The organism is Phragmitibacter flavus (assembly GCF_005780165.1).
Classification (GTDB): domain Bacteria; phylum Verrucomicrobiota; class Verrucomicrobiia; order Verrucomicrobiales; family Verrucomicrobiaceae; genus Phragmitibacter; species Phragmitibacter flavus.
Genome location: NZ_VAUV01000018.1, coordinates 57,672 through 105,360 on the forward strand (window position 1 = coordinate 57,672; position 47,689 = coordinate 105,360).

Here is a 47,689-nt window from a genome sequence, read left to right on the forward strand (position 1 = left end):
GTGCAAAAAAAACAGGAGTTGGTCTTTTCAACCAGTTCCTTGATTTTATCGATGGCCAGTTTGCCTTGCAGATCGGCGTGATTCTCTTCGGGCTGATTTTGATTGATGGAATCCATATTCGTTGGGGTGCGTGAGTCTGATCCTTATTCGCACCCGAACGAAGCTATGGCCCTCATGATGTATCACGAGTTGGCCAACGTTGCCTGCTCAAGGCTTAAATCCGACGACCATGGAATCCGGTCCGACTAGGTGCTCAACGCGGCACAGGCGAAATCCTGCCTGCTGCATCCAGCCCACACAATCGGCCCCGGTGTAGTCGAAACCACCAGGAGTTTCGATGAGCATGTTTAAGCTCATCAACAAACCAAAGGTGTTTGAACGACGTTCATTATCGATGATCGCGTCGAAGACAATCACTGCGCCACCCGACGGGAGCGCGTCATAAGCTTTCTTCAGCAGTATCTGTTTAACTTCCAGATCCCAGTCATGCAGGATATGGGCAAACAGCAGCACATCGGCTTTCGGCAATTCATCAGTAAAGAAGCTGCCACCTTGGAAACTGACGCGATCTGCCACCCCGCACTCATCCAGGTATTCTTCAAAGATGGGTCCGACTTCGGGCAGATCGTAGCCGATGCCACGAAGGTGCGGATTGGCGAGCGCAATCTGCACCGGAAGATCGCCCTGCGCGGTGCCGATATCGGCGAAGGTTTGGTAATCGGACCAGGGAAATTGACGTGCGATGGCAAGGTTGCCACCGCGACTGACGCCGGACATGGCTCTCAGAAATTCGCGTAAGCGGGCGGGATCGGCATACAGTGCCGCAAAGGGATCAGGACCGCCACCTTTGGACTCGTTTTGCGGTTCACCAGTGCGCAACGCGGTGGAAAGGTCTCCCCAAAATGGATAAAGCCGATGATTGGCCATTTCGAGAATTCCCCCAATATAGGACGGCTTGTTCTGGTCCAGAAACGCATCCGTCTCGTCGGAGTTACGATAAGTGCCCTCCTCGTCGCGCTGAAGCATTCCGATAGATACCAAAACATCCAGAAAATCGCGCGCACCACGCGGATGAAGTCCGAGTCTACCTTGAAGGGAGGCCACGTCACCGGGTTGTTTGGCGAGCTCCGTGAACACGCCCATTTCGACCGCGCTGAGAAGAGTTTTGGAAGCCCAGAAGGCCAGGCCGGTTTGAAGGATGTGGTCAGGTGTAATGCTCATAGAAAAGTGGCGGAAATGTTCGATCAAGAAAGCCTCAGAAGGCAACCCTGTAAACTAGTCCAAAGGTGAATCGACAAATTTTAATTCACTGTTCGCTTCATCACGCCACAGTTCTCCCTTGATGGCATCACGAATCCGCCGCATAGACCCTGATGCATTCTTGGATCGGCACCTCCGGCTTTCAATACAAGGAATGGAAGGGCAAGTTTTACCCCGAAGGCACCTCGGCTGCCAAAATGCTTGGCTACTACTCCAGCCAGTTCAGCAGCACCGAAATCAACTACACGTTTCGCAGCATCCCCAGCGAAAAAACCATTCAGCGTTGGTCCGCCGAGACGCCTGACGACTTTCGTTTCAGTCTGAAAGCCCCGCAACGAGTCACCCATTTTGCCAAACTCAAAGACTGCAGCGAGATCATGACCATCTTCAATGAAGCCGTCAGCGGACTGAACAAAAAACGCGGTCCGCTGTTGTTTCAATTGCCAGCAACTTTCAAAAAAGACGCCGGTCTGCTTCGTGAATTTCTCACGTCGTTGCCAAAGAAAAACTCATTGAGCAGCGCCTTTGAGTTCCGTCACGAATCGTGGTTCAACGACGAAGTGAATGAGATCCTGGCCGATCACGATGCCGCGTTATGCATCGCCGAGTCGGACGAAATCGAAACACCCCAAGTCGCCACTGCAAAGTTTGGTTATCTGCGTTTGCGACGAGAAGACTACCGCAAGCCCGACCTCAATCGTTGGGCAAAATTCGTTGCAGCACAGGCCTCCCGATGGTCCGAGGTCTTTGTTTACTTCAAGCACGAAGATACCTGCGTGGGCCCCGGCTTTGCGGAGACCTTTGCGGATGCGCTCCGACATGGTTGATGCGGTTTGATCCAGATTGCGCTTTCGAGTTTTTCGACTTTGGATCGGTGCTTTCCTGACATCCCCGCTCAACGGTGAACAAGCCCTCCCGTCAGGGCGCCTCCCCCGTTCCGCAGGAGGTTAGGACTTGATTCAGATTCCCCAAAAACGAGTTATCCCATCACTTGACCTCCTTACCTATCCAATCAAGATTATGAGCTTCTCCATTGACGCTGATGTTTGTTTTCATCGGCCTTGCCGCCAACATTTCAGGACTGGTGCTTGCGGCGGATGGCGCTGAGCGTGCATCTTTCTGCCCGTCCGGTTTCAAACCAAACCGCCACATTACAGACAAGGCACGCCTTATCGCTTGCCATTGCTGGGAGTCCTGCTACCCAGAATCCGCTTGTTCTCGGATAAAGGATTCCTCATCACCCGCTCCTGCGGAAATTTTCAAATTCAGCTTCTTCATAAAAAAACATCCATGGCAAATATACATTTTATCGGCGGTGAAAAAGGCGGCGTTGGCAAGTCTGTTTTGGCTCGTGTCCTTGCCCAATACTTCATTGATCGCAGCAAACCTTTTCTCGGTTTCGACACGGACCGTTCCCACGGCTCCCTGCTGCGTTTTTACTCCGACTTCGCCTCGCCGGTCGTCGTGGACCGTTACGAAAGTCTCGACAATGTGGTCGAAGCCGCCAGCGAAAACCCCGACAAGCGCATCCTCGTGGACCTGGCAGCCCAAACTCATGACTCCCTGGTCAAATGGATGGACGAATCCGGTGTCCTCGAAGCCACCGGCGAACTCGGACTGACCATCACCTACTGGCATGTGATGGATTCCGGAAAAGACTCCGTCGACTTGTTGAAGAAGCTCCTGGATCGTTTTGGATCACGCCTCAACTACGTGATCGTGCTCAATCAACTGCGCGGCGAGAATTTCGATATTTTCGACAGATCAGGCGAGAAGGAGCACGCGCTCAGCCTCAATGCTCGCATCATCACGCTCAAGCGTTTGCATGAAGCGGTCATCAATAAAATTGACGCCGGCAGCACCAGCTTTTGGGCCGCGAAAAACAAAAGCGAAACCGACATCAAAGGCCTCGGCATTTTGGAAAGGCAACGCGTCAAAGTGTGGCTCAACCACGCCTATGAACAGATCGACGGCCTGTATGTTTGATCCCATCCAGTCGGATCGAAGACACGTCTAAAATTTAGTCTAATCGTCAATCGACGGCGGTTGCTCGGATTCGGTCGTCTTCGTTGGACTACTGGATTCCGCTTTCTTGATTCGCAAGATGGGCTTGGGCGGGGGCAAAAACGAGTCGTGCCGACTCCCTCCCGCCCACCGACCTTCAGAACCTTTGTTCTTGAAGGCACGAGGTGCTTTGTTGCTTTTCTTCTGACTTCTCATGTCCTCGGGGTTGTCGGAATTATCGATCAAAGTGGAATGACCTTCATTCCACCTCGCTTTCTCAACTAAATGTCATCATTCGGTCTCGTCTTCCGCGCCCGATTCTTCGATCTCAGGTTCCTCAGTCGAGACCACCTCATCAGAGCTGACCTCTTCCGCGCTATCAGCCTCAACCGGAGCAACCGCAGCCGCAACCGCTTCTTCATCCGCGATCACCGTGGCGACATCCTGAATGGTCTCGCCAGCCGCTAGATTCATCAGTTTCACGCCTTGGGCATTGCGGCCGGTTTCGCGGATGTCACCCACCCGGATTCGCACGCTCTGGCCCTTGCTGGTCATCAGCATCAACTCATCGGTCTCACCGACCGCCAAAGCCGCGACCACCTTGCCCGTCTTGTCCGTGACGTTCATGGTCTTCACCCCTTTTGCACCCCGATTGGTCAGACGGTATTCATCAAACGGCGTGCGTTTGCCAAGGCCATTTTCGGAAACCACCAGCAACTGGGCGCTTTCATCTTCCGCCGTCAGACTCACGACGTAGTCGCCTTCCGACGGACGGATGCCCATCACGCCCATCGCACCGCGACCCATTGCACGAATGTCCGACTCCTTGCAGCGCACACACATGCCGTTGCGGGTAATCAAACAAATCTGCTTCTCGCCGTTGGTGAGAATCACCTGGATCAGCTCATTGCCTTCTTCGATGTTCACCGCATTGATGCCATCTTTGCGAATGTTCTTGAAGCCAACCAGCGCGGTCTTCTTCACCGTTCCATCCTTGGTCGCAAAGAACACAAACTGGTCTTCACTCCATGGATCGCCATCTTCCGGAGCCTCGATCCGCAACACCGCCGCAATCTTCTCTTCCGCACGAAGATTCAAGAGGTTCTTGATGCTGCGTCCCTTGCCCGTGCGGCCCATTTCAGGCACCACATACACACGCTCGGTATACACACGACCCGTGTTGGTAAAGAACATCAGGTAGTCATGCGCACTTGCCGTAAACAAATGTTCCACAAAGTCCGCCTTGTCTTCTTCCGTGGCTGCCTCGCGGGTTTCCATGCCCTTCAAACCTTTGCCGCCCCGGCCCTGCAAACGGTATTCGAGGGTCGACGTGCGCTTGATAAATCCGCGATGCGTGATGGTCACGATGTTCGGAGCATTGGCAATCAAATCGGTGATGTTGATCTCCCCTTCCGCTGCCACAATCTGCGTCAAACGCGGCGTGCCATACTTGTTTTTGATCACTCCCAATTCATCCTTGATGATCGTGAGCACCCGGCTCTCCTTGGCCAAAATGTCCATCAAATCTTCAATGGTCGCAAGCAGGTCATCATAGTTGCGCTTCACCTTGTCGCGCTCAAGAGCGGTCAATTGATAGAGTCGCAACTCCACGATGTGCTTGGACTGAACTTCGGTGAAGTAATAGCGACCGTCCCTCACACTGGGCTGTCCACGAATCAAAATGCCCAAGGCCTGGGCTGCTTCTACCGTAAACGAATACGCGCGAATTTTCGCCTCTGCTTCGTCCCGGCTTCCCGATTCGCGAATCATCTGAATGAACTCATCCAGGCGGCTGATCGCCAGCAAAAGCCCTTCGAGTTTCTCGGCCTCAATCTCGGCCTGACGCAAAAGATAACGCGTGCGCCGAATGATGATTTCCCGGCGATGTTCGATGTAGCAGGAGATGGCATCCTTCAGCGACAACAATCGCGGACGCCGGTTGTCGATCGCCAGCATGTTCACACTGAAGCTCGTCTCAAGCGCCGTGTGTTTATACAAATTGTTCAACACCACCTGTGCCCGCGCCTCGCGCTTGAGGTCGATCACCACACGGGTGTTTTCATCCGACTCATCACGAATCGCGCTGATTTCAGGCAACACCTTCTCCGCCACCAGCTCGCCGATGCGTTTGCAAAGTTCCGCGCGGTTCACCCCGTAGGGAATGGCCGTCAAAATGATCTGCTCACGGCTGCCATTGTCGAAAATTTCCGCATGACCGCGAATCCGCATCGAGCCACGACCCGTCTCCAGATAGTCGCGAATGCCCGTCATGCCACGGATGGTGCAACCCGTCGGGAAATCCGGACCCAGAATGTGTTCGCGCAACTCATCAATCGTGATGTTCGGATTGTCGATCTGCGCACAAATGCCGTTCACCACCTCAATCAAATTGTGCGGCGCCATGTTGGTCGCCATCCCAACCGCAATCCCGGTTCCACCATTGATCAGCAGATTCGGAAACGCCGCAGGAAAGACCACCGGCTCAGTCAACCGTTCATCATAGTTGGGAACAAAATCAACCGTGTCCTTCTCCATGTCATCCATGAGATGACCCCCAAGATGGGTAAGTCGCGCCTCCGTATAACGCATGGCTGCCGGAGGGTCACCCTCTACCGAACCGAAGTTACCCTGAGGATCGACCAATGGATCACGCATGCCCCAAGGTTGCGCCATGTTCACCAAGGTCGGATAAATCACCGCTTCACCGTGCGGGTGATAGTTGCCTGAAGTATCACCGCAAATCTTCGCACACTTCATGTGCTTCTTGGGCGGATACAAAGATAACTCGTGCATCGCATAAAGAATGCGTCGCTGGGAAGGTTTGAGTCCGTCCCGCACATCCGGCAGAGCGCGCGAGATGATGACGGACATGGAGTAATCGAGGAAGGAACCTTTCAGTTCTTCTTCAACAGGGATCGATTTGATGTTGGGTTCGTCAATCACGAGAGAAATAGGATAAGATCAAAAATTCAGTCAGCCTTGGGCTTGCGAGAGAGAGTATGAGGTAGATGGAGAATCTGCGCTGACTCACTTGTTTACACGTCGAGATTGCGCACATTCAGCGCGTTCTCTTCAATGAAATGCCGGCGCGGTTCCACAATGTCGCCCATCAGAATGGTGAAGATCCGGTCCGCCTCAACCATGTTCTCCTCGTTCATCTTCACCCGAAGAAGCTTGCGGGTTTTCTGCTCCATCGTGGTGAGATAAAGTTCCTTGGCGTTCATCTCCCCAAGACCTTTGAATCGGCGAATCTCAAGACCACGACGACCAATGCTCATCACCCCCTCGAGGATGCCTGGAACGTTGAAAATCGGATGAACTTTCGCGTTGTCACCATCGCCTTCCACCAACTCAAACAAAGGTTTGTCCTGACTGGAAAAGTGTTCAATCGGCAAACCCAGTTCAGCAAGCTGCACCATTAATTTTTTGATCGACTGCGCCGCGTGAATTTCCACCAGCGTTGCTCGCCGGTTGGTCTTCACCGGGGCTTCAACCGGTTCTGGAACGCCCTCGACTGCGGTGCCTTCTTCCGCCTGGCTGTTGCCGAACACTTTCAAATCGGAGTTGTTCCGCGCAAATTCAGCGAGCTCTTCATCCGTGCGGAAATACAGCACTCTCTCTTCGTTGCCCTCACGCAATCTGATCAAAAACGCTGGAGGATTGCCGTCGTCGTCACGCCTTTGAATGTAAGTTTCGAAATTACCACCGCTACGACGGATAATCTCGCTGAACTTACTAAGTCGCGACAGTAACTCCAAAATTTTCTTCAGCGAATCGCCCTCAATGACCACCTTGTCCTCGGCATTCCGAAGTCGCACATCTTCAGCGCCAAGATCAATCAAAATGCGGTCCAACTCTTCATCATCCTGCACATACTCTTCACGCTTGCGACGCTTGACGAGATACAAGGGTGGCTGGGCAATGTAGATATAACCCTGCTTGACCAACTCCGGCATCTGCCGACAAAAGAACGTCAGCAACAAGGTGCGGATGTGACTGCCATCGACGTCAGCATCGGTCATGATGATGATCTTGTGATAACGCGCTTTCTCAAGCCGGAATCGACCTTCGTCATTGCCCGCGCCACCACCGATGCCGGTGCCGATCGCGGTGATCATCGCTTGAATCTCCTTGTTCTTTAGCGCCTTCTCCAGATCCGCCTTCTCGACGTTGATCAGCTTACCGCGAAGAGGAAGAATCGCCTGCACGCGCCGGTCACGCCCCACCTTGGCAGAGCCACCTGCGGAGTCACCTTCGACAATAAACAGTTCGCTCAAACTCGGATCGCGCTCGGTGCAGTCAGCCAGCTTGCCGGGCAAACTTCCGCCGCTCATCACGCTTTTACGCACCGTCTCACGAGCTCTGCGGGCTGCTTCACGCGCACGTGCCGCCGTTTGCACTTTCCTGAGGATGTCGTCCGCTACCGACGGATTCTCATCCAGGAAAGTCATCATCGCCTCATACACGAGACTGTTCACGATCCCCTCGACCTCCACGTTCATCAGCCGGACTTTCGTCTGCGCGTTGAAGCTGGGATTCGGATGTTTCACGCTCAACACACACACCATGCCTTCGCGACAGTCATCGCCAGTGATCTGAAGATCCTTCTCCTTGATCTTGTTGTTCGCCTTGGCGTAGTTGTTGATGGCGCGCGTGAGGGCGTTCTTGAAACCGGTCAAATGCGTTCCGCCATCCGGGTTGGGAATGGCATTGGTAAAACACAAGGTTTGTTCAATGAAGCCGTCGTTCCACTGCATCACGCAGTCGACCAAAACGAACTTCTTCTTCTCGTTCAGCTCAATCTCGCGACGCCCTGTCAGCGCGATCGGCTTTTCGTTCACCACCACTTTGTTTTCGCCCAACTGACGAACAAACTCCACCACGCCTTCTTTGTAAAAAAGCACCTCTGAACGCTTCGTATCTTCGCGCTCGTCGGTCAGCGTGATCTTGATTCCCGGATTCAGGAACGCCAGTTCGCGCAAACGGTTCGCCAGCACCTCGAAACGGAATTCCGTGGTAATCGTGAAAATGGTCGCATCGGGGAAAAACGTGATCTTCGTCCCGGTCCGCTTTGGATCAGCCAGATCTCCCAAAATGTGCAACGGCGTGGTCGTTTTGCCACGCTCAAAACTGATCGCGTAGATTTTCCCATCGCGAAAGACTTCCGCTTTGAACCAGTCCGACAACGCATTCACGCACTTCGCGCCCACGCCATGCAAACCACCCGAAAATTCGTAGGCCCCATCGCCGAATTTACCACCTGCGTGCAAATTCGTCAGCACCAGCTCCACCGTGGGAATGCCTTCATCCGGATGGATCTCCACTGGGATGCCGCGACCGTCATCTTCCACTGAAAGTGAACCGTCTCCATGGATGGTGACCTGCACATTGCGACAGGTGCCTGCGAGGAACTCATCGATCGAGTTGTCCACCACCTCGAAAACGCAGTGGTGAAGCCCCCGCTCATCGGTAAAACCGATATACATGCCTGGGCGCTCTCGCACCGCTTGAAGGCCTTCCAGTTTGCGAATCTGACTGGCACCATAAGCCTGATCGTCGGCCACACCAGTGTTGAAAGCAGCCTCAGGTTCGGGAACAACGGGAACAATATCGTCGGGCATGAGAAATTTATACAAAAGCGTGCACAGAAAACGGTGTTAAAAACCGCAGAAGCAGAAGACGTTTAGCATAGCAAGACGCAGGGGCTGCGCCAGTCTTTTTGATACAAAAACGCACTTTATTTTGACCCTTCAAAATCCCCGCAACCCCTGAAAATATCAGCCCCGCGTTGCAATCTGACTTCCGCAAGCGTAATCGCCTCCCATGAGCCACACCAACCACTACGATTTCGCCATTCTGGGCGGCGGCAGCGCCGGTTATGCCGCCGCAAGAACCGCCGCTTCGCTTAAGCTCCGAACGGTGTTGATCGACAGCGCCGCAGAGCTCGGCGGCCTGTGCATTCTACGGGGTTGCATGCCCAGCAAAACCCTCATCGAAAGCGCCAACCGCAACCTCACCATCCGCCATGCCGCCACTTTCGGCCTACGGGCCCAAAGTGGCGAAGCCGACATTCGAGCCATCCGCGATCGCAAACGTTTTCTCATCGACGACTTCGCCAGCTACCGCCAGCAACAGCTCCAGGACGGTCGTTTCGACCTCATCCGGGGCCAAGCCAGCTTCGAAGGTTCAGATGAACAAACCATCAAACTCCAGATCGACATTCCCGATCAAGATGCCTTTGTCATCACCGCCGGCACCGTTCTCATCGCCACCGGTTCCAGCGTTCAAATCCCTGACATTCCCGGCCTCAAAGAAACCGGTTTCTGGACCAGCGACACCATTCTCGACACCGACCATCTTCCAGAGAGCTTCACCGTGCTCGGAGGTGGGGCCATCGCCCTCGAAATGGCTCACTATCTCGAAGGCATCGGACGCAAAGTCACCATCGTGCAACGCAACGAGCAGCTGCTGCGCGGTATGGATGCCGACATCGCCGAAACCATCGAAACCGCCTTCAAAGCCCGCGGCATCACCGTTCACACCAACACCCAAATCACCCAGGTCGAGCGCATCGGGAATCGCAAAAAGCTCACCTACCTCGATCAGGTCACCGGCTCTCCTCATGAAGTCGAAAGCGATGAGATCCTCGTTGCTTTGGGACGCTCCCCCAACACCGCCAAACTCAATCTCTCCACCTGTGGAATTGAAGCCAATCGCAACGGCCAGATCAAAGCTGCCCCCACCCAGCAAACCAGCCACCCGCGCGTCTTCGCCGCTGGTGACGTTTGCGGGCCCCTGGAAGTCGTCCATCTCGCCATTCAACAGGGCGAAACCGCCGCGAAAAACGCCGCGCAGATGCTCGCCGGAAAAGCCCCCTCCCACACCATGGATTATCGCTGCCAGCTCTACGGCATTTTCACCGAACCTCAGATCGCGGTCGTCGGCCTCAGCGAAACCGAGGCCCGGGAAAAGAATGTCCCACACATCAGCGCCTCCTACCCGTTCGACGACCACGGCAAATCCATGGTCATGGGCGAAACGCAGGGCTTCGTCAAACTCATTGCCGATCCTTCCACCGGAAAACTTCTTGGTGCTGCAGTCATCGGCCCCGAAGCCACGGAACTCATCCACCAGCCCGCCATCGCCCTGCACCTAAACGCCGATGTTGGTCAACTCGTCACCGCACCTTGGTATCACCCCACCCTTAGCGAGATTTGGAGCTACCCTGCCGAGGATCTCCAAGACGCTGTTGCCAGCCTGAACACACCGCAAGATTAGCTCGTAAATTCTCTTACAGTTTCATTGACACCCAATCCGCAACCCGCTTACTTTCGTCCAATGCTGCAGAAAATCATCGGCCAACCCACAGACAGTCCGAAGGATGAACGCCGCCCGGAAAGTTTCGCTCCAATTCCTGGCGCAAATCCTTCCATCCGTTCACCCCTACCGGTTTCACCTCAAAGATCAACCATAGCTCCAAACATGACCACCAGTAAAAACGTTCTCGCCAACGACGTCGAAATCAAAGGTTCCATCAAATTTTCCCATGATCTGATCATCGACGGCAAGATTGAAGGCGAAGTCACTTCAGACGGCAGCCTCACCGTCGGCGAAAACGCTCTGATCAAAGGCGAGATCAAAACGCGCAGTGTTACCCTTTTTGGCAAAGTGGAAGGCAACATCACCGTGGCTGAGCGCTGCGAGCTGAAGTCCAACTCCACCCTGGTGGGCGATGTTTCCGCAGCCACCCTTGCCATCGAAGAAGGAGCCACTTTCCTCGGTCGTTCCCAAGTTGGCAAATCCGCCGCCGGCAAAGGTGGTCAGCCTGCCGCCAACGCCCCCGCCAATCGCCCCAACTAATCATCAACTAATCGCGCCCTATCGGATTCGTGCTCGGCAAACTTCTCGGCCTTAAACCGCAGAAATCCGCGCTGCCCAAGAATCAGATCGAAGTGATCTGTCCAGTGTGCGGCTCGGTTCAGCGGGAGCCTCGTCTCGTCGTCACGACCATGTGTCGGAAATGCGGAGAGCACCTCCGCATCGAAAAGCGTAAAGTCATCGCCTCGTCACAGATCAACCCTGTGCCGAGCGCGATTTTCCCTTCGGTCAATCAGGCCGATCCCACCTCGTCTGCAGGGGAGTTCAACGATTCGGAACCGGCTCCAGTGCCGCAACCTCCCAGCGCCCTTCTTCCGGAAATCTCGGATGGCGAACCTGTTCCTTTGGGTCTCGGAAACATGATCATGGGGGTTCAAGACGAGTCGCCTCAAACCCAAGAACGCCACGAAATCCCGGACCAGGAATCAACCTCAACCATCGACGAGCCGGAAGTCATCGCGCCAGACGTCCCCGAAGTCTCGCTCGAAGACGGAACTACCGAACCTCAATCATCAGCCGAGGCTGAGCCTGAGCCCGAGCCGCCATCTCAGCCAACTCCGGCTCCAAGTCTTCCACTCCAGCGTCGTTCACGAATTCCCATCGCGCCGCTCCGCACCCCGGTTAAACGTCCCGAGCCCGTTCGCGCCCCTGAGCCCAGCACGTTCCAAAAAATGCGGGAACAGGGCATCCGACAACAGCATTTCAAGGAAATCGAATGCTTCGACTGCAATCACAAATTTAAAGTTGGCCGTTCGGCACGCCAGACCCAATGTCCGGCCTGCTCCTCCAGCATCTGCATGGAGGACATCGACATCAACGTCAGTTCCACCACCCCCATTCGCACCCGCGGCGATGTCTACGTCCGCAAAATGGGCAACGTCAACACCAGCGAAATCAAATGTCGCGACCTCCATGTTCAGGGCATCATCTCCGCCAGGGTTGAATGCACCGGCGAACTCACCATGCGCACCGCTGGAACCATTGTTGGCGAAATTCACTGCCTCCGACTCCACGTCGTCAAAGGCAGCGACATCCAGCTGGTGAACACGATCTTTGCCGAAGAAGTCGAAATTTACGCCCGCATCTGCGGCAACATCCACTGCAACGGCCCTGTTTTGATCGGCTCCGGTGGATGCGTCGAAGGCGACGTCACCGCCCGCTCCGTCAACATCGAACCGGGTGGTCATCTTGACGGTGCCATGAACATCCTCCGTCCCGCCCCCAAAAAGGCCAAACCAAAAAATCCCGACGAGGAAGGCGAGCAGCCCACCCTCCCGCTCTGACGATTGCGCTTCATCGAAAGCGACAGGGACAGCGACCCTCCATCTTTGGTCGTGCGTGCCTGATTGCAAACCATCGCCATGGATGATACGTATCCTTTCCCTGCTCACCTACCATGGTCCAAATTCTTGCTCCCAACATCACTGACGAAATCCGGCGTCTCAAAAAAGAACGCAATGCCGTCATTCTGGTTCACAACTACCAAAGTCGCGAGATTCAGGAACTGGGTGATTTCGTGGGGGATTCACTTGGGCTCGCCTACAAAGCCAAGGAAACCGATGCCGACGTTATCGTCTTTTGCGGGGTCCATTTCATGGCTGAAACCGCCAAGATCGTCAACCCCAACAAGATCGTCGTCCTGCCCGACGCCAACGCCGGCTGCTCCCTCGAACAGAGCTGCCCCGCTCCCCAACTGGAAAAATTCCTTCAAGTTCACGCCGAGAAAAACTATTACGTCATCGCCTACATCAACTGCAGCGCGGGCGTCAAGGCCCTGAGCGACTGCATTTGCACCAGCGGCAACGCGGTCAAAATCGTCGAAGCCGCCCCCAAGGACCGCCCCATTCTTTTTGTTCCCGATCAAAACCTCGGCTCATGGGTCATGGAACAAACCGGTCGTAAAATGGACCTCTGGCAGGGTGCCTGTTATGTTCATGTCGAGTTCACCCGCGACAGCATCAATCAGATCAAAGAAGAATATCCTGACGCCGCCGTCGTCGCCCATCCGGAATGCACTTACGCCGTGCGCATGCTCGCCGACGTCGTGTGCAGCACCGAAAAAATGGTGCATTACTGCCTCGAAAGCCCGGCTGAGACTTTCATCATCGTCACCGAAAGCGGCATGCTGCATCGACTCGAACGCGAGGTCCCCCACAAACGCTTCATCCCCGGCCCTACCGGTCACTGCCGTTGCGCGGACTGCCGCTACATGAAGATGAACAATCTGGAAAAACTCCACAATTGTCTCCTGAACCTCAGTCCTCAGGTCGAAATGGCCGAAGACATTCGTAAACGCGCTGAAAAACCCATTTTACGCATGCTGGAACTCAGCCGCTGATAGTCAATCATTGGACCGCAAGGCTGCAATGCGCACCCGTCAAAAATCCAGCGCCTTCAAGCTCGCAAACGCCCTGCCCAAGTTCGCCGCCACGTCCCCCGCCGTCAGCGATTCTTGAGACACCTCACCGTGCGTTATCGCCAACTCGGCGGACCGACCGCTCAGCCACGCGCCCAGACAGGCCGCGTCATATCCATCCAATCCCTGCGCGATCAGCGCCCCACACAGCCCGCTCAAAACATCGCCCATTCCGCCGGAAGCCATGCCAGGATTTCCCGTGGTATTAAACGCCAAAGCCCGGCCCTTTGCCGCAATCACCGTGCGCGAACCCTTCAACAGCAACTGAACATTCGGAAAACGCTCCGCGAATTCCCGCGCCAGTTCAGCCCGCGAGAGACACTTCCACTCTTCTGCCCCTGTTACCAACCGTGCCATTTCTCCCGGATGCGGCGTCAAAAGCACCCGTGCCTTCACCTCACCCAAAAAATCCAACCTTGCGTCCGATTCCGCCATCGCATTGATGCCGTCCGCATCCAGCACCACAGGAACCGCCACCTTTTTCAAAATCGCACGCACCTCCTCTGCAAACATCCTTCCCAATCCCGGACCGATCACCAAAACATCCAGCCGATCCTCCAAACAGACCTCGTAATTTGGGACCGGTTTTACCATTACTTCAACCGGCATCATCGGTGCCAGCAAAGCATACATTTCCTCCCTCACATATACCGTCACCAACCCCGCGCCCCCGTGCAGCGCGCCACGCGCCGACAACACCGCCGCCCCCAGCATCCCCCTTGATCCCGCCACGATCCCCACCCGACCCGCGCGACCTTTGTGAAAATCAAAATCCCGACGCGGCAATTTCGACAACAATCGGTTCGACAACAACACGACAGCATCTGCATCCCCTGCCCCGTCAGCCAGTTCACGCAAAGGCACCACGACCAGTCTGCCTACATGATTTACTGCTGCATCGGCGAGTAATCCCACCTTAACACAGGCTATCGTAATCGTGAGGTCTGCTCTCACACAACAGGCTCCGGGAACGCCTGTGTTGCCGTCCAACCCGGAAGGTAAATCAAGTGCCATCACCTCCACATGCCGCCTTTCGCGCAATGCATTGATCTCCAAAACCACATCAGCCAATCCTCCCCTCAACGCCCCGCGTCCGACTCCACCAATGCCAATCAATCCATCCATCACCACCACGCTCCCCCTTTCATCGGACAATTCCACAAGGCTGTTCACGATCTTGAACTCTCCGCCCAACGCCTTCCAATGCGCCGCTGGCAACGCCTTAAAATCCTTCTCCGCATAGGCAAGTCTCACCACAATCTGCCATCCCCGCTCTTTCAATATTCGCGCCGCCACCAGCGCGTCTCCGGCATTGTTGCCCTTTCCCAAACACAAAACCAAAGCTCCTGTCTGAGGAAAAAATTGCTGCACCACCTTCGCAATGCCCACCCCCGCCTCTTCCATTAAATCCTTCGCCAACACCCCTCGCAAAAACGCAGACTCCTCCAGACGCTGCATCTGTTCACAAGTTACCATCATTCGCCAAGATCATCTCAGTCGATGATGCAATCAATCCACAATGCACAATCAACGCAGCTTTCGGTAAGCAAGGATTCCCTTGGCAATGCCAGTGGCAATTTTCTCCCGATACCGCCCTGTCATCATGTCCGCCCTCTCGCGGGAGTTGCTGACAAATCCACACTCCACCAGCACGGCAGGATTGCGTCTGGTGTTGCGAATGACGTGAAAACTTGCGCTCTTGACCCCCCGGTTCGTCAACCTCGTTTCCTGGATCATGTATGCCTGAATAAATCCTGCGAGCCGGTAGCTGCCGCTGTGGTGGTAAAACGTCTCCAACCCATGTCCGGAACCGCCACGACTGTAGTTGTAATGCACACTGACAAAAATTGCATTGTTGTGACTGTTTCCAATGCCGGAACGGCCCGCCAGCGGAATGAAAACATCCGTGCTGCGGGTCATGATCACATTCAAACCCTGCGCCCTCAAAAGCTGCTGAACCCGGCGGGCGGTATCCAGCGCCAGATGTTTCTCAAAAACATAGCCAATCGAAGCGCCCCTGTCATGCCCACCATGACCCGCATCAATGACCACTGTATTGAACGCCTCAGCCCGAGTTGCCACCAGCAAGAACAGCGCAAACAACACCACCACGCGCAACCTTGCGATGGCGCAGGTGGACCAATTGATAAATGTGCCGGTGCGAGGGAAAGAAGACATCAGCGAAAACAAAACGATCAGACAGGTGGAGCGGGGGAGTATGGCTGCGTTTCCATAAGTCGGAACTGCTGGAGCCGCAACCCTAAAAAAATGCCGCAGACCTTTCGATCTGCGGCATGAACGAAGTTCAGCTTGATCCCTGAATTATTAGCCTTCTCCATCAACGCCGAGAATATCTTTCTCAATCGGCTGACGGGCGAAGAGGTTGTCCGCCTCACCCTTCAACTTCTGAACACCTCTCCGACCAGCCAGATCGGTCAATGTCACACTGGAATCATTGAGGCCGATAATGATCTTGCCACCGCCCCAAGTGCGACCTTGCACATCAGCCTGACCGGCTGCATCGGCGTTCCACTCGGGATCCCATTCCGCTTGAGTTGCCGCTTCGAAAACCGCAGGAATGCTGCCGCTGGACGAGTTGGTCAACCCGGCCGTCATCATCCAATGATTTTCGTTCCTTCCAACCGCTTGATCAAAGCCAGGGCTCTCGCCAATTCGGCCATCAGGAATGCCCCAGTTGCTCACCGGGCACCCAAAAATGGTTTCATTGTCGAGGACTTCTGCGATGAACAAATTGCGGAAAGCATCATTTGCGTTGTCCGCGTCATTTCCTTCGGAATCTTTGTCTGAATAACGGCCATTGTTATCTGAAGCATAAAGCTGCTGCGACAAGATGATCTGTTTGCAGTTGTTGATTCCTTTGGTGATGTTGCCGCGTTCCTGGATTCGACCAAAGGTCGGAACCGCAAGGCTCGCCAGAATGGCGATGATGGTAATCACCACCAGTAGTTCGATAAGGGTAAAGCCCTTGTTAAGTTTGGTTTTCATGGTTTTATCTATCGTTATGTTATTAGGGTATATTCTGCGTGGAACACCTCTTTGCAGAGGCAATTTCCAAATCAATTAGACCAGAAACGCTCCGGAAAGGGTAGAAAAATCCTGCGGAATTTATCGCAACGTCGAGACCCGCCAGGCTCCAGCCTGTCCCCGGCCTTACTTCTCCGCCTCCGCCGAAAGACGCGCCGCCTCTTTTCGCAACAAGCGCCCCACCCGATGCTTCGCCAGATACACCTGCGCCGCATTCACCCCCAGTTCCTCCTTCAACCGCTCCACCGGCCAGTTGTTTAGCACGTAACACGAAAAAATCTGGAACTGCCGGGGCGAAACCATCGAACGCACCTTGCGCAACGCGATTTCCATCACCTGTTCCCGCCATTCCTTGTCCCACAAATCCTCCAAGGCCACCCCACGCGGATCAGCACAGCGGTCAATCGGCGCCGTGTTCCTCTCGTCATCTTCAAAATGGATGTTCGCCTCCCGCTCCCGCTGCTTCTTCCTGCGCCGAAACTGATCCAAAATCCGCCAGCGGGCCTGATTCAACAAAAAGCTCTTAAATGACCCCTGCGAAGTATCAAACTTCTTCTTCTGCAGGTTCTTCGCCACCCCGATGAAGGTCTCCTGCACCACATCGCTCGACTCCTCGTCCGACAATCCCGACTTGCGTGCCACATGAAACACAAAACCCGAATAAGTGCGGTAAAATTCATCCCAGCTCGACCAGTCCGACCAGTTGTCCAGCTTCTCAATCAAAGTCTTCCGCGTCTGCGGCGATGACTCAGGTTTTTGCTGTGCTTGTTCGAGGGGCTCCGCCATTTCAAACAGCATATACAGAGTCCCCAACACCTGCAAACACCCATTTTAATCCCCCGGTTCACCCACCCCGCGCATGAAAGACCACCCCCACCCCTCCCGTAAAACCCTAAGCGCCATCAATCATGCTTCCTCAATTTTTTCGCTCCCACACCGCTGCCACCGCCCTGCTGCTCGCCACCCTCGCCGCCTGCACTCCCTCCCAAATGCGCAAATCCGCTGACCGGGAAGTTAATCAGGTCCTTAAACAAAAAACCTCGACCGTCCCCAATTCCGGCGACCAGCTCCTCGACATCACCCCGCCCGGCCCGGCCTCGCTGGATACCCTCGCCACCAACAAAAAGGCCGCTGATTTCCTCGGAGACAGTTCCCACATCGAGAAGAACGCCCGCGTCATCCCTCTGCACGAAGCGCTCCGACTCTCCATCACCCACAACCGCGACTACCTCAGCCGTAAGGAACTCCTCCACCTTCAGGCCCTCGACCTCACCCTCGCCCGCCACCAGTTCACCCCCATCCTCACCGCCTTCGGTTCCGGCCGATACGAAAACATCCAAACCCCCGCCATCAACGAACTCATCCGCGAAAACACCTTCACCACCACCGGAACCGCCGGCCTCAGCATCCTCACCCGCACCGGTGCGCGACTCGCCACCGACTTCACCACCGACTTCCTGCGCTTCCTCTCCGGCAACGTCACCCAAGTTCGCGATTCCGTCCTCGCCGTCACCCTCACCCAGCCCCTTCTGCGCGGTGCCGGTCAACGCGCCACCATGGAAACTCTGACCCAGGCCGAGCGCGACCTCCTCTACTCGATCCGCGACTTCACCCAATACCGCAAAACTTTCGCCGTCGACATTGCCACCCAATACTACCGCACCCTCCAGGCCCGAGAAGCCGCCCAAAACGCCCACTTCGCCTATCAAGGATTCCAAAAAATCCTCCCTGAATCCCGTGCCCTCGTCACTGAAGGCAAACGCACCGAATCCCAAATCGGCCTGATCGAACAAGCCTCCCTCCGCTACGAACGCCTGTGGATCAACTCCATCCGCAACTACGAAAGCCAGCTCGACGATCTCAAAATCTCCCTCGGCATTCCCGTCCAGACCACCATCATCCCCGACCCGAAAGAGCTCACCAAACTCTCCATCGAAGACCCCGTTTTCACCTACGACCAGTCCATCGACACCGCCCTCACCGCCCGGCTTGACCTCCACAACAACACCGACAGCCTCGAAGACACCCGCCGTCGCATCAAACTCGGCGAGCAAAACCTCCTCCCGCAAATCGATCTCACCGGCGGCTACCAGATCAACAGCGATCCCGGAAAAACCTCCCTCAACACTGACCGCCGCAAGCTCGGGGCAGGGCTTGATGTCGACCTCCGACTCGACAAAAAAGCCGATCGCAACGCCTACCAGTCTGCCCTCATCGCTGAACAAACCGCCACCCGTGAACTCGACCTCGCCCAGGAAACCGTCCGCAGCGCCCTGCGCACCGACTGGCGCGATCTCCAAACCGCCCAAAAACAATACGAAATCGCCCAGACCGGCATCACCCTCAGCGACCGGCTCTTCGAAAACGAACGCCTTCTCAACGAAGTCGGCCGCGGCAGCACCCGTGACCTTGTCGACGCCCAACAAGACCTCATCGAGGCCCGCGACGCCCTAACCGCCGCCCTCGTCAGTCACAACATCGCCCGACTCAATCTCTGGAAAGACATGGGCATCCTCTACATCCAGAAAGACGGAGCCTGGGAACGCGTATTGTCTAACGAAGCCAAATAACCTAAACCCTCGCGTTTTCAGTATTTTTCATCCCTCCGCCTTTCAAAACATGCCTCGCCCACCACGCAAAAAAATTCTCGGACTCCTCGGCATTCTCACCGCCATTAGTCTGCTTGCCTGGTTTATCACCGGACGCGGCTCCGATGCTTCCAACAGCCTCCCCACCATTCCCGTCCAACAAGGCACCATCCAGATCAACGTCCTCCAGGGGGGCGAAATCCGCGCCCTCAGCAATCACGAGGTCAAATGCGAGATCGAACTTCCCACCAAAATCCTTTCTCTCATCCCCGAAGGTTACCAGATCACCGAAGAAGACGTTAAAAATGGCAAAGTCCTCATCGAACTCGACAGCGCCGACTTGAAAGAGCGCATCATCAACCACGAAATCGAGTTCCAAACCACCGTCTCCGCCTACATCGAAGCCGACGAACAACGCGCCATCCAGACCAGCGACAACCAAAGCCTCGCCCGCGCCGCCGAACAATCCATCCGCTTCGCCCTCATGGACTTCGAGCGTTACATGGGCAAAATCGTCGCCAGCCAGGTCCTCAAAGCCCGCCAGCTCCCCAGCGCCGAACCTGAACTCGACGCCTGGATCGGCACCCTCAACGCTTACAAACCGCAAATCTCCAGCCTTCCCACCCTTCAGCAAGATCCCCTCGCCGAGCCCGATCCCAAGGCACAAACCGATGCTGCCCCGACGCCCGCACCAGCAACGGAACCTGAAACCTCCCGCATCAACTTCATCACTTATCTCGAAAACGACCAACTCGGCGATGGTGAAGCCAAACAAACCCTTCGCCAGCTCAGCAACGACCTCCTCCTCAAAGAATCCGAATTCAGCATCGCCAAACAAAACATCGAAGCCAGCGAACGCCTCGCCGAGAAAAAGTTCATTACCAAAACCACCCTCGAAACCGATCAAGTCAATCACGAGAAATCCCGTCTCGCCTTCCAAACCGGCGGCACCACCCTCGACCTCTTCAAGACCTACGAATTCCCCAAACAGGCCGAGCTCTACCTCTCCGCCTACGAGGAAGCCCTGAAAAATCTTCAGCGCACCCTCCGCTCCAATCGCTCCCGCATGGCGCAGGTGGAGTCCAAATTCCAGACCGCCAAACGCCGTTACGAAGTCTCCCTTCAGCGCAAAGAAGACTTCGACCGCCAACTCAAAGCCGCCATCATCAAAGCCCCCGTCCCCGGCCTCATCGCTTACGGCTCCACCAAAGGCGGCGGTTATCGCAGCAGCGACATCATCGAAGAAGGCGCCACCACCCGTTTCCGCCAGACCCTCCTGACCATTCCCAACATGTCGCAAATGGGTGTCGGCGTGAACATCCACGAGTCCCAAGTCAAAAAAATCCGCCTAGGTCAGGCCTGCCGTGTCACCATCGACGCCGAACCCGGCAGAACCCTCGAAGGCAAGGTCGCCGAACTCGCCGTTCTTCCCGACTCCGCCAGCTCACGCTTCACCCCCAACCTCAAGGTCTACCCCGCCGTCGTCCATATCACCGGCACCCACGAATGGCTCAAACCCGGCATGAACGCCAAGGTCGAAATCATCGTCGACCAGCTCGACGACGTCCTGTATGTCCCCGTCCAGAGCATCGAAGTCGAAAACGACCACTTCTTCACCTACGTCAACACCGGCTCCGGCGAACTCGAACGCCGCGAAGTCAAAACCGGTTCCTTCAACGACCAGTTCATCGAAATCGTCGGTGGTCTCGCCCTCGGCGAAAACGTCTCTCTCTCCATCCCCAAACGCCAGACCCTCGAATCCGCCCCCATACTCTCTGCTCCCAAGGCCCCGACCGCCCCGGCCGCAACTCCCGCCCCGGCTGAGCCCAAGAAAGAAACCATCACCGCCGCGCGCTAACGCCCAGAGTCAGGATTCTGACTTTAGCCCTTGGCCCTTATCCTTTCGCCTTTCTTCATGCGCCCAATCATCGAGCTTCGCGACATCCGCAAAATCTACCGGCAGGGTGATGTCGACTCCCATGTCCTCCAGGGCCTCAACATCACCATCAACGAAGGTGAATACGTCTGCATCATGGGTCCTTCAGGCTGCGGCAAATCCACCCTGCTCAACGTCCTCGGCTGCCTCGACCAACCCACCAGCGGCGAATATCTTCTCGGCGGGCAAGATGTCGCCACCCTAAACGACGACGACCTTTCCCGCGCCCGCTGCCGCAACCTCGGCTTCATCTTCCAAAGCTACAATCTCATCCAGCAGCTCAGCGTCCTCGAAAACATCGAAGTCCCCCTTTATTACAAAGGCATTCCCCAGGCAGAAAGCCGCATCATCTCCACCCGTCTCGCCACCCAAGTTGGACTCGACCACCGCCTCCATCACCGTCCCAACCAACTCTCCGGCGGCCAGCAACAACGCGTCGCCATCGCCCGCTCTTTGGCCAACGACCCACTTGTGATCCTCGCTGACGAAGCCACCGGCAACCTCGACAGCAAATCCGGCAAAGAGATCCTCGACATCTTCGACGACCTCAATGCCGCCGGCAAAACCATGGTCTTCGTCACTCACGACGAACGCATGGTCGAACGCTGCTCCCGCGTCATCCGCCTCAAAGACGGCTTTCTCGACAAAGACGAACCCGGCGCCAAAGCAAAAGCAAAGCTCTCAGTTTCAAGTGTTCCGCTTTCCGCAGTTCCCGTCTGAATTTAGCCCTTATCCTTTATCCCTTAGCCTTTGACATCCAACCCCATCCTCCGTCTCGCGCTCTCGCCCCAGCATCTGCTGCGGTCGATGGAAATGGGTGCCAAGAGCATCTGGCTGCACCGGCTGCGCTCCATGCTCACCGCCCTCGGTGTCGTCTTTGGCGTCGCCTCCGTTGTCGCCATGCTCGCCATCGGTGAAGGAGCCAGTCACGAAGCCCAGGAACAAATCCGCAAGCTCGGATCGCAAAACATCATCCTCGAAAGCGTCAAACCCACCGAGAACCAGGGTCCCGCCAGCCAGAATCGCAGCGTGGTTCTCGACTACGGCCTCACCACCCGCGACATCGATCAAATCCGCCAGACCATCCCCGGCATCTCCATCGTCGTCCCCAGCCGCGTCATCAGCGAACTCCTCTGGGTCGAAGAACGCAACGTCGACGCCAGCATCATCGGCGCACTCCCCATCTATCCCGAGATGCGCAACCGCAACCTCGTTGCCGGACGCTTCTTCAACGAGCTCGAACAAAAACAACGCCTCCCCGTCTGCGTCCTCAACGAAAACGCCGCCCAGCGCCTCTTCCCCCTCGCCACCCCAATCGGTAAAGCCGTCCGCATCCGCGGTTCCTACTACCAGGTCATCGGCATCATCGAAGACGAAAGCCTGCGCGCCACCGGTGAAGGTGGCATCCAGGGCGGCACCAACAGCGGCAGCGGCAACGCCAATCTCGCCCAGCTTATCATGCCGTTCGACACCTTGCTCGACCACTTTGGCGACACCTTCTTCCGTCACCGCAGCGGCAGCTTCGAAGCCGAAAAAGTCGAATTCCACGAAGCCATCGTCCGTGTTGCCGACATCGACTCCGTCGTCAGCCGCGCCGAAGCCATCAAGCACCTCCTCGCCCGCAATCACCCCAAGGAAGACTACCGCGTCACCGTCCCCATCGAACTGCTTCGCCAGGCCGAGCACACCAAACGCATCTTCAGCATCGTCCTCGGCAGCATCGCCGCCATCTCCCTTCTCGTGGGCGGCATCGGCATCATGAACATCATGCTCGCCAGTGTCACCGAACGCACCCGTGAGATCGGGGTCCGACGCGCCCTCGGTGCCCGTCAGGCCGACATCGTCCTGCAGTTCCTCATCGAAACCATCCTGCTCGCCGGAGCCGGTGGCGTCATCGGTGTCATCCTCGGCCTCGGCATTCCCCTCGCCATCAGCCACTTTGCCGGCGTCACCACCGTCATCAAGGCCTGGGCCCCCACCCTCGCCTTCTCCATCTCCGTGATCACCGGCATCGCCTTCGGCATCTACCCCGCCATGCGCGCCGCCAAGATGAACCCCGTCGAAGCCCTTCGTCACGAGTAGTTCAAAGTTGAACGTAGCCGCCGCCGTAATGAGGCTCTAATCCGGTCCCCCCGGGCCTCCCTTAACCCGGCGGTTCATTGTTCCGCATCATCCGCACAATCTGATCCTGCGACAACGCCGCATCCACGATAAACACCTCATCCACATCACCGCGGAAAAACATCTTCGGCGCCCCTTTTCTCGCCGCCTCATCGGTATAAACGATGTTCCGCCCCATCCATACCCCGTGCCCCGCCTCCAGCACATTGGTCTGGATTTCCGTCAGCGTTCGGCGCGACACCGTCTCCTTCTTCCCATCCACATAAAGCAGCACATTGGTCGACAAATTCGGACGCGATCCCGCATACATCACCACCGCCACATGGTGCCATTGCCCATCGCGCAAATCCGTCGTGCCAATCACACAACCCCCGTCATAAGTTCCGATCCGCAACCGGCCCTTCAAACCTTCCGTCGTGGTATTGGCCGACAACTGCCATGCGCGCGGACCCGACACCGTGCCCCAGGACACAATGCCGTGCCCTTCATACACACCCACATCCTTCGGCACCCTCACCCATAGTGCAATCGATCGGCCTTGGTTCCCTGCAATCCCCGGAAACTCGGTCTCCGCATAACCCCCATCCCCGGCAAACGAAAGACCGCCACCAAAAACCCCCGCCGTCCGCTTCGGCTCCTCCGCCTTCTTGCCAAACTGTTTCATCAACAATCGCGTGTCACTATCCCCACCAATAAATCCCCTGCCACGATCCTCCACCACCGCTCCCTGCGGTTCATCGAACGACCAGTGAATGAACCTTATCGGCTCATCCTTGCGGCTCGGCATGTCCGTTACAAACGCACTCGCGTCCACCTCCATGCGCTTCACCCCGGCCTTGCTCAACCGCACGGCCTCGCCAGCCAGCAATGTCGTTTTCGCATGTCCAAACCCCTTCGCCTCCACCGCCCCTTCCAGCACATGCACCTCCATCTTTCCCTCCTCCTCCAAACTCACACAAAACTCCGTGCCCAGATCCACCACCTCTGCCTGCTCCGTCACCACCTTGAATCCATAGGCTGAACTCGGACACCTCACCGAGATCCGTCCCTGCCTCAAATAAATCTCCGTCTCGTCCCGCAACTCCACATCAAAAGGCCCTTCCAACACCACCCGCGCCCCATTGCGAAAACCCAGCTCCAGCAATCCATTCGCGCCCTGCAAACGCTGACCCCGCGCCAGATCCGGTTCGGTGAACGATGGCGGCGTCCCCACCCAAACCATCCCTTCAGAACGCATCACCGAAGCCGGAGCCACCTGCCACATCGCCAGCCACCAAGCTCCCAGCCCGATTACCGCCAGTGCCGCCGCTGCCGTCCCCACCCGCTTCAACCGACGCTGCCAGAGCCAGCGACGCGCCCGCTCCGCCGTCTTCCAGGCCATCTCCATCGACACCTGCTCATCCTGTTCGATCCTCATCACCGCCTCGCGAGCCGCCAGCGAACCCTCCGCCGACTCCATTGCCAGCGGCAACAAACGATCCACCGCCAGCAACCTTCCCAACGCGTGGCGCGCCTCCGCGCTCTCCGCACAAATCGACATCAACTGCTCCATTTCCTCCTTCGACAGGTTTCCCTCCACAGCACCTGCTGCGAGAATTTGCCATTGCATCGAACGCGGGTTCATGAAGAAGGAGAAGGAGATGGAGAAGCAGTGGGAGTTGAGGGATAAACCGCCACAGAATCCGGCACTTTGGAAGCAATGCAATCTCCAAGCACCACCCGCAACCGGTGCAGCTGCATCGACAGCGCCGAAGGCCGCTTGTGCAGTTGCCGTGCCAGCTCTTCAATCGAACATCCATCCGCATACCGCGCATTCAAAAGCGCGCGCGACGGACCATCGACGAGACTCAAACATTCACGCAGCGCGTCCAGCATCTCCCCCTCGCCCGCATTTTCGAACTGCCCCGCCACCTCAGCGTCGAGCACCGTCTGCAGCTCCTCATGCAGGCCCACCGGGATCGCCCGAAATTTACGGCGGTAGTTCGCCAGCAAATTCATCGCGATCCCCCGCAGCCAAGGTGCCATCGGTCGCTCCGGATCACACGAATCAATCTTCCGAAAAGCCGTCAAAAAAACCTCCTGAGCCAGATCTTCCGCATCATGCCGGCTGTCCATGCGCACCGCCAGGCAGGCCCACACCCCCGCATGATGCTTCTGCACCAAAGCCGCGAACGCCCCCAGATCATGATCCTGCGCCGCCCGGATCAAGGCAACATCTCGACTGTGATCAATCAAACTCATGAAATCACCAATATAACAAGTCTAGTTCGAATCATATCCACCATTCAATTGTCGCCTGTTTCGCTCCGCAGCACAAATTCAAGCCTAATTCTGTCTTTCTCATTCCAATCGAACGCGAAAATTTTCACCGCATTGAGATATTAGAAAAATATTTGAGAAAAATGTGCTGTGGCAGACTCCAGAAAACAATTTGTCTTTGAGGCGCATCATAAGTCGCCCCCCCAATTCCTTAGATAAGAACGGGATTGGCCATTCCAGAAATCCAAAAAAATGAGGATTCGGAATTATTTCATCGACAATCAAAGCCTGTTTATGTCAATACTTAGTAAATACCATTTTATTCTATTCAGGTCATTTCGATCTTTGAGTTCCCCATGCTGTCTCCCCTTCACATCGCGCCGATTCGTGCAGCTCCGTATCGAGATAGTCGCTTCTCTCCAGCGGCCTTCACGTTGATCGAGCTGCTGGTGGTCATCACCATTATCGGAGCCCTTCTCGCCCTGTCAGGTGCCGGACTGTCCGGGGCCATGGGGGGAATGGCCATCACCAATGCTGGCAATAAAGTTTCACAACTTTGTGACGGTGCGCGCCAACGCGCCATGACCGGGAACGTGCTCACGGCTGTCGTCATCGTAACCAATGCAGGCACCAACGAAGATGGCCGGGCGATGGCCGTTTTCGAATACCCCCCCGGTGGACCTGCCTGGAAACAATTCACCGAATGGAACATCCTCCCGGACGGCATTACCGTCGACGTCAACAACAACTCCTACGGATCTTTCGTCCACAACTCCACCCCTCTTCCCTTCTTCGCCCCCGGCTCGGTCAAATACCACGACAACCCGCTTACGGCGAATCAATTTGCAGCCCGGGTCTTCGTTCCCAGCGGCGGGTTACTGGAGAGCAACGCCGCCTCACAGATGCAAGTGGTCGACGGAACCACGTCTTCAAACACCACCACCTACACGAAGGTGCTCAACGGCAAACCAGTCAACTTCTACCGGATCACCATCCTCGGAGCCACCGGTAAGACCAAAATTGAACGCCCCGAACTACCCTAGGAAAACTCCGCCACCATGCTCGCTAAACCCAGCACCCTATTGAAGAAAAAACGTCGGCCCGGTTTCACCCTGGTGGAGGTTTCACTCGCCATCGCGGTGGCCGGCATCTCCTTGTTTTCCGTTATTGGCCTGCTTCCCACCCTTCTCGAAAACGATGAAAAAAGCGGTGCCAATTCCATCCTCCCCACCCTTGCAACCCAGGCGGTTGCAGAAGTGAAACGAAAAATTGCCGAAGACGGTCTCCCCGTAAGCCTCGATACCCATTTGAACGAAAAAACGGCGCCCGATTATACCTTCCACTTTTCCGCAGACGGGTTGCGCACCGAGAAAGATGACATCAACACCGTCTTTGAATGCAATCTGTCCATGAGCCGGATGGTCCCACTCGCTAGCAATGCAACCGGCCTCACCCTCCCGGATCCCGGCGACCACTGCCTGGCGGCCAGAATGATTTTCCACTGGCCTGCAACCAGCCCGCCCAATCCGCAAAGGACCAAGACGTTCCACTCCACCATTACCGATGATTAGCGCACCCAGCCACCAAAAAACTGGCGCGCCCCCCCAGCGCCAGCACCTCAAGAAGGGATTCACCCTTCTCGAATTGCTCGTTTCCATTTCGATCCTCAGCATCCTCATCCTCGTGCTCGCCCAGGTTTCCAGCATGGTCGCCAACACCTGGAGCAGCGGCAACGCACGCGCCGACCGGCGCGCCAACGGTCGCTCCCTGGTCGACTTCATCGCCCGCGAACTCCGCAGCGCCTCCCTGCCCGTTGCCCAGCCCCGCGACGCTGCCGGCAACATCATGACCGACTACCCGGACCTCCAGTTTGTCCACAACCCGCCCACCGTCAGCGGCGGACCCAACGGCTTCAAATATCCCCATGCCATCTTCTGGCAGGCCCCCATTGCGAACGATCTCTCCGCCGGCGACCTCGCCACCATTGGATATTTTGTTCGCTGGGACACCAGCACCAGCACCCCTAGGGCCATGCTCTGCCGCTACTTCGTCAACCCCAACGACCCCGCCTACACCATCTACGACAACGCCAGCCAGTGGATCACTGACACCACCCTCGATGCCGTCGCCCCCGGCGACAACAAAACCCCCTCAAACGCCACCCAACCCAACGCCTACCGCGGTCTCTTCGCCGACAACGTCATCGCCTTCTGGGCCCAATGCCACGATGCCTCCGGAAACATCATCGACGCCACCACCGCCACGACCACCACGGCATCAACCAAAAGTTTTGACTCCCGCGTCGACTATACCGGCGCCGACTCCTCCGGCGAACCAAAAACCTACACCGCCCCCACCCTCCCCCACAGCGTCGACGTCGCCTTCGTCTTGGTCGACTCCCGCACCGCCGCCCTCTTCACACCCGCCATCATGGGAGAAATCAAAGCTCTGTCCAACAACCTCGCCGCCACCTCCGCCTCCTCCGCCACCTTTCTGGAAGCGCTTCAAACCAGCCCCTCACTCAAAAGAATCGCACAAGGCGCAACCGCCCATCGCCTGCGCGTTTACCTCGACAACGCCCCATGAAAATCCATCCATCATCCTCACGAAACAGCTCTGGCGTTGCCTTGGTGATGACCATCATCATCCTCGCCCTCATCACCATCATGGTGCTTGGCTTCGCCGACTTGGTCCGGTATGAAACCGTCTCCGCCTCCAGCCACCAGGACCGCGGACGCGCCCAATTCCTGTCCCAGATGGGCGTCGACTCCGTGATCGGCGTCCTCAAAAAGCAAACTGCCGACCCCAACCTCGTCTGGGCCAGCAAACCCGGAGCCCTCATCGTCCCCGGAGACCCCGCCCAACCCAAAAAACTCTCCACCCAGGTCAACCTCCACTCCGGTTATCCCACCGACCCCGCCGCCGTCTACACCGCCGACGTGCTTGCCCCTGCCAACCTCAACATCCAGACCCTCGCCGATCAAAATCCCCCCTCCCACCTCATCACCGACCAGTCCCCCGACCCCGAACTCAGCACCACCGGTGCCGTCGCCCTTCCCCTTCGCTGGGTCTACGTTCGCGAAGACGGCTCCCTCGACTACTCAGAAACTCCCGTCCTTGGCAACACCAGCAACCCCCTGGTGGGCCGCTACGCCTACTGGACCGATGACGAATCCAGCAAAATCAACATCAACACCGCCTGGAAACGCAATCCCCTCAACAGCAGTCCCACCAACGCAAACTACAACCCATTCTCTCCGAGCCATCCAACCTCCGTCAATTTGACGAGCCTGAATGACCCGGTGCGGGGAATATCCTTCACCCCGGAAATGGCCGACACCCTCCATTCATACATTACCAGCAACCACACCTACACCGATCTGGGTATCCCTTCCAACGGCAACCCCCATCGTTTCTTTAACTCCCTCTTTGAAGCCAGAAAACTCGACGCCCTCAACGACACCGATGGCTTCACCAAAGCACTCAACGCCTACAAATTCGAACTCACCCACTACAATCAAGATCCCGACAGCACCTTCTTCAACGAACCCCGCATCGTCCTCACCACCCAACGCAAATACGCCCAGGGCCGCCCCTTCATCGACATCCTTAAAGACGCGGGTCGCAGACCTGCCCCAGGCAGCGGCGCAGGCACCCTTACCGATCTCGGTGGCGATCCTGGTCGCACCGATAGAGACTCCATCAATTACACCAAACTCAACCAGGTCGTCAAACAACTGGTCAACTACATGAAACGTGAAGACTGGCCCATGGTTCAAGGAACAGCAGGTAAACCCAGCCTGCAAAAAAAATATTATGGCGACAGCGATATCCGCCTCACTCAAATCGCTCTCAACATCATCGACTACGTGCGCAGCGCCGAATCGGAATACTTGCTTGTCGAACCCCTGCGCGGCATCATGCGCAATGGGGAATTTGTGAGCGACATTGAAGATCCCAGCATTCGTGGTGCCAACTACACCTACAAAGGCATCACCCGCAGCCTCTACATCACAGAAATGGGCGTCTGGGTAGCCGACGATCCAGAAACCAGCGGACCAAATGCAGGCCGGTTCCATTGCAAATTTTTTGTCGAAGTCCACCTTCCAGAAGGAAACGGAATTGATTCGCTGGATCTCACTAAACTCCCCGTCAAATACAATCAGGCAACCCCAACCAGCAACTTGTGGGTTTACAACAACCATATCGCCGGGGGCGGCACCACAGGTGCCCCGCCCGTCCATGTGTGGAAAATGGGGGACGGCAGCAACGGTGGAAAATGGTGGCTGGTAAGAAAAGAAAACATCGTTGGAGAAGGCCCCCCGGATGAGCGCAACCCAGTAATTGATAGAGGTGGATACAAAACACTCCAGTTCGATGCCTGGCGCCTCCCTATAGCCACCTCCCCGACCAATCCCAAAGGACGCCCCACCCAGTTCACCAACATGCGATTCGCCTTGGTCATGAACAAAATGAAGCCTGACAAAACCCCTATTCCTCCGACTGAGGCCGAGTTCGAACGCGGGTTCTCTTCCGACCCCGGCACCCAACGTTTCGAAGTAAGCCCCATCAGCGGTGGGTCCGTCCTTTATACGGTCAATACTCCGGGAACCGCTCCCGGCGATATTCGCTCCATGGCGGTCGACGACCCCTTCATCAACAATGTCACTGGCGACTGGAAACCCTCCAGTCCCCGCAACACCTTCGCCGGCCTCAAAGGAGGAGTTTCACGTCAAAATCCTGACGGAATCACTCCCATTGGCCCGCCCAATGACGATGTCAACTCGTTGGGCAAAGCCCCCCAGTTTGACCCTCCTCAGGACACCAATGCCTCTGGACTGGTTACCTCAGTCAGCATGAAATTTCCATACCCAAAAGGTCATGAACAAAACCAACAGGGAATGGTCTACTCCGCGGGCGAACTGGGTTTCATCCACACCGGGGTTGAGATTCACGATGGAGCCGGCAAACATGGAATTTCCTACCGAACCCTGCGACTTCAACCCAGCCTCCACACAAACACCACGGTTCCAGACTGGGCCTTCATGGACCTCTTCACCGCACCCGCCGTCTCCCCCAACCAAGCCCAGGACATCTTCACCCCACACGGCACCGGCGTCGGCGGGAGGGTAAACATCAACGCCCTCGTTGAGCCCTATGCCGACCCCACCGCAGTCACCAATGAGTCCAGTCGCCTGGTTCGGAGACTCCCCCTGGTTGCCATTTTCGCCGGTGCCCCCAGCAAAACTGACACCCCTGACATCCTCGACAGCACCCAGGCCAAACAAATCGCTGGCAATGTTTACCACCGCCGCTGGCTCTCCACCGATCCATCCCGCCGATTCGGCCACCCTGACTCCTTTGATTCGCCAGGGGAAATCGTCGAAATCGCCGGCGTCGCTGATCTTGGCGAGGAAAGCGAAGCCATTGTGCGCAGTATCGGCAGTCTCGTCACCACACGTGGCAGCGTGTTCTGTGTTTACAGCATCGGACAAACCCTGCGTGAAACACGCACCGGAAGTTTGCTCGTCACGGCGGAACAGCGCAATCAGACTGCGCTCGAGCGCTATCTTGAAATTGATGACAACGAGACCATCGATAACTATGCTGATGACATTAAAACCGTCCATTTTCGCAAAGTCACATCACGCAACCTAACTCCTTAGCGACCCTCTTCCACCTACCATGACAGCTCCCAAAATCGGCACGCTTCTGGCCCTCGCCTTGGCTTCGATCACATTTACCCAACTAAGGTCGGTCCAAGCTGAAGACGTTTACTGGGATGGAGTCACGGGCTCATGGGCAGATTCTGGCAACTGGGTCAATTTTGATGGCGACCCCTACGGTCTGCCGGGTTCCAATGACTACGCAATTTTCGACTCATTCTCCACATCCGCATCCATCCTCACCACCTTGGGAGGACCGCAAACTGTAGGTGGCCTTGTCTTTGAAGACTTCGAAAGCCCCTTCACCTTGGGCATCTCACCAGTCTCCGCCGACGTCCTCACCATCACCGGCATCAACAACCAAGGCATCCTACTCGATCCCACAGGAAACAACAACAGTCGCGATGTCGTCCTCAACTTCAACCTCTTCGCCGCAACCACCCGGGTTCAAAGCTGGACCAACCTGTCTGACGATCACACCATCACCTACAACGGAACCATCACGCTTGGCAACACTCTCACGTTCAACGGCAACGGCAATCACATCGTCAATGGCGACATCCTGTCCAACATTGGCACTTCAGCCCGTAGCATTGAGAAAAACGGCTCCGGAACCTTGATCATCAACGGCAACATCGACACCGATACCAGCACTGGCAGCTCCGTCGGCAACCTTCGTATCATGGACGGCATCGTCAAGGTCAACACCTCCACCACCTCCCAGCTCCAGCTCATCTTCGGCACCGCCGCCGCAGGCGTCCAGGGCTCCGACAACATCGGCACCCTCACCCTCGACAACAACTCAGCCGTGGACTTCCGCCTCGGCGGCACCCTCTACGTCCACCGCACCAGCCAGGGCGGCATCATCAACAGCGACGGCGGCGGCTCATCCTCCCCGTTCATTTCTCTAAACGGCACCAAAACTTTCATGGTCGGCGACTCCTCATCCGCCGTCGACCTCCTCGTCCAAGTCGGCATCGCCGACGGCACCACCGCTGCCTCCGGCCTAGTCAAACGCTCCATCGGCACCATGGTAATGGAAGGCATCAACACCTATACCGGCGCCACCTTCGTCGACCGCGGCAAACTCATCCTCGATTACCAAGCCAACAACGGCAACAACAAACTCAGCGACACTGCCGCCACGAATCTTCGCGGCGGCTGGCTCGAACTGCGCGGCAACGACTCCGCTGCCACCTCCGAAACCATCTCCGCCCTCACCATCGGCAGCGGCAGCAGCACCCTTGCCATGGTTAGCACCGGCCAGACCACCACCCTCAACATCGACGGAAATCTCAACCGTTCCGCACTCACCGGCGTCATCAACTTCACCACCAACGATCAGGCCAACACCCAGATCATTGTCGGCGGAACTACCACCAACAACCCGGGAGGCTTCCTCGGCGGCTGGGCCACCTACAACAGCAACCGCTGGGCCACCAAAAACGCCTCCAACCAAATCGTCGCCCTCGACGGCACCCTCCAGAACAACAGCAGCCTCTGGACCTCCAACGACAACATCATTGTCGATGGGGCCATCACCGGCCCGCTTGTCACCCCCGTCATCAGCTCGCTCATCCTCAACGCCGCCAGCGGCAGTGACCTCGTTATCAACAACCACGCCGCGGCCCTCATCATCGACAACGAGGCCATCCTTCTCGGTAGCGACGCCGCCGCAGACGCCACCATCAGTGGTGGCCAGTTGATGACCAGCAACATCACCAACGACGCCATCAACGAACTCATCATCACCAACCTCTCCGAGTCCAGACTCACCATCTCCTCCAACATCGGCAGCAACACCACCTACCTCACCTCCACTCAACACCTCAACCTCGCCGGCCCCGGCCTCATCGAACTCTCCGGCAACTCCTCAGCCAACGGCAACACCTACATCAACGGCAACGTCCTCGTCACCTCCAGCAACGCCCTCAACGCCTACGGAGCCATCGTCATGTCCACCGGCGGCGACATGACCAACGTCGGCGCCCGTCTCGATCTCAGCAACCTCACCACCGCCGTCGGACGCCTCAGCGGAGGAGCTGACACCGGAGATGGTTTCTTTGACCGCGGCCCCGGCGAGATCGCTCTTGGCAGCACCGGCAACCTCACCGTCCATCAAACCATCAACTCCACCTACAACGGCACCCTCACCGGATTGGGCGGCAGCACCATCACTAAAAAAGGAAACGGCATCCTCACCCTGCAAACCAATACCTCAACCTTCAGCGGTCGACTGGAAGTGCTGGGTGGAGGGGTCACGCTCCAAAGCGGCAGCAGCACCCTGAACTCCCTCCAATCGCTTCTCGTCCGGGGGGGTGCCGTCACCTCCAACCAAACCAGTTCAGACAGTAGCATTGACCATATCGGCAACAGCGCCATCGTCCGACTACAGGGAACCACAGGCAATGGTTTGTTGGTAAGCAGCTCCAGAAACACCAACACCCAGACCGAAACCATGGGTGCGCTTCATCTTGAAGGCGGCGCGAACACCCTCACCGTCAACAACACGGCTGCCACCCCCACAGGCTCGGTTAGCAACGCGATGGCCTTTGCCGCCTCCAGCAACTCCCTCGCTCGCAGCAATGGAGCCACCTTACTGGTGCGCGGCCGCAACCTCGGCCTCACCGCAAGCGCCACAGGCATCCCAGCCACCCGCATCACCTTCACCAACACCACCGCACTCGACGCCGCCATGATTGGCACCGGCACCACCGCTGGAGACACCAACCTCAGAATCCTGCCCTACGCCATCGGCGAAAACAACACCACCAGCGCCCTCACCCTTGCCGCCGTCGGCAACTCCTTCCTCACCTACGGCGCAGGCGGCACCGGGCTCCGCGCCCTCACGGATGCCGAATACACCAGCACCTTCACCGCCGACAACAACGTCAGCCTCAACACCGCCAGCGCTGGCCTGGTCGGCACCACCATCAACTCCCTCCGCCTCGTCAACACCGCAGGCAACACCAACATCAGCGGCACCGGCAACCTCGTCCTCACCAGCGGTGCCCTTCTCATGACTGCCGGAACCACTGACAACGACTCCACCATCAGCGGCTTCACCAACATCACCAGCGGCCCCGATGTCGATGAAATCATCGCGTTCGTCACCTCCGCCAACGCCAATGCTGCCAACGCCATCCTCACCATCAGCTCCAGCGTCACCGACAATGGCGAGGCCGTCTCCCTCACCAAATCAGGTGCCGGAACCCTCGTCCTCAATGGCACCAACTCCTACACCGGCACCACCACCATCAACCAGGGCGTCCTCCAATTCAGCAATGCCGGCAATCTGGGCGCAGGACTCATTCGTCTCTCCGGAGGCACCCTCCGCTGGGATGCTGGCAACACCACCGACATCACCGCAGGCTCACGCCCCGTTGAACTCCTCGGCTCAAGCGTCTACCTCACCCCAAACGTCGGTGGCAACATCCTCAATGCCGGCAGCAGCTTCGACATCGGCGCCAACAACGTGACTCTCGCCAACGCCATCGGCAACAACGGTTACGGTGGCCTCACCAAACTCGGCAGCGGCACCCTCACCCTCAGCGCTGCCCCCACCTACACAGGTGCCACCTGGGTCGCCGACGGCACCATGAACTTTGCCACCATCGCCCCGGATACCACCGAAGCCCTCTACCTCGTGCGCACCACCGGCGGCACCGTAAGCTCCACCATCACCAACGGCCTGAACACCCAGTCCATCATCGTCGGAGGAGCCTATACCAATCCCGGAAGCAACACCACCGGCGTCACCGGAACCCTCACCGTCAATGGCGGTGCCGTGAACATCGGCAACGGACAAGGCGACGATTTCATACTCGTTGGCTACCGCGATGCAAGCGCTGGCGTCGCCACCAGCGCCACCCGTGGCACCGCTGATTTCAGAAATGCCAGCGAGGTCAACATCGACGTCCAGAGCCTTCACATTGGCTACCTGAATGGAGCCACCCCAAGTCCCAACAACACCACCACCAGCGGTATCATGTTCCTCTCCCAGAGTGGTCCCAACCTCGTGAAAGCCGGCAGCATCATTCTCGGTCATTCCCCCATCGGCGTCATCAACAGCCAGAACAGCAACGTCATTAACTCTGAAATCGTTCTGGGCGCAGGCAGCAACACCGTCCACACCGACACCTTCATTGTCGGCGGAGCCAAATCCAATGGCAAGGTCACCATCAGCAGCGGAGGCGACTTCACCCTGCGTGGATGGCAAGGCGGCGATACCGGGGCCAACCTCTACATCGGCGACAACGATGAAACCAATACCAACGTCGCCAACACCTCACTGTTCGACCTGACCGGTGCCAGTGACGTCGACATGAACATCAACCTGCTGATCGTCGGACGCATGGGCCAGCCCAACAACATTATCGCAAGAGGCGATGGCACGCTGACCTTCGATACCGGGCTGATCCGCGCCACCACCATTCTCCTGGCGGACTACAACTATCATGGTGACGGTTCCGCCGGCAGCGGGGTCCCAAGCTTAACGCGGGGCACCATCAATCAATCCGGTGACGCCACCTTCCGCTTCATGAATCTCAGCAAAGGCACTGGCGTCGCCACCTGGAACTGGAACAGCGGCACCATCCAAAACCTCGAAAATGCCAACCAGACCAACGAAAACGTCGTCATTTCCCTCAACGGCAGCGGAACCGCCACCGATCCCACCCTGCGCAATTACATCGTCGACGAAAACCAAACCTCCACCTTCGAAGAAGACGCCTCCTTCACCGGCACCGGATCCTTCACCAAATCCGGCGAAGGCGACCTCCTCCTCGAAGGCACCAACACCAACACCGGCAATGTCCTCATCAACGAAGGTTCCATCACCCTCAGCGGCACCGGCAGCATGGACGACGCCGCCTGGATCAACATCGGCCCCTCCGGCAGCCTCGACGTCACCCAACGCACCGGCGGCACTTACACCAGCGACGCCGTCATCTCTGGAACTGGCACCATCAAGGCTACCACCTTCACCGTCGGCAGCAACACCGGAACCGGCAATACCAACGGCGTCATCCGTCCAGGCTCATCCAGCAACAACAACAGCGCCTCGAACGCCCCCACCGTTGGCAACCTGACAGGAACCCTCAGTGTCCAGGGCAACCTCACCCTCGCCGCCTCCACCGAACGCATTGACCGGGCCGTTCTTCAAATTTTCAGCACCACCTACAACGCCTCTTCAAGTCTGATGACCTACGGTGGTGACCTCGAATTGTGGGCCGACAACATCCCCACTGATCACGCCGCATTTCTTGATGGCAACGCCGGTGCCAATTACGATCACATCGACATCTCCGGCCAGCTCAACGTGTCCAACAACAGTGGCATCACGATCATCGGCGACTCCTACATTGCCGTCGCCGGAGACGTATTCAATCTCCTCGACTGGGTCGGCGCCTCCCTGGACAACAGCTTCACCATCGGGGAACGCTATCGCACCGGAGCAGAAACCGGACTCGACCTCATCCTGCCGGACATTTCCCTTTCTGGTCTTCAGTGGGACACCAGCCTCTTCCAGCAGCATGGCATCATCGTGGTTACCGCTGTTATCCCGGAACCAGCACGCGCCATCCTCATTTTCCTCGGTCTCTCAACCTTCCTTCTCCATCGCAAACGTCGATAACATCATCACTCCCCACCTCGTCGAACCCTGGTCTTGCCATCATCTTTCCGATTTTATTTTCGACCAACCACGCCTGTCTCCTGTGAAGAAGTCATATCTTAACCTCATCGTCGCCATCATCCTGCTCCAGCAATGGCTGCTTCCATCCGCCCCAGCCCAGGAACGCCTCTACTGGGATGGAACCGCAGGTGCCACTTGGAACGACGCCAGCAACTGGATATTCTTCAACCTCTCCAGCTCCGTCATTACCCCCGGCACCATTCCCGGTCCCGAGGACATTCCCTATTTCGACAACGCCGGACCCGGCGACAGCATCGGCACCCTCGGGGCCAACCAAAGCGTCCTCGGACTCTTCTTCGAAAACCTCGCCGACCCCTTCACCATCGGCGACCTTGCTGAATCCTTCACCCTCACCATCGGCACCTCAGGCATCGTCATCGGCGACGCAGGCTTTGGCTCCACCCCCGTCACCACCGCCGCCGCCACCATCAATTCCAATCTCGCCATCACCGTCACCCAAATCTGGGCCAACCAGTCCGCCACCACCTTCACCGCCGCAGGCAACCTCACTCTTGGAGCCAACCTGACCCTGACCGATGACCCCCTCGGCACCAATAACTCCAACGGCACCTTCGTCCTCGGTTCAGCCGGCAAAATCATCACCCAATCCCTCGCCAATCGCACCATCACCGTCCAGGACACCGGTGCAGCCACCGAACTCACCATCAACGGTGAACTGGCCCTCACCGAAAGCGCCACCACAGGACGTCGCCTCTTCATCAACACCGCCACCGACGCCGCCGTTCTCATCAACGGCAACATCACCAACGGCGCAGGCGGAGCCAGCGGACTCACCAAACAAGGCAACGGCACCCTCACCATCGCCGGCGACCTCCTCTACACCTCAGGCAACGGAACCGTCGTCGACGGCGGCACCATCAACATCAATGGAGCTGTCAGCACTGCAGGAGGAGCCTTTGTTGCCAACAACAACAGCATCATCAACTTCAATGCCACCACTTTCACCGGAACCGGAGGCTTCACCGCGAACGGCACAAGCGCCATCAACTTCAACACCTCCGGTTATAGCGGCAGTTCCAGCTTCACCGCCAGCGGCGGAACCCTCAATCTCGACGCAGCCACCTACGCAGGCACCGGCACCTTCGCCGTAGGCAGCGGTGGCACCTTCAACCTCAACGCCGCCAACCACACCGGCACCAACACCTGGAACATTATCAACGGCCAGTTCAACGTCACCACTGTAAACACCAACCTCAACGTCAACACCCTCCTCTTCGGCCAGGAATTCACCCCCTCCACCGCCACCTTAAACGCCACCGGCTACTCCCTCAACCTCACCGGCAGCATCGTCACCCGACGCGTCACTGCCCCCATCACTCTCAACAACAACCTCAACTTCAACAGCAATCACATCATCGAAGTCTGGGACAACGCAGCCGACCAAGACCTTGTCATTGAGGGCGACATTTCCCAATCCGCCGCAGCCGGCTTCACCAAAACTCGCGCAGGCACCCTCGTCATCCGCGGAACCAACAGCACCACCGGCGAAAACTTCTTCGGTCATGGCAGGGTCGTCCTCGACTACACCACCAACAACACCAGCAAACTCGGTTCCGGCAATCAAAACCTCGGCGGCGTCGACGTCGACTTCATCGGCAACAACTCCACTGCCACCGAACAACAAGTCGGATCCCTCAACGTCTTTGCCCGCGGCTCCAACAACATCAATCTCGCTCCAGGAACCGGCCAAACCCTCACCCTGAAAGCCACCAGCCTCAATCGAGGTCCGACCGACAGCGGCATCGGCGGCACCATCAATTTCATCCTTCCCACCACCAGTTCCCAAGTCGAAATCGCCAGCGCCGACAACCCGTTCGTCGGCTCTTGGGCCACCATCCAGGACGACACCAGCTCCTATTTCGCCGCCATCTCCGATGGCAAACTCATCAAAGCCACCTCCACCAGCCCCAACGACCTCCTCGCCAGCCAGTGGGCTCCCACTCTCGTCAATCAAAACGTCACCGACGACACTGGATTCACCGGCACCACCGATTACATGGCCGTCAACAGCCTCCGCATCGCTGCCTCCAACCCGCTCAATGTCATTGAAAATCTCCACGTCGCCAGCGGAGGCATCCTCAACGCCCAAGACAGCACCTCCACCGGTATATTCGGCGGAACCCTGACCAGCGGCCTCATCCAGCCCACCTTCGGTGCCGAACTCATCATCACCCAACACAGCAGCACCGACTTCGAAATCCAATCCTCCATCCGCCGTGCCGACAACACCGCTGGAGGAGCCGTCAACATCACCAAAGCAGGAACCGGAACTCTCATCCTCAGCGGCCAAAACCAGACCTCTGGTCGCACCAACGCCACCACCGCCAGCGGCACCCTCTTTCTTAACGAGGGCACCGTCGTCCTCAAAGGCGGAAACGCTCTCAGCGACAATACCGATGTGCTCTTCGACCCCCGCGCCAACGCCACCCTGGAACTCGCCGACAGCGAAACCATCGGCTCCCTCACCACCGCCAACCTCGCCCTTGATGGCGAAAGCACCGTCGACATCGGCACCCACAATCTCACCATCAAACAATCCGGAACCCAAACCTATTCCGGAGCCTTCGAGGGGTCGGGCACCATCATCAAAGACAACCTTGACCGCACCGCCAACTCCATAGCCACCCTCACCCTCAACACCACCTCCCATTCCAGCTTCACCGGCGACCTGCAAATCAACCGCGGCATCGTCCTCCTTTCCGGCAACGGCGTCCAAAACCTTAGCAACGTCAATGAAATCCGCATCAACCAGGGCGGTGGATTGATCATCGACCACACCAACGCCACCCTCGTCCTCAACCGGCTCAACAACTCTGCGGATGTCGTCCTCAATGGTGCGAACGGCAGGGCATCCACCACCACCGCCATCCGTGGCCTCAACATGCGCAGCAACCAGGGCAACGTGCAGATCGAAACCATCAACAATCTCGTCATCAACAGCGGTGCCAGCTACGCCACCCTCGAAGCCCTCTCTACCACCAGCGGCAGCGCCATGGTTATTCAAGCCAGTTCCATCATCCGCAACAACGGTGCCACCCTCAGCGTCCGCGGCACCAACCTCGCCGGACCCGGCAGCGTCGGACGCACCCGACTGCGCCTCGCCCCCAACAGCACCGCCGCCGTTGCCTTTGCCAACCAATTCCGCACCGGCGGCATCTATGCCAACGGAGCCAGCAGCCTCGCCACCACCGGCGCCGCCAACAACGGCGCCGCCACCGCTAAAGACATCTCCATCGTCTCCTGGGCCGTCGGCGAAACCTTCAGCGGCAACACCCCGGGAGCCACCAACGACGGCAACTCTTTTGTCGCCTACAATTCTGACGACCTCGGTTTCACGCCCCTCCACCTGGTCAACCAATACAGCACCTACACCGCCGCTGCCACCACCCACAACGTGCGCGAATCCCTTACCGCCGATCTCGCCATGGGCGCAGGCAAAAACATCAACAGCCTCCTCATCAACAACCAAAACAACACCGCCACCCTCATCAACCTCACGGGCGATGCCGGCACCAACCTAAGCGTCACCAGCGGAGCCTTCCTCTTCACCGGCGTTGGAGCCCCCAACGCCAGCGGCCTCGCCACCCAGAACGCCACCCAGGGTGGCATCGTCATCCGCGGCTTCGATGGCATCGAAATCAGCGGCACCAACAAGGAATACATCATGTTCGCCAACAACATGTCCACCGCCGGCACCACAATTGAATCCGCCCTCATCACCGCCGCCACCTTCACCAAATCCGGCCAGGGCCTCCTCCATCTCAAAGGGACCAACGATGCCCTCACCGATGTCACCATCAACGAAGGCACCCTGCGCATCGACACCGCCTCCAACCTCGGCGGCAACGACGGTGCCATCAATCTCGCCGGCGGTATCCTGCAACTTGGAACCGACTGGAACACCGCCACCTCCGGCTCCCTCGAAAATCGCACCATCAACGTTCTTGATGGCATCACCAGTTCCCTCGACACCAACGCCGCCCTGCGCACCGACCTCACCAACAACCTCACCATCGGTGCCATGACAGGCACCGGCACCTTCATCAAACAGGGCCTCGGCACCCTCACCCTTGGCGGCAGCACCGCCTCCACCTTCACCGGACTCTTCGTCGTCGAAGGTGCCAGCGGATTCCTGCAAGACGACACCACCGTCCTTCTCAACAACACCGGCGGCAACGCCATCGCAGGCGACATCATCATCGGCAAACTCAACAGCGCCCCCGCTGGTCGCTCAATCCTCAAACTCGGCCGCAGCGATCAAATCGCCGACACCTCCGTCATCACCATCAGCAGTGCCTCAGGAGTCAACGGCTTCTTTGCCCTCAACGGCTTCGACGAAACCGTCGCAGGCATCGTCAACACCAACCGCGAAGGCGTCATCCAGGTTGCGCAGAGTCTCACACTTGCCGATCCGACCAGCACTCTCACCGTCGCCGGAAGTGGCGACTATTATTTTGATGGATATCTCCGCAACAGCGCCGGTGGAAACGGCGTCCTCAGCTTCAACAAAGAGGGAACCGGCACCCAAACGCTCTCCGGCGATCGGATCGTATACACTGGAAACACCGTTCTCAGTGGCGGCCTGCTCCGTCTACGCGACACCATCGGTTTCAACAGCATCATCACCAACAACGCCAGCCTCGAACTTGAAAACACCGGGGTCACTTGGGACTACACCCGTGCCATCAATGGCAGCGGCAACGTCAGGAAAGCCGGCACCGGCACCACCACCCTCGCCGCCGCCAGCACCTACTCCGGCGTCACCGACATCGACGCCGGCACCCTCACCCTCGGAGCCGCCGGCTCAATCAACAACTCCAGCGCCATCAACATCAAACACGGTGCCACCCTCGACGTCTCCGCCAAGGGTCCAGCCGGCTACGACTACGGCCACCTCCTCACCGGCGGCGGCACCGTCACCGGCAATATCAACCTCATCAGCGGCGGCTCCCTCCGCCCCGGTGCCAGCACCAACCCCACCGCTGCCGCCACCACCGGCGACCAGCTCGGTGCCCTCAACATCACCGGCAACCTCGGCCTCACCGGCGGCTACGCCGTCCTTCAAATCACCTCCCCCACCCTCAACGACGCAGGCGTCGCCGCCGCCTACACCGCAGGTGCCGCCGCCCTCACCGCTTATCTCAATACCAACGCCGACGACTGGAACGCCACCACCTACACCGACGCCAACGGCGTCCCCAAACACGACTACGTCGACGTCAGCGGCGACTTTACCTGGAACAACGGCAGCACCATCACTTACACCGGCATCAACTACAACCCGACCGTCGGCGACATCCTCAACCTCTGGGACTGGACCAACCTCGGCGGCACCTTCAACCTCGGAGCCGACGCCAGCCTCCAACGCGAAGGCGGCCTCCTTGGCGACCTCGAGCTCCCCGACTTCGACGGCATCCTCTACGACCTCAGCCTCTTCCGATCCCACGGCATCGCTGTCGTCGTTATAATCCCCGAACCCTCCCGCGCCGTTCTTCTCCTCCTCGGACTCTCCTCACTTGTCTTGCGCCGCAGAAGGCAACGCTGACTCAAAGACAACGATAGCCTCACGCCATTTCAATCCACCTAATGCCATGGCATCCCATCCATACTTGAACCGTATCCTCAAACTAGCCGCCACGGGTTTGATGGCAATGTCCATCAACACCGGTATACTGGCACAGGAACGCCTCTACTGGGACGGAGCTACTGGCGCAACCTGGAACGACGCCAACAACTGGATATTCTTCAACCTCTCCAGCTCCGTCATCACCCCCGGCACCATTCCCGGTCCCGAGGACATTCCCTACTTCGACAACTTCGGCCCCGGCGACACCATCGGCACCCTCGGCGCCAACCAAAGCGTCCTCGGTCTCTTCTTCGAAGACCTCACCGACCCCTTCACCATCGGCGACCTTGCTGAATCCTTCACCCTCAGCATTGGCACCTCTGGCATCGTTATCGGCGACTCAGGTTTTGGCAGCACCCCCGTCACCACCGCCGCCGCCACCATCAATTCCAACCTCGATCTTACCGCTCCCCAAATCTGGGCCAACCAGTCCGCCACCACCTTCACCGCCGCAGGCAACCTCACCCTTGGGGCCAACCTGACCCTGACCGATGACCCCCTCGGCTCCAACAACTCCAACGGCACCTTCAACCTCGGTTCCACCGGCAAAACCATCACCAACAGCGGCGGCGATCGCACCCTCACCGTCCAGGACACCGGGGCGCTTGTAGAAACCACCATTGAAAGCGACATCCACCTCACCGAAAGCACCACCACAGGCCGCCGCTTCACCATCGACACCTCCGCCGGTTCCCACGTCGTCATCAACGGCGACATCCTCAACGGAGGCGTCGGAGCAGCCGCCAGTTCCTTCACAAAAACTGGTGTCGGCACCCTCACCATCAACGGCGACCTCAACTACACCCAGGTCGGCACCGCAGGTGGCACCTCCAGCGGCACCGTCATTACCGGTGGCGGAACCAGCACCACCAATATCAACGGCAACATTAACAACGGTGCCCAAACTTGGACCATCACCGGGGGCGCAGGCACCGTTCTCAATCTCGCCTCAGAAAACGTCACCTCCACCGGCACCTGGGTTGTCGGCACCTCCACTCAACTGAACTTCCTCCGCAACGGCACCACCAACGTCACCATGGGCGGCTGGGACCTCCGTGCTGGCAGCCTCACCCAGATCAGCACCGCTACCACACTCACCGGCAACACCGGCGTATGGACCGTCAACGACTCCACCGTTGAAATTGACGGCACCCTCAACAATCTCACCACCGGCACCTGGTCCCTCACCGGCACCAACGCCGCCGTCAACATCAACAACGCCGCCACCTTCACCACCGGCTCATGGACCATCAACCAAGGCTCCGTCAACTGGACAGGCTCAGGAACCGCCAACTTCGCCGCCGCTGCCACCATCAACCTCGGCAGCACCTCCTCAGACACCCTCGCCTCCATCAACCTCAGCCCAGCCGCCATCCTCAACCTCGGCGGCAACATCAGCTCGCGACGCGGCTCCAACTCGCTGCTCATTGATGGCGGCACGCTCAACCTCAATGCCACACGCACCATCACCGTCCAGGACAATGCCGCTGTCGATGAAGACCTCATCATCACCTCCACCATCACCAATGGAAGCGCCGCAAGCGGCATCACCAAAGCTGGCAATGGCACCCTCACCCTCTCCGGCACCACCTCCTTCACCGGCAACACCACCATTTCCGCAGGACGCCTGCTCCTCGACTACACCACCCAAAACAACTCAAAAATCTCCTCCACCGGCACCCTCACCCTCGGCAATGGCGACCTCGAACTTCGCGGGCATGCCACCGACGCCACCAGCCAGACCACAAGCAGCGTGATCCTCACCGGAAGCGGTGCGAACGAAATCGTCCTCACCCCAGGTGCCGCGCCGCTCGTGCTCAACATCGGCGACATTTCCGGCGGAAACAACACCCACTCCTTACGCTTTGTTCTCCCCACGAACACCACCGTCAACACCTCCACCGCCGCCACCAACTTCCTCGGTGCCTGGGCCACCATGAACGACGGCACCACCGACTACTACGCTGCGGTTGGCTCCGGAAAAATCATTGCCGCACAGGCCACCGCCGCCGACAACGTCGCTCAAATTTGGGCACCTACGCTGCTCGACCAAAACATCACCGATGTCGCCGGGTTCACCGGCACCTCGGACTACATGAACGTCAACACCCTGCGCATCTCCGCCGGCAACAACCTCAATGTCATCGAAAACCTCAACCTCCAGAGCGGCGGACTCCTCATCACCTCCGACAGCACCGCCACCGGAATCCATGGCGGCACCATCACCTCCAGCGTCAACAGCCTGCTCGTCACCCACCATGGCACCCAGGAATTCGAAATCTCCTCCGACCTTCAGCGCTTCAACGACAGCCACGGTGGCGGTCTCACGATCAATACTACCGGCGACGGCACCCTCGTCCTAAGCGGCCACAACATCACCGGCTTCAGCGGCAACCCCAACGTCGCCAGCGGCCTCATCAACATCCTCGATGGCACCCTCGCCGTCGCCGGGGGCAACGCCATCTCCGACAACACCACCGTCAGCCTCAACTCTCCCTACTCCACCTTCCGCATCGATGACAACGAAGCCATCGGCAACCTCCTCGCCACCGGCGGTATTGTCGACCTCCAATCCAACGACCTCACCGTCCGGCTCAGCACCAACCAATCCTTCGGCGGCACCTTCATCGGAGACGCCGAAAGCACCCTCATCAAATCCAACATGGTCGTCGCCACCAGCTCAGGCGTCGCCAACAACCTCAACATCAGCACCTCCAATGATGCATTCTTCGGAGCCATCGAAGTCGACGGCGGCCTCTTCCACCTCACCGGCAGCGGCTCCTTCAACAACGTCAGTTCCATCACCTTGAACAAATGGGGATCCCTCCTCCTCGACAGCTTCTCCTCCGCCACCAGCACCCGCATCAACAACAACGCCGCCATCCTTCTCAACAGCGCCAATGGTGCCGCCAACGCCCAACCCACCCTCAATCGCGGCCTCTGGATTCGCAACAACGTCAGCAGCGCGGCAGTCAATGAAATTGTCGGCCAGGTCACCCTGCAGGCCGGATCCAACTACATGCTGGCCGAAGCCACCGGCGGCAATACCAGCACCACCACCACCCTCACCATGGCCGGATTGACCCGTGAAAACAACAGCACCCTGTCCATGCGCGGCACCCGACTCGGCACCAATGCCACCAACATCCAGCGCTCCGCCATCGCCATCACCACCACCGGCAACGCCGACGAAACCTTCGGCAACCTGTTCCGCGTGGGCGGCACCTTTGCCAATGGAGCCACCGCCGCCAACACCCAGGCCCTCTCCGGCACCGCCACCAACATCTCCATCGTCCCCTGGGTCATCGGAGAAGTCTTCGGCAGCACCCAACCCACCGACCGGCAATCTCCCGGCAACAGCTTCGTCACCTACAACGCCAGTTGGGGTAGTGCCGGCAACCTCGGCTTCCGTCCCCTCCACCTTACCAACGAATACATCAACTACGGCACCGCCGCCAGCGATGGCACCCAAAACGTCCGCAGTTCACTCACGTCCGACACCAGCGTTCTCGCCGGTAAGTCCATCAACACCCTCATCATCAACAATGCCAACACCAACGCCACCGCCATCAGCTACACCCTCACCGCCGCTGGCAACAACACCCTCAACCTGACCACCGGCGCCATCCTTTTCACCGCCGTCGGCGACGTCAATGCCGAGGGCGGAGCCACTTCCATCGCTACCGCCAGCCAGGGTGGCATCATCCTCAATGCCGGACAAATCACCACCAGCAGCAGCGAATACCTCATGTTCGCCAACAACATTTCCACCGCAGGCACTACCATCAACGCCAGCCTCACCACCGCCGCTGCCTTCACCAAATCCGGCATCGGCCTCCTCACCCTCACCGGCAACAACACCGCCCTCACCAGCATCACCCTCAACGAAGGCACCCTGCGCATCAACGACCTCGACAACATCGGCGGCGACACCGGCACCATCACCTTCGCCGGCGGCACCCTCGACCTCAGCAGCAACTACACCGCCACCGACCACCTCACCAGCCGCACCATCAACGTCATCGCCGGCAACGACGGTCGGCTCTACATCACCAACGGCAAGGACATCCAGACCGGCACCATCAACGCCACCGACGCCACCTTCATCAAGGGCGGTGCCGGCATCCTGCGCCTCACCGGCGGTGCCGTCGTCAACGCCGACCGATTCATCGTCGAACACCATCAGGAAACCAACGCCAACCCAGGCGTCAATCCACAACTCGTCCTGGACAATGCCGACGGCGTAAACGCCATCAACGCTGACCTCCAAATCGGCAGCGGCCTCAGCAACACCGGCACCAACGGCACTGCCGTCGTCCACCTCCAGTCCAACGAACAAATCGTCGACACCGCCGTTGTCAGCTTCAACGCCACCAGCAACCTCTTCGGTTACCTCACCCTTTTCGGTCACACGGAAACCATTGCCGGCATCGTCGCTGCTGACACCAGTTCCGCCACCGCCGGCGGCGCTGCCATTCAAAATTCCCAAGATGCCTCCAACACCCCCGGCAGCGCCGTCGGTCGCCTCATCCTCGCCGGCAGCGACTACTACTACTACGGCGGTCGCATTCGCGATTTCGCATCCGGCACCACCGCCAGCCAGGGCTCCATAGGCATCAGCAAAATTGGCTCCGGAACCCAAACCCTCGCCGGTGCCTTGATCACCTACACCGGCACCACCATCGTCGACGCCGGCCTGCTCCGCCTGCGCGACACCACCGCCTTCAACAGCGCCATCACCAACAACGCCACCGTCGAAATCGAACGCACCAACGCCACGGCCTGGACCTACAACCAAATCATCTCAGGCACCGGCAACCTGCGCAAAACCGGCACCGGCACCGGCACCACCACCCTCGCCGCCGCCAGCACCTACTCCGGCGTCACCGACATCGACGCCGGCACCCTCACCCTCGCAGCCGCCGGCTCGATCAACAACTCCAGCGCCATCAACATCAAACACGGTGCCACCCTCGACGTCTCCGCCAAAGGCGCAGCCGGCTACGACTACGGCCACCTCCTCACCGGCGGCGGCACCGTCACCGGCAATATCAACCTCATCAGCGGCGGCTCCCTCCGCCCCGGTGCCAGCACCAACCCCACCGCTGCCGCCACCACCGGCGACCAGCTCGGTGCCCTCAACATCACCGGCAACCTCGGCCTCACCGGCGGCT

27 protein-coding genes (1 of these 27 running past the window's edge) are annotated in these 47,689 nt (G+C 58.0%); 17 read left to right on the forward strand and 10 right to left on the reverse strand.

The annotated features are described in order from the left end of the window. Positions 1 to 116: the start of a pyridoxamine 5'-phosphate oxidase family protein gene (locus FEM03_RS20560; protein WP_138088187.1), read on the reverse strand. 421 nt of this gene lie to the left of the window's left edge; the window shows 116 of its 537 coding nt (coding positions 1-116); the start codon lies at positions 114 to 116; its stop codon lies beyond the left edge, outside the window. A gap of 91 nt (positions 117 to 207) precedes the next feature. Beyond that, positions 208 to 1,221: a methyltransferase gene (locus FEM03_RS20565; protein ID WP_138088188.1), complete on the reverse strand. Its 1,014-nt coding sequence runs from the start codon at positions 1,219 to 1,221 to the stop codon at positions 208 to 210. Positions 1,222 to 1,373: 152 nt separating this feature from the next. Here FEM03_RS20565 and FEM03_RS20570 point away from each other — a divergent pair, with 152 nt between their 5' ends. After that, positions 1,374 to 2,087, forward strand: coding sequence for a DUF72 domain-containing protein (locus tag FEM03_RS20570; protein WP_138088189.1), 714 nt, complete (start codon positions 1,374 to 1,376; stop codon positions 2,085 to 2,087). A gap of 463 nt (positions 2,088 to 2,550) precedes the next feature. Beyond that, positions 2,551 to 3,246, forward strand: coding sequence for a P-loop NTPase family protein (locus FEM03_RS20575; protein WP_138088190.1), 696 nt, complete (start codon positions 2,551 to 2,553; stop codon positions 3,244 to 3,246). Between the two features lie 309 nt (positions 3,247 to 3,555). Here FEM03_RS20575 and gyrA read toward each other — a convergent pair whose 3' ends face one another. Together gyrA and FEM03_RS20585 are read right to left on the reverse strand one after the other, a co-directional pair. Further along, positions 3,556 to 6,204, reverse strand: coding sequence for a DNA gyrase subunit A (gene gyrA / locus FEM03_RS20580; protein ID WP_138088215.1), 2,649 nt, complete (start codon positions 6,202 to 6,204; stop codon positions 3,556 to 3,558). 95 nt (positions 6,205 to 6,299) lie between these two features. After that, complete coding sequence (locus FEM03_RS20585; RefSeq protein WP_138088191.1) at positions 6,300 to 8,885, reverse strand: DNA gyrase subunit B; 2,586 nt, start codon at positions 8,883 to 8,885, stop codon at positions 6,300 to 6,302. Between the two features lie 202 nt (positions 8,886 to 9,087). Between FEM03_RS20585 and FEM03_RS20590 the strand changes: the two genes are divergently transcribed. The 4 genes from FEM03_RS20590 (at position 9,088) to nadA (ending at position 13,480) form a co-directional block, all read left to right on the forward strand. Continuing rightward, the gene (locus FEM03_RS20590) at positions 9,088 to 10,542 is read left to right on the forward strand and encodes a dihydrolipoyl dehydrogenase family protein (RefSeq protein WP_138088192.1); all 1,455 of its coding nucleotides are present in this window, start codon (positions 9,088 to 9,090) and stop codon (positions 10,540 to 10,542) included. Between the two features lie 204 nt (positions 10,543 to 10,746). After that, positions 10,747 to 11,124 carry a bactofilin family protein gene (locus FEM03_RS20595; RefSeq protein ID WP_138088193.1) on the forward strand — a complete coding sequence of 126 codons (378 nt, stop codon included), beginning with the start codon at positions 10,747 to 10,749 and terminating at the stop codon, positions 11,122 to 11,124. Positions 11,125 to 11,153: 29 nt separating this feature from the next. Beyond that, positions 11,154 to 12,425, forward strand: coding sequence for a bactofilin family protein (locus tag FEM03_RS20600; protein WP_138088194.1), 1,272 nt, complete (start codon positions 11,154 to 11,156; stop codon positions 12,423 to 12,425). A gap of 113 nt (positions 12,426 to 12,538) precedes the next feature. Next, complete coding sequence (nadA, locus tag FEM03_RS20605; RefSeq protein WP_138088195.1) at positions 12,539 to 13,480, forward strand: quinolinate synthase NadA; 942 nt, start codon at positions 12,539 to 12,541, stop codon at positions 13,478 to 13,480. Positions 13,481 to 13,519: 39 nt separating this feature from the next. Here the strand turns inward: nadA and FEM03_RS20610 are convergent, their stop codons facing one another. The 4 genes from FEM03_RS20610 to FEM03_RS20625 form a co-directional block, all read right to left on the reverse strand. Next, entirely contained in the window at positions 13,520 to 15,037 is a 1,518-nt protein-coding gene (locus FEM03_RS20610) for an NAD(P)H-hydrate dehydratase (RefSeq protein ID WP_138088196.1), read from the reverse strand. 48 nt (positions 15,038 to 15,085) lie between these two features. After that, entirely contained in the window at positions 15,086 to 15,736 is a 651-nt protein-coding gene (locus FEM03_RS20615; RefSeq protein ID WP_138088197.1) for an N-acetylmuramoyl-L-alanine amidase family protein, read from the reverse strand. Between the two features lie 147 nt (positions 15,737 to 15,883). Beyond that, positions 15,884 to 16,564 (reverse strand): type IV pilin protein, encoded by a 681-nt coding sequence (locus FEM03_RS25705; RefSeq protein WP_138088198.1) that lies wholly within the window; start codon positions 16,562 to 16,564, stop codon positions 15,884 to 15,886. 165 nt (positions 16,565 to 16,729) lie between these two features. After that, positions 16,730 to 17,389 (reverse strand): sigma-70 family RNA polymerase sigma factor, encoded by a 660-nt coding sequence (locus FEM03_RS20625; RefSeq protein WP_138088199.1) that lies wholly within the window; start codon positions 17,387 to 17,389, stop codon positions 16,730 to 16,732. Positions 17,390 to 17,511: 122 nt separating this feature from the next. Between FEM03_RS20625 and FEM03_RS20630 the strand changes: the two genes are divergently transcribed. From FEM03_RS20630 to FEM03_RS20645, 4 genes are all read left to right on the forward strand, one after another. Further along, a complete protein-coding gene (locus tag FEM03_RS20630) occupies positions 17,512 to 19,173 on the forward strand; it encodes a TolC family protein (protein WP_138088200.1) in 1,662 nt (553 codons plus the stop codon). 49 nt (positions 19,174 to 19,222) lie between these two features. Beyond that, positions 19,223 to 21,049 carry an efflux RND transporter periplasmic adaptor subunit gene (locus FEM03_RS20635; RefSeq protein ID WP_138088201.1) on the forward strand — a complete coding sequence of 609 codons (1,827 nt, stop codon included), beginning with the start codon at positions 19,223 to 19,225 and terminating at the stop codon, positions 21,047 to 21,049. Positions 21,050 to 21,115: 66 nt separating this feature from the next. Further along, the gene (locus FEM03_RS20640; RefSeq protein WP_425501968.1) at positions 21,116 to 21,847 is read left to right on the forward strand and encodes an ABC transporter ATP-binding protein; all 732 of its coding nucleotides are present in this window, start codon (positions 21,116 to 21,118) and stop codon (positions 21,845 to 21,847) included. Between the two features lie 30 nt (positions 21,848 to 21,877). Beyond that, entirely contained in the window at positions 21,878 to 23,209 is a 1,332-nt protein-coding gene (locus tag FEM03_RS20645; RefSeq protein WP_240772860.1) for an ABC transporter permease, read from the forward strand. 61 nt (positions 23,210 to 23,270) lie between these two features. Here the strand turns inward: FEM03_RS20645 and FEM03_RS20650 are convergent, their stop codons facing one another. Together FEM03_RS20650 and FEM03_RS20655 are read right to left on the reverse strand one after the other, a co-directional pair. Further along, positions 23,271 to 24,872, reverse strand: a complete 1,602-nt coding sequence (locus tag FEM03_RS20650; RefSeq protein ID WP_138088203.1) for a LamG-like jellyroll fold domain-containing protein — start codon at positions 24,870 to 24,872, stop codon at positions 23,271 to 23,273. Continuing rightward, positions 24,869 to 25,489, reverse strand: coding sequence for a sigma-70 family RNA polymerase sigma factor (locus tag FEM03_RS20655; RefSeq protein ID WP_138088204.1), 621 nt, complete (start codon positions 25,487 to 25,489; stop codon positions 24,869 to 24,871). Before FEM03_RS20655 ends, FEM03_RS20650 begins: the two co-directional genes overlap by 4 nt. Before the next feature lie 374 nt (positions 25,490 to 25,863). On the opposite strand from FEM03_RS20655, the gene FEM03_RS20660 reads away from it, so the two are divergent. The 7 genes from FEM03_RS20660 to FEM03_RS20690 form a co-directional block, all read left to right on the forward strand. Continuing rightward, on the forward strand, positions 25,864 to 26,550 hold the full coding sequence (locus tag FEM03_RS20660) for a pilus assembly FimT family protein (protein ID WP_138088205.1): 687 nt from the start codon (positions 25,864 to 25,866) through the stop codon (positions 26,548 to 26,550). Between the two features lie 15 nt (positions 26,551 to 26,565). Beyond that, on the forward strand, positions 26,566 to 27,078 hold the full coding sequence (locus FEM03_RS20665) for a prepilin-type N-terminal cleavage/methylation domain-containing protein (RefSeq protein WP_138088206.1): 513 nt from the start codon (positions 26,566 to 26,568) through the stop codon (positions 27,076 to 27,078). Then, entirely contained in the window at positions 27,071 to 28,093 is a 1,023-nt protein-coding gene (locus FEM03_RS20670; RefSeq protein WP_138088207.1) for a prepilin-type N-terminal cleavage/methylation domain-containing protein, read from the forward strand. Before FEM03_RS20665 ends, FEM03_RS20670 begins: the two co-directional genes overlap by 8 nt. Next, positions 28,090 to 31,173 (forward strand): hypothetical protein, encoded by a 3,084-nt coding sequence (locus tag FEM03_RS20675; RefSeq protein WP_138088208.1) that lies wholly within the window; start codon positions 28,090 to 28,092, stop codon positions 31,171 to 31,173. Before FEM03_RS20670 ends, FEM03_RS20675 begins: the two co-directional genes overlap by 4 nt. A gap of 19 nt (positions 31,174 to 31,192) precedes the next feature. After that, on the forward strand, positions 31,193 to 36,808 hold the full coding sequence (locus FEM03_RS20680) for a beta strand repeat-containing protein (RefSeq protein ID WP_138088209.1): 5,616 nt from the start codon (positions 31,193 to 31,195) through the stop codon (positions 36,806 to 36,808). Between the two features lie 82 nt (positions 36,809 to 36,890). Continuing rightward, positions 36,891 to 42,434: a beta strand repeat-containing protein gene (locus FEM03_RS20685; RefSeq protein ID WP_166443035.1), complete on the forward strand. Its 5,544-nt coding sequence runs from the start codon at positions 36,891 to 36,893 to the stop codon at positions 42,432 to 42,434. Positions 42,435 to 42,480: 46 nt separating this feature from the next. Further along, positions 42,481 to 47,689: beta strand repeat-containing protein (locus FEM03_RS20690; protein WP_138088211.1), on the forward strand; the 5,209-nt coding region annotated here is incomplete at its 3' end.

Excerpts from the sequence above, each read along its gene's own strand:
- nadA (WP_138088195.1), top strand. The coding sequence starts at position 12,539 with ATGGTCCAAATTCTTGCTCCCAACATCACTGACGAAATCCGGCGTCTC.
- FEM03_RS20565 (WP_138088188.1), bottom strand. The coding sequence starts at position 1,221 with ATGAGCATTACACCTGACCACATCCTTCAAACCGGCCTGGCCTTCTGG.
- FEM03_RS20635 (WP_138088201.1), top strand. The coding sequence starts at position 19,223 with ATGCCTCGCCCACCACGCAAAAAAATTCTCGGACTCCTCGGCATTCTC.
- FEM03_RS20670 (WP_138088207.1), top strand. The coding sequence starts at position 27,071 with ATGATTAGCGCACCCAGCCACCAAAAAACTGGCGCGCCCCCCCAGCGC.
- FEM03_RS20575 (WP_138088190.1), top strand. The coding sequence starts at position 2,551 with ATGGCAAATATACATTTTATCGGCGGTGAAAAAGGCGGCGTTGGCAAG.
- FEM03_RS20655 (WP_138088204.1), bottom strand. The coding sequence starts at position 25,489 with ATGAGTTTGATTGATCACAGTCGAGATGTTGCCTTGATCCGGGCGGCG.
- FEM03_RS20680 (WP_138088209.1), top strand. The coding sequence starts at position 31,193 with ATGACAGCTCCCAAAATCGGCACGCTTCTGGCCCTCGCCTTGGCTTCG.
- FEM03_RS20570 (WP_138088189.1), top strand. The coding sequence starts at position 1,374 with ATGCATTCTTGGATCGGCACCTCCGGCTTTCAATACAAGGAATGGAAG.
- FEM03_RS20610 (WP_138088196.1), bottom strand. The coding sequence starts at position 15,037 with ATGATGGTAACTTGTGAACAGATGCAGCGTCTGGAGGAGTCTGCGTTT.
- FEM03_RS20625 (WP_138088199.1), bottom strand. The coding sequence starts at position 17,389 with ATGGCGGAGCCCCTCGAACAAGCACAGCAAAAACCTGAGTCATCGCCG.
- FEM03_RS20590 (WP_138088192.1), top strand. The coding sequence starts at position 9,088 with ATGAGCCACACCAACCACTACGATTTCGCCATTCTGGGCGGCGGCAGC.
- FEM03_RS20665 (WP_138088206.1), top strand. The coding sequence starts at position 26,566 with ATGCTCGCTAAACCCAGCACCCTATTGAAGAAAAAACGTCGGCCCGGT.
- FEM03_RS20630 (WP_138088200.1), top strand. The coding sequence starts at position 17,512 with ATGCTTCCTCAATTTTTTCGCTCCCACACCGCTGCCACCGCCCTGCTG.
- FEM03_RS20660 (WP_138088205.1), top strand. The coding sequence starts at position 25,864 with ATGCTGTCTCCCCTTCACATCGCGCCGATTCGTGCAGCTCCGTATCGA.
- FEM03_RS20595 (WP_138088193.1), top strand. The coding sequence starts at position 10,747 with ATGACCACCAGTAAAAACGTTCTCGCCAACGACGTCGAAATCAAAGGT.
- FEM03_RS20675 (WP_138088208.1), top strand. The coding sequence starts at position 28,090 with ATGAAAATCCATCCATCATCCTCACGAAACAGCTCTGGCGTTGCCTTG.
- FEM03_RS20585 (WP_138088191.1), bottom strand. The coding sequence starts at position 8,885 with ATGCCCGACGATATTGTTCCCGTTGTTCCCGAACCTGAGGCTGCTTTC.
- FEM03_RS25705 (WP_138088198.1), bottom strand. The coding sequence starts at position 16,564 with ATGAAAACCAAACTTAACAAGGGCTTTACCCTTATCGAACTACTGGTG.
- FEM03_RS20650 (WP_138088203.1), bottom strand. The coding sequence starts at position 24,872 with ATGAACCCGCGTTCGATGCAATGGCAAATTCTCGCAGCAGGTGCTGTG.
- FEM03_RS20615 (WP_138088197.1), bottom strand. The coding sequence starts at position 15,736 with ATGTCTTCTTTCCCTCGCACCGGCACATTTATCAATTGGTCCACCTGC.